Origin of the sequence: Tunturiibacter empetritectus (assembly GCF_013410875.1) — a bacterium.
GTDB classification, from domain to species: domain Bacteria; phylum Acidobacteriota; class Terriglobia; order Terriglobales; family Acidobacteriaceae; genus Edaphobacter; species Edaphobacter empetritectus.
Genome location: NZ_JACCCU010000001.1, coordinates 115343 through 173013, shown reverse-complemented (window position 1 = coordinate 173013; position 57671 = coordinate 115343). Strand labels below are relative to the sequence as shown.

At 55.7% G+C, this 57671-nt stretch carries 43 protein-coding genes (2 of these 43 running past the window's edge); 20 read left to right on the top strand and 23 right to left on the bottom strand.

Features of this window, described 5'->3' with window-relative positions; genetic code table 11:
- The 6 genes from pgl to HDF08_RS00610 form a co-directional block, all read right to left on the bottom strand.
- Positions 1-518 carry the 5' portion of a 6-phosphogluconolactonase gene (gene pgl / locus HDF08_RS00635; protein ID WP_179636527.1) on the bottom strand. 301 nt of this gene lie to the left of the window's left edge, so the window shows 518 of its 819 coding nt (coding positions 1-518); it begins with the start codon at positions 516-518; its stop codon lies off the left edge, out of view.
- Between the two features lie 163 nt (positions 519-681).
- On the bottom strand, positions 682-2229 hold the full coding sequence (gene zwf, locus HDF08_RS00630) for a glucose-6-phosphate dehydrogenase (RefSeq protein WP_179636526.1): 1548 nt from the start codon (positions 2227-2229) through the stop codon (positions 682-684).
- A 169-nt stretch (positions 2230-2398) separates the two neighbouring features.
- The gene (locus HDF08_RS00625) at positions 2399-3025 is read right to left on the bottom strand and encodes an HAD family hydrolase (protein ID WP_373563095.1); all 627 of its coding nucleotides are present in this window, start codon (positions 3023-3025) and stop codon (positions 2399-2401) included.
- Positions 3022-3873: an oxidoreductase gene (locus tag HDF08_RS00620; RefSeq protein ID WP_179636525.1), complete on the bottom strand. Its 852-nt coding sequence runs from the start codon at positions 3871-3873 to the stop codon at positions 3022-3024. The genes HDF08_RS00625 and HDF08_RS00620 overlap by 4 nt, the downstream gene beginning before the upstream one ends.
- A 300-nt stretch (positions 3874-4173) precedes the next feature.
- Positions 4174-6171 (bottom strand): transketolase, encoded by a 1998-nt coding sequence (tkt, locus tag HDF08_RS00615; protein WP_179636524.1) that lies wholly within the window; start codon positions 6169-6171, stop codon positions 4174-4176.
- A gap of 132 nt (positions 6172-6303) precedes the next feature.
- Positions 6304-8760 carry a glycoside hydrolase family 15 protein gene (locus HDF08_RS00610; RefSeq protein ID WP_179636523.1) on the bottom strand — a complete coding sequence of 819 codons (2457 nt, stop codon included), beginning with the start codon at positions 8758-8760 and terminating at the stop codon, positions 6304-6306.
- 198 nt (positions 8761-8958) lie between these two features.
- Between HDF08_RS00610 and HDF08_RS00605 the strand changes: the two genes are divergently transcribed.
- A complete protein-coding gene (locus HDF08_RS00605) occupies positions 8959-9576 on the top strand; it encodes a superoxide dismutase (RefSeq protein ID WP_179636522.1) in 618 nt (205 codons plus the stop codon).
- A 178-nt stretch (positions 9577-9754) separates the two neighbouring features.
- Here the strand turns inward: HDF08_RS00605 and HDF08_RS00600 are convergent, their stop codons facing one another.
- Together HDF08_RS00600 and HDF08_RS21545 are read right to left on the bottom strand one after the other, a co-directional pair.
- On the bottom strand, positions 9755-10822 hold the full coding sequence (locus HDF08_RS00600; RefSeq protein ID WP_179636521.1) for a hypothetical protein: 1068 nt from the start codon (positions 10820-10822) through the stop codon (positions 9755-9757).
- Between the two features lie 636 nt (positions 10823-11458).
- Positions 11459-11581, bottom strand: coding sequence for a hypothetical protein (locus HDF08_RS21545; RefSeq protein ID WP_257030814.1), 123 nt, complete (start codon positions 11579-11581; stop codon positions 11459-11461).
- Between the two features lie 395 nt (positions 11582-11976).
- Here HDF08_RS21545 and HDF08_RS00590 point away from each other — a divergent pair, with 395 nt between their 5' ends.
- Entirely contained in the window at positions 11977-12393 is a 417-nt protein-coding gene (locus tag HDF08_RS00590; protein ID WP_179636520.1) for a MarR family winged helix-turn-helix transcriptional regulator, read from the top strand.
- 60 nt (positions 12394-12453) lie between these two features.
- Positions 12454-14070 carry a chloride channel protein gene (locus tag HDF08_RS00585; protein WP_179636519.1) on the top strand — a complete coding sequence of 539 codons (1617 nt, stop codon included), beginning with the start codon at positions 12454-12456 and terminating at the stop codon, positions 14068-14070.
- A gap of 529 nt (positions 14071-14599) precedes the next feature.
- On the opposite strand, the gene typA is transcribed toward HDF08_RS00585, so the two are convergent.
- Both typA and HDF08_RS00575 read right to left on the bottom strand, forming a co-directional pair.
- Positions 14600-16432 carry a translational GTPase TypA gene (typA, locus tag HDF08_RS00580; RefSeq protein WP_179636518.1) on the bottom strand — a complete coding sequence of 611 codons (1833 nt, stop codon included), beginning with the start codon at positions 16430-16432 and terminating at the stop codon, positions 14600-14602.
- A 259-nt stretch (positions 16433-16691) separates the two neighbouring features.
- Entirely contained in the window at positions 16692-18833 is a 2142-nt protein-coding gene (locus HDF08_RS00575; protein ID WP_179636517.1) for a winged helix-turn-helix domain-containing protein, read from the bottom strand.
- A gap of 344 nt (positions 18834-19177) precedes the next feature.
- Here HDF08_RS00575 and HDF08_RS00570 point away from each other — a divergent pair, with 344 nt between their 5' ends.
- The gene (locus tag HDF08_RS00570; protein WP_179636516.1) at positions 19178-19732 is read left to right on the top strand and encodes a hypothetical protein; all 555 of its coding nucleotides are present in this window, start codon (positions 19178-19180) and stop codon (positions 19730-19732) included.
- 316 nt (positions 19733-20048) lie between these two features.
- Here HDF08_RS00570 and add read toward each other — a convergent pair whose 3' ends face one another.
- The 4 genes from add to HDF08_RS00550 all read right to left on the bottom strand — a co-directional run bounded on the left by add (position 20049) and on the right by HDF08_RS00550 (position 25865).
- The gene (gene add, locus HDF08_RS00565; protein ID WP_179636515.1) at positions 20049-21089 is read right to left on the bottom strand and encodes an adenosine deaminase; all 1041 of its coding nucleotides are present in this window, start codon (positions 21087-21089) and stop codon (positions 20049-20051) included.
- A 71-nt stretch (positions 21090-21160) separates the two neighbouring features.
- Entirely contained in the window at positions 21161-22717 is a 1557-nt protein-coding gene (locus HDF08_RS00560; RefSeq protein ID WP_373563161.1) for an amino acid permease, read from the bottom strand.
- A gap of 145 nt (positions 22718-22862) precedes the next feature.
- Entirely contained in the window at positions 22863-23018 is a 156-nt protein-coding gene (locus HDF08_RS00555) for a hypothetical protein (protein WP_179636514.1), read from the bottom strand.
- Between the two features lie 42 nt (positions 23019-23060).
- The gene (locus HDF08_RS00550; protein ID WP_257030812.1) at positions 23061-25865 is read right to left on the bottom strand and encodes an ATP-dependent helicase; all 2805 of its coding nucleotides are present in this window, start codon (positions 25863-25865) and stop codon (positions 23061-23063) included.
- 273 nt (positions 25866-26138) lie between these two features.
- On the opposite strand from HDF08_RS00550, the gene HDF08_RS00545 reads away from it, so the two are divergent.
- Positions 26139-26483: a hypothetical protein gene (locus HDF08_RS00545; protein ID WP_179636513.1), complete on the top strand. Its 345-nt coding sequence runs from the start codon at positions 26139-26141 to the stop codon at positions 26481-26483.
- A gap of 138 nt (positions 26484-26621) precedes the next feature.
- Positions 26622-27194 (top strand): LOG family protein, encoded by a 573-nt coding sequence (locus HDF08_RS00540; RefSeq protein ID WP_179636512.1) that lies wholly within the window; start codon positions 26622-26624, stop codon positions 27192-27194.
- A gap of 10 nt (positions 27195-27204) precedes the next feature.
- Here HDF08_RS00540 and HDF08_RS00535 read toward each other — a convergent pair whose 3' ends face one another.
- The 8 genes from HDF08_RS00535 to cysD all read right to left on the bottom strand — a co-directional run bounded on the left by HDF08_RS00535 (position 27205) and on the right by cysD (position 34329).
- Positions 27205-28008, bottom strand: coding sequence for a DUF3050 domain-containing protein (locus HDF08_RS00535; protein ID WP_179636511.1), 804 nt, complete (start codon positions 28006-28008; stop codon positions 27205-27207).
- A 6-nt stretch (positions 28009-28014) separates the two neighbouring features.
- Positions 28015-28452, bottom strand: coding sequence for a gamma-butyrobetaine hydroxylase family protein (locus HDF08_RS00530; RefSeq protein ID WP_179636510.1), 438 nt, complete (start codon positions 28450-28452; stop codon positions 28015-28017).
- A 66-nt stretch (positions 28453-28518) separates the two neighbouring features.
- On the bottom strand, positions 28519-29298 hold the full coding sequence (locus tag HDF08_RS00525; RefSeq protein WP_179636509.1) for a sulfite exporter TauE/SafE family protein: 780 nt from the start codon (positions 29296-29298) through the stop codon (positions 28519-28521).
- Positions 29299-29372: 74 nt separating this feature from the next.
- Positions 29373-30134 (bottom strand): ATP-binding cassette domain-containing protein, encoded by a 762-nt coding sequence (locus HDF08_RS00520; protein WP_179636508.1) that lies wholly within the window; start codon positions 30132-30134, stop codon positions 29373-29375.
- Positions 30135-30239: 105 nt separating this feature from the next.
- The gene (locus HDF08_RS00515) at positions 30240-31004 is read right to left on the bottom strand and encodes a sulfite exporter TauE/SafE family protein (RefSeq protein ID WP_179636507.1); all 765 of its coding nucleotides are present in this window, start codon (positions 31002-31004) and stop codon (positions 30240-30242) included.
- A 33-nt stretch (positions 31005-31037) separates the two neighbouring features.
- Positions 31038-31742: a phosphoadenylyl-sulfate reductase gene (locus tag HDF08_RS00510; RefSeq protein WP_218884464.1), complete on the bottom strand. Its 705-nt coding sequence runs from the start codon at positions 31740-31742 to the stop codon at positions 31038-31040.
- On the bottom strand, positions 31742-33418 hold the full coding sequence (gene cysN / locus HDF08_RS00505) for a sulfate adenylyltransferase subunit CysN (RefSeq protein ID WP_179636506.1): 1677 nt from the start codon (positions 33416-33418) through the stop codon (positions 31742-31744). The genes HDF08_RS00510 and cysN overlap by 1 nt, the downstream gene beginning before the upstream one ends.
- Entirely contained in the window at positions 33418-34329 is a 912-nt protein-coding gene (gene cysD / locus HDF08_RS00500; RefSeq protein WP_179636505.1) for a sulfate adenylyltransferase subunit CysD, read from the bottom strand. Before cysD ends, cysN begins: the two co-directional genes overlap by 1 nt.
- A 680-nt stretch (positions 34330-35009) precedes the next feature.
- Between cysD and HDF08_RS00495 the strand changes: the two genes are divergently transcribed.
- The 9 genes from HDF08_RS00495 (at position 35010) to HDF08_RS00455 (ending at position 51905) form a co-directional block, all read left to right on the top strand.
- On the top strand, positions 35010-38261 hold the full coding sequence (locus tag HDF08_RS00495) for a TonB-dependent receptor (RefSeq protein WP_179636504.1): 3252 nt from the start codon (positions 35010-35012) through the stop codon (positions 38259-38261).
- Between the two features lie 212 nt (positions 38262-38473).
- On the top strand, positions 38474-41053 hold the full coding sequence (locus HDF08_RS00490; protein WP_179636503.1) for a glycoside hydrolase family 3 C-terminal domain-containing protein: 2580 nt from the start codon (positions 38474-38476) through the stop codon (positions 41051-41053).
- A 1062-nt stretch (positions 41054-42115) separates the two neighbouring features.
- The gene (locus tag HDF08_RS00485; RefSeq protein ID WP_373563094.1) at positions 42116-44617 is read left to right on the top strand and encodes a hypothetical protein; all 2502 of its coding nucleotides are present in this window, start codon (positions 42116-42118) and stop codon (positions 44615-44617) included.
- The gene (locus HDF08_RS00480) at positions 44598-45704 is read left to right on the top strand and encodes a VWA domain-containing protein (protein ID WP_306459653.1); all 1107 of its coding nucleotides are present in this window, start codon (positions 44598-44600) and stop codon (positions 45702-45704) included. Before HDF08_RS00485 ends, HDF08_RS00480 begins: the two co-directional genes overlap by 20 nt.
- Positions 45705-45885: 181 nt before the next feature.
- Positions 45886-48123: an alpha/beta hydrolase gene (locus tag HDF08_RS00475; RefSeq protein WP_179636500.1), complete on the top strand. Its 2238-nt coding sequence runs from the start codon at positions 45886-45888 to the stop codon at positions 48121-48123.
- A gap of 32 nt (positions 48124-48155) precedes the next feature.
- Complete coding sequence (locus tag HDF08_RS00470) at positions 48156-49022, top strand: tryptophan 2,3-dioxygenase (protein ID WP_257030811.1); 867 nt, start codon at positions 48156-48158, stop codon at positions 49020-49022.
- Complete coding sequence (locus HDF08_RS00465; protein ID WP_179636499.1) at positions 49019-50221, top strand: aminotransferase class V-fold PLP-dependent enzyme; 1203 nt, start codon at positions 49019-49021, stop codon at positions 50219-50221. Before HDF08_RS00470 ends, HDF08_RS00465 begins: the two co-directional genes overlap by 4 nt.
- Positions 50222-50252: 31 nt before the next feature.
- On the top strand, positions 50253-50435 hold the full coding sequence (locus HDF08_RS21390; RefSeq protein WP_218884463.1) for a HupE/UreJ family protein: 183 nt from the start codon (positions 50253-50255) through the stop codon (positions 50433-50435).
- A gap of 291 nt (positions 50436-50726) precedes the next feature.
- Entirely contained in the window at positions 50727-51905 is a 1179-nt protein-coding gene (locus HDF08_RS00455; protein WP_179636497.1) for an OpgC family protein, read from the top strand.
- Positions 51906-52122: 217 nt separating this feature from the next.
- Here HDF08_RS00455 and gyrB read toward each other — a convergent pair whose 3' ends face one another.
- Entirely contained in the window at positions 52123-54717 is a 2595-nt protein-coding gene (gene gyrB / locus HDF08_RS00450) for a DNA topoisomerase (ATP-hydrolyzing) subunit B (protein WP_257031003.1), read from the bottom strand.
- 347 nt (positions 54718-55064) lie between these two features.
- Here gyrB and HDF08_RS00445 point away from each other — a divergent pair, with 347 nt between their 5' ends.
- The 5 genes from HDF08_RS00445 to HDF08_RS00425 all read left to right on the top strand — a co-directional run.
- Entirely contained in the window at positions 55065-55340 is a 276-nt protein-coding gene (locus tag HDF08_RS00445; protein WP_179636495.1) for a hypothetical protein, read from the top strand.
- A 146-nt stretch (positions 55341-55486) separates the two neighbouring features.
- Positions 55487-56014 carry a GNAT family N-acetyltransferase gene (locus tag HDF08_RS00440; RefSeq protein ID WP_257031002.1) on the top strand — a complete coding sequence of 176 codons (528 nt, stop codon included), beginning with the start codon at positions 55487-55489 and terminating at the stop codon, positions 56012-56014.
- 151 nt (positions 56015-56165) lie between these two features.
- Positions 56166-56363 (top strand): 50S ribosomal protein L35, encoded by a 198-nt coding sequence (gene rpmI / locus HDF08_RS00435; protein ID WP_179636493.1) that lies wholly within the window; start codon positions 56166-56168, stop codon positions 56361-56363.
- A gap of 271 nt (positions 56364-56634) precedes the next feature.
- Complete coding sequence (rplT, locus tag HDF08_RS00430) at positions 56635-57036, top strand: 50S ribosomal protein L20 (protein ID WP_179636492.1); 402 nt, start codon at positions 56635-56637, stop codon at positions 57034-57036.
- A gap of 127 nt (positions 57037-57163) precedes the next feature.
- Positions 57164-57671, top strand: the beginning of a protein-coding gene (locus HDF08_RS00425; RefSeq protein WP_257030810.1) for an FAD-binding oxidoreductase. Its footprint extends 806 nt past the window's final position; only the first 508 of its 1314 coding nucleotides appear in the window; its start codon is at positions 57164-57166; its stop codon lies beyond the right edge, outside the window.

Below are 57671 nucleotides of genomic sequence, written 5' to 3'. Positions count from 1 at the left end.
ATGTGGCTCATCTCGTTCAGCGCCTCAGTATGCGGAAACAGCGAGGCCGTATGCCCGTCATCGCCCATCCCCAGCAGCACCAGGTCGAACGTAGGAGTCTCCGCACCCTCCAGCTTGAACGTATTACGAATCGTCGACTCGTACCGCGCCGCTGCAACGTCAGGGGGAAGCTCCCCCTCCATCCGGTGCACCCGCTCCGCAGGCAGCGGAACCTTCGAGAGCAGCGCCTCCTTGGTCATGCGGTAGTTCGACTCCGCATTGTCAGGCGGCACGCAGCGCTCATCGACCCAGTACAGCTCGAGCTTGTCCCACGGAACCTGCTTGAGAAATGGTTCCGCCGGGTCCGCCAGCAGGCCAAACATCGTCTTAGGCGTTGTACCGCCTGAGATGGCGATCCGAGCCAGCCCGCGCGACTGAGCGGCCTTCCCTGCCGCCTCGGTAAAGAGCTGCGCACCGGCCCGAGCCGTGGCCGCTGGTGTTGGCGATACGCGATAAGTAACCGAAACGGGACGGGGCATAAGATCTCACTGTGAAGAATTTGTACGACCAACAATCCGAAAACGGACGAACTCCGGAACAAGTTTCAAAAATGTCCCGGAGTCCAGCCCAACATACGATGCATCACCAGTCGAATCAAACACGCCGGAAAAACCTTCTCTTCAGCATGCCGTAACACTACTCCTACAGCTCCACCCACTTTCGGCCGTCCTTCGCCAGAAGCTCATCCGCGCACTCCGGGCCCTCAGAGCCCGCCGCATAGTTGGGGAAGTGCTTGGCTTCCACCTTGGCCCACGCCTCGAGGATCGGCGTAAACAGCGCCCAGGTCGCCTCCACGCCGTCGCGGTGCGCAAACAACGTCGCATCGCCCAGCATCGCATCCAGCAACAGCCGCTCGTACCCGTTCGCCGACGACTTGCCGAACGCATCCGCATAGCTGAACGCCATGTTCACCTGTGCCAGATTCGTCGTCGGCCCCGGAACCTTAGCGCCAAACTGCAGCGAGATCCCCTCATCCGGCTGAATCCGCATCTTGATAATGTTCGGAGCAATATTGTCTTCGCTGCTGTTGGACTTGAACAGGTGCAACGGCGGCTGCTTGAACACAATCGTCACCTCCGTCACGCGCTTGGCCAGCCGCTTCCCTGCACGCAGGTAAAACGGAACCCCGGCCCATCGCCAGTTCTCAATCTCCAGCCGGATCGCAGCAAAGGTCTCCGTGCTCGAGGTCGGCGAGACGCGATCCTCCTGCCGATACCCAACGACCTCCTTGCCATCCACCTTGCCCGGACCATACTGTCCACGCACCGTGTTGTTGACGGGAATTCCCTCAATCGCACGCCACACCTTCAACTTCTCGGTACGCACCGCCTCAGCCTCAAACGAGTCCGGTGGTTCCATCGCCACAAACGAGAGAACCTCCATCACATGGTTCTGCAGCACATCGCGAACCGCACCGGCCTTCTCATAGAACGGCCCACGCCCCTCAATCCCAATCGACTCAGCAGCCGTAATCTCAACATGGTCGATAAAGTTACGATTCCACACCGGCTCAAAGATCCCATTGCCAAAGCGGAAGACGAGAATATTCTGAACCGTCTCCTTACCCAGGTAGTGATCGATGCGGAAGATCTGATCTTCAGCCAGCACATCGTTGATCTCATCGTTCAGCTTGCGGGCCGACTCCAGATCCGTGCCAAACGGCTTTTCGATGATCACACGCACCCAGTGCTTATCTCCAGCCTCAGGCTTCGCCATGCCGTGCTTGCCCAGCCGCCTCGTAATGTCGGCAAAGAACTCTGGCGCCACCGCAAGGTAGAACAGCCGATTGCCCTGTGTGTTGAACTTGCTATCCAGCTCCGCCAGGTGCGCCTTCAACTTATCGAAGCCCGCGTCGTCATCGAACTCAGTCGCAAAGTAAGAGATGCGATCCATAAACGGCTTCAGCTTCGGATCGTTCTCCTCCACCCCGCCGCCCTTCATAATTCCATCCTTCATGTCAGGGCCAAACGTTGCGCTCAGGTCGCGACGCGCCACGCCGACCACCGCGAAGTCCTTCGGCAGCAGTCCCGACTGGTCCAGGTGATAAAGCGCCGGCAGAAGCTTCCGTTTGGTGAGATCGCCCGAAGCTCCAAAGATAACCACGATGCAGGGCTCCGGGATGCGCTCCCCCTTCTTGGCCACATCCGCCGCTGCTGCCGATACGCCGACTGGTACTGTGCTTGCGCTCATAATCCGCTCCTTACAATCCTTCCGTGCTGTGCCGACCGATAAAAATCCGCCAGGCAGATGAAATTCAAGGTCCATGTGACGCAAACATCTCGCCTCGCACGTCCAGCAAAACTACGTCTTCTTCACCTCGCGACCACCAGGGGATCCCAGTTTCATCTCTCTTCCTTCCCTATGCGGCCCGCAGGCCAAGTTGTGCAAGCTCATCTCGCAGCTGACCCGGTGACTCAAAACAAATCGTCTGCATCCCCAGCGCTGCCGCCGCGTCACAGTTCTCAGCCTTGTCATCGATAAACAGCGCACTCTCCGGCAGATGGCCCGAGATCTCAATCGCCGCGCGATAGATGCCGGGATGCGGCTTCATCTCATGCACATATCCCGAGCAGATAAAGTAGTCAAAAAAAGGTCGCAGCCGAAACGCATTCAGCCGATGCTCGTTCAACTCACGGCTCTCATTATTGAGCGTGGCCAGCATATATCGTCCAGAGGTAGCAAGCATTCCAAGAATATTCACGCACTCCGGATAAAGAATCCTGCTCTCCGCACAAACCTGCGGCCAAAGCTCCTCAAAGGTCAGATTTAGATTCTGATTCAACACCGTAACTTGGAAGAACTGCTCCGCCGTCGAGAGCCCCCGCTCCCACAGATAGTTCGCCTCCTCATGACGCGACTCGTAATCTGCCAGATCCACACCTAACCGCGTCAGCACCTCCGCACGCTCGTTTCTATCCCACCCATTCGTGAGCAGAACTCCGCCGATATCCCAAAAGATCGTCTTGATGTACGAGGAAGAACTCACTTACCCTCCGGAAAATCTGCTCCAACCGTCAACGGCTCCCACGCTGCAATCTCCTTCTGCCAGCTCTCCAGCTTGCCGCGAAACCGCTGGAGCGCGCTCACCCCCAGCAAAAGATGCAAAGGTGGATTCGGTGACTCGACAACCTCGATCATCGCCCGGACCGCACGCAACGGATCGCCCTTCTGCTTCCCATCATTCTCGGCAAAGTACTTCCGCATATTTCCAGCCGTGTTGTCGTAGTCCGAAATCTTAGTCTTAGCCACCACACCCGAGCGCCCCAGAAAATCAGTGCGAAACGGGCCCGGCTCAATCACCGTAACGCGAATGCCCAGCGGCGCAAGCTCCGCAGCCAGAGCCTCCGACAGCCCCTCCACCGCGAACTTGCTCGCGTTATACATCCCGATGCCCTGTCCGCCAATCAAACCGCCGATCGAAGACAGGTTCAGAATATGTCCGCTGCGCTGCTTCCGCAGATGAGGAAGAAACGCCCGCGTCACCCTCAACAAACCGAAGACATTGGTCTCGAACATCGGCATAAACTCCGCCTCCGAGACCTCTTCAATCGCGCCGGCAACCCCATAGCCCGCATTGTTGACCAGAACATCTACCTGCCCGAACTGCGCAAAGGCCTGCGTCACGGCCGAATCCACCTGGCCGGCATCTGTCACATCAAGCGTCAAAGCCTTCGCACTCTGCGGATACTCTCTTTCAAGATCCGCAATCTTCTCCAGCCTCCTGGCTGTCGCCACCACCTTGCCGCCAGACTTCAGAACCTCTTCGGCAAGCAGACGGCCAAAGCCGGTCGATGCTCCCGTAATAAACCACACACGTTGAATCGATTGAGTCATCTTCTCCAGTACTCCAAAGGGCTGCGCCTCCTGGCCCGAATCAATGAGAGCCCATACGCCGCCGAAGGAAAAGCGGCAACACCGTCTCTCTCCGCGCCGGCTCCGTCAAAGCGATACAGGATGCATGATCCGTCCGCGATCCTCTCCGCCTCAAACATCGTCCTGAAAGCACCGCATAGCGTTCAGAATAAGATGCGCGTGCGGTGCCACAAGGCGCAAAGGAGTCGCAGTCAGGCTTGAGTAGACACGGAGTTTGTTGCCAGACGGTGAAAAGGCGGGGCCATCAGCCCCGCCCCTCCCTTAATTCTTTACCAGCTTCTTTGCATGATCAATCACATTCGCAACGGTGAAGCCAAGCTTCTCCATAGCAATGGGCCCCGGGGCCGACGCGCCGAACCGATCCAGTCCAATCACGCCGCCATTGTGGCCGACATACTTGTACCAGCCCAGCGTCGCACCCGCCTCCACCGCCAGCTTCGGTGTACCTTCGGGCATCAGCTTCGCCTTGTATTCGTCACTCTGCTCGTCATATACGTGGAAGCTCGGCATCGAAACCACCGTCGCATTGATCCCGATCCCCTTCATCTCTTCCGCGGCCTTGGTAATCAGTCCAACCTCGGAGCCAGTCGCGATCAGAATCAGATCTCTGCCATGCGACACCACCTCATACGCGCCAAATCGCGCCCCGGCCTGAGCGATCGCCGCATCAATCGTCGGCAGATCCTGGCGCGACAGAGCCATAAAGCTCGCACTCTTTCGCTCCAGCGCCAGCCGCCAGCACGCCGCCGTCTCATTGGCATCCGCAGGACGGAAGTCCGTAAGCTGAGGAACAGCCCGTAAGCTCATCAACTGCTCCACCGGTTGGTGGGTCGGTCCATCCTCGCCCAGTCCAATCGAGTCATGCGTGAAGATGAACAACGAGTGCACGCTCATCAACGCCGCCATGCGCAGCGCATTGCGGCAGTAGTCCGAGAACGTAAAGAACGTGGACCCAAACGGAATCAATCCGCCGTGCGCCGCCATGCCGTTCACCATCGCGCACATGCCAAACTCACGCACGCCAAAGAACACATTCCGGCCCGCGGGGTCCACATGAAAACTCGGGGAATCCTTGAAGATCGTCTTGGTCGAAGATGTCAGGTCCGCCGCGCCGCCAAACAACTCCGGCACTACGTTCTCAATCGCTTGCATCACGGCCTGCCCGGCATTGCGAGTCGCCATCGGCTTTTCGGTCGGGAAGGTTGGAATCTTCTTCTCCCAGCCATCAGCCAGCTTCGCCTTGATCGTCCGGTCGAACTGCGCCGCCGGCTCCGGATACGCCTTCGCATACTCCTCGAACTCAGCCGTCCACGAAGCATGCAGATCTTTCCCGCGAAGCTTGATCGTGTCCCAGTTCTTGCGAGCCTCCTCGGGAACATAGAAGCTCTTATCCTCAGGCCAGCCCAGATTCTTCTTCGTCTCCTTGGTCGCCTCCGGTCCCAGCGCCTCACCGTGCACCTTGTTCGTGCCGGCCTTCGGACTGCCATAGCCAATCACGGTGCGAACGCGAATCAGTGAAGGCTTCGTCGTCTCTGCCTTCGCGGCAAGAATCGCCGCCTCAATCGCCACCAGATCGTTGCCATCGGCGACATGCTGCACATGCCAGTGATACGCCTCAAACCGCTTGGTCACATCTTCCGTAAACGAGAGCTCCGTCGGTCCATCCAGCGAGATCAGGTTGTCGTCATACAGCACAATCAGCTTGCCCAGAGCCAGCGTTCCCGCCAGCGAGCACGCCTCATGCGAGATGCCCTCCATCAAATCACCATCGCCGCATAGGGCATACGTATGGTGGTCGACGATGTTGTACGTATCGCGGTTGTAGACCGCAGCCATATGCCTCTCCGCCGTCGCCATGCCCACCGCCATCGCGAGACCCTGTCCCAGAGGTCCGGTCGTCACCTCCACACCCGGCGCCTCACCGTACTCCGGATGGCCCGGCGTATGCGAACCCCACTGCCGAAACTGCTCCAGCTGCGACATCGGCAGGTCGTATCCGGAGAGATGCAGCGCGCCATACAGCAGCGCCGAAGCATGCCCGTTCGAAAGTACAAAACGATCCCGGTCGATCCACTTCGGATCGGAAGGATCATGCTTCATCAGCTTGTGATAGAGCAGATAAGCGATCGGAGCACAGCCAAGCGGGGCTCCGGGGTGGCCCGACTTCGCCTTCTCCACCTGATCGACAGCGAGAAAGCGGAGGGCGTTGATCGAGATCTGGTCAATTTCGTGCTGCTTCGAATCCTGCTGGTCGCTCATTCTGTTCCTTTGCTCGTTTTGAGGAGATTCGTGCGCCGTTGCCGAGCGCAATCTGGAAGATTTGGTCAAACTCTATCAGTGTACAAGCGGGACCCGACTCGCTGCATCCTTACACCTAGCTCGCTGGCATCCTTACACCTTGGTAGATGCCGGAACCGGATCGACGGAGACATCAATATTTCGCCCCAGCCAGCGATCCGGCTGTCCCTCCACCGGCCACGCCATCGTGAAGGTAATCTTGCCGACCTGATCCGCGCCCGTCGGAATATCCACAAACGACGTCGAATACAGCACCGATCGCGAATCAAGCGTAAGCGTCGTAGCCCAGTTGTCATAAGTGTAGACAACGCGAAAATGCTCCGGGTCGACAATACGAAGCGTATACCCCGACCATAGCGAGGAGATCGGACGCCCTAGTTCAAATATTTCAATACGGTTACTAAACTTTCGCTTCTCCTTCGGCACAGCATAACGATCTTCCACCGCCTGAATCCGGTCAAACACCCGTCCATCCGCCGCCGAACGCAGCAGCTTCAAATACTCCGCATGGGCCCACACCAGCGGCTGCGCCGACCCCGCCGACCGTCCCCGATACATCCCCCGCAAAGGAATATCGTCGTGATCCCAGACCTGCTCCGGCAGCATCCCGCCCACCGAACTAAACTGCTCAATCGCCTTGATGTACTTACTAAAATCGCTCCCTGCACAAAGCTCGTAGTGGCCCCTCTCACCGGTCAAAATCGGCCACGCCCGTCCCTGCCCGGAGCCGTCATACGGGCCGCCATCTTTCTTCTGCCCATACCCATCATGGTTGTATCGCCGCCACGAAACCCCAAACGGCGTCTCGATCTTCAGGCAATGATCCACAACCTTCAGCGAATCGACGATCAACGGATCATCCGCGCGCCGAATCCCATACCGCACCAGCTCCAGAAACCCGCCATCAATCACCTCACGAGCCTCGAACACATTCCTCTCCCCCGGCTCGCGATTATTAATTCGAATCATTCCCTCTGGCACACTGTCGTCATGAAACGGCTCGCCCTTGGCCGGCGGACGAATCCTCATGTAGTGATACTTAACATCTGGGTGCAGAATCCCTTCCGTCGTCGTCGTCCACTCATCCAGATGCGATTCAATCCAGTCCGCATAGGCCTCCAGGTAATCCGCCAGCTCCAGAGACTTGCGGTCGCGAGCAATATCAGCGGCACAGATCAGCCCCGCGATCACTGCCGCCAGCGTAGACGGCGAGTACCCCGCAGCCTCCTCCCACCGCTCCTGCTGCGTCACCGGAGCGTACCGCATCAGGAAAGCCGCCGCCCGCGCCACAAACGGAAACACATCAAAGTTTCCCAGCCCGTCCTGCTTCCACAACCGCCACGCCAGAATGATCGGAAACGCCACCTCATCCAGCTGAATCCCCGTCCAGTACGGCGTCCCGTCGATCCAGAAGTTTTGCGCAAAACTCCCGTCCGGCCTCTGCGTACAAGCCAGATAAACCAGCGCCCGCAGCGCCGTGTCCGTCCTCCCACAAGCCAGCAACGCACTCGCTGTCTGCACCATATCCCGTGTCCACACCAGGTGATATCCACCCAGGTCCGAATCCCCCTTCGACGCCCCCCACGGTACCGAAGCCGAAGCAATGAACGCCCCCGAATATGTCTTATCCTCATGCGTCAGCAGCACATTCTGGCTGATCCGCATCAATCTCCCGCCATCCGCCGACACCGCCGCCAAACCAGCCGGCGGGTTCACCCTCTGCCACTGATCTATAAACCGCTTCTGATGATCTTCATAGGAAGTTGCCAGCGTCTGCATCATGTGCGCAATCGCCGCATGATGGCCGTCCCCAAATGAGATCGCCACCGTAAACTCGCGATTCCGCGCAATATCGATCTCCCCCATCAACGCGATATTCCCATCCAGAGCCTGTCCAAACTGCCAGCTCATCCGCATATCCTGCAACAGATTTTGATACCCATCGCTGGTCCCCACATACCCGCATGACGTCCGCACAAACCCGCAGTCCGCCCCGAACGCCAGCGAAGTGTCCCCCTTCCAAGCCAGCAGGCATCGCTGTCCCGCCACATCAATCGACCGCGCCGAGTTTTCCGCCCCGCCCCCATTCAAGTGCGGCGCCAGCAGCGCATAGCACTTCAGCCGCGACAGAATCTCCTCATCCCCGGTTATCTTCACATTCATCAGCACCACCGGATGATGTGGATCGCTGATGAACTCCTTGGTCACCGTATACCGGCCATCCAGGTCGCTCGCCACCACCCGAACCGCAGGAGCCGCCGCATCAATGTAGTGAAAGTCATACTCAAAGTTGCGCTTCTCTTCATGGAAGAACGTCTCGCCATCGCTGAACAGCAGCTCCATATCGCGGGTCTGCGGACGGTCGATCGTCGGGTAATAAATCTCGTTCAACGTCCCATGCGATACCGTAAACCAAACCCGGCTCGAGGCAGCATACGCCGTCGACACAGCGTCTTTTTCGCTCGAAGTCCAGCGCGGTTCCATCCCGGGAGCGCCAAAGGCAGCTCCATCATCGTCAAGCCAGCGGTAAGAAGCAGTCAGGTCGTTCATTGGTACCTATTAGAGCGCAAAACTCGAAAGTCGGCGTCATCCATCCGTCAACGAGCAATGAATCCATAGGTAAGCTATGATTCTGAGGGTTGTACCGACCCGCCCAGGTGCATCGCGCACCCCCCGGACAGCATCGAACTCTCTCAGGCAGTCGGGATCCTCCTGACTGACAAAACGAACGACGACAGGAGAACTACTGTGGCCTACGAACTACCCCCCTTGCCCTACGATTACGCGGCGCTTGAGCCCTCCATCGACGAAGCGACGATGAAGCTCCACCACGACAAGCACCACCAGACCTACGTCACCAATCTCAACGGCGCGGTCGAGAAGCACCCCGAGATCGGCAAGAAGTCTCCCGAAGATCTCCTCAAGGACCTCGCCAGCATCCCCGAAGACGTTCGCAAGGTCGTCCAGAACAACGGCGGCGGCCACGTCAACCACACCATGTTCTGGCAGATCATGAAGCCCAAGGGCGGCGGCGAACCCTCCGGCGAGATCGCCGCACAGATCAAAGCCGACTTCGGCTCCTTCGAAGACTTCAAGAAGCTGTTCAACGAGACTACCGCCAAGCAGTTCGGCTCAGGCTGGGGCTGGCTCACCTTCGAAGGCGGCAAGCTGAAGATCTCCACCACCGCCAACCAGGACAACCCCATCTCACAGGGCCACTACCCCATCCTCGGCAACGACGTCTGGGAGCACGCCTACTACCTCAAGTACCAGAACAAGCGCCCCGACTACCTCGCTGCCTGGTGGAACACCGTCAACTGGGACGAGATCAACAAGCGCTTCGCCACCGCAAAAAGTTACAAATAATCGCCAGCCATCGCCTCCTCCGACCGACGGGAGGGCCACCCGCAGGGGTATACGAGTCACGAAGTGACCGCCCTCTGCGCAGGAGGCCCGTCCGGCAGGACATCCCTCCAACCCAAAACAAAACCGGTGCAACGAATCTCAACGTTGCACCGGCCTACCTAACATCAGCGATGGAACTTCATCCCTTAGGCCCAGGACCAGAAGTGCCGACAGCCGTGGGAGTAACCGTATCCGTACCACTCCAAGAGCCCGTCGAGTTCGACCCCCCACCACCTCTCGCGCCCCCGATCACAAACTGCTTCCAGCGTTGATCCCTGTTATTGACGCCCTCAGGAGCGCCGGCGTGATCCCCGTTGCTCTGGCCGCAAGCCGTCTGGTGCCCAGCCTTCACCCCCAGCAGGTTCGGGTCCGTCGCAATACTCGTATAAACGGCAGCTCCCCACTTCCAGTCGATCGACATCCCCGGCGCCCCCGTCGTGTCGAACACTCCGCTCCAGGTCACGTTGATCCCTCCCAGCACCCCGCCCGCCGGAACAGGTATCGCCACACCACTCAGGAAGATCTCGTCGTCTCCCTTTATGGGCACCGTAGTGATCCAAGTATTGGTCATCGTACTGAAGGTCGTAGAACTACAGGTCGCCGTCGGCGAAAACGTGATCTGAGCATTCGGCGCCGAGCTGGTAAACAGCGAGCCATTCTCTACATCCAGAATCTTCGAGCTTCTGAAGGTAAGCACACCCCCGGTCTTTGGAATATTCTTCACACTGAAGTTGCCGTTGAACCACACGTAGTCCCCCGACACCAGCGGAGTTCCGTTAAAACTTGCAGTGTCGATTCCCTTGCCCGAGTTGGGCGGCGGCGGAGGCTGGCCGCACGACAGGCTCGTCGGCGAAAACGCGATCGGCACCGTATTATGCCCCACCAGGCTGGCCGTACCGTTGAAGTTATAAGTCCCAATCAGAGCCGGAAAAGAACCCCAGATCGTAGCCTCGAAGGTCGTCGTGGAGCTCGCAGTGAACGGAATAACCCCGGTAATGGCCGGCCCGGCATACGGCGAAGTCTCAATCGTATAACTGATCTCATACTTCGTCCCCGGGGACAGCGCCGACGCGTCTACCGAAAGGCTGAACGCGTTGCAGGTCACCGTAACGTTGGCAGTGTCCACATGGTTAGCAAAAGCTGGAGTCGCACTCAAAATAGCGAAACCCAGAATCGTGCAGTAGGTCCTGCGAAGTCCGTCAAGCATGATTCACGCCCTCTCTCTCTGGCTGGCTTCCTGTACTCACTTCAGGCACGCTGGAGTCGCCATCCTTCAAGCATTCCTGCGAACCCACTCCACTATGCAGTTACCCACTAGTAACTGCACTACAACTTTGTAGTGATTGCGAAACCATCGAAGCCCTTCTTCTAAGGCCCCTCAGACGCGCCCTTTCGGTAGCCGGGTGCCCCATCCTTTCGCAGTCTCATCGCGATAGGGTGGTGTATTCGCGCCGGCAGGCGCGAACCGCCTCCGCTAAACTAACCCCATGTCCCTGGGCCTGAACCGATACCATCAAACTGGCCACCTCCACTTCATCACCTTCAGCTGCTTCCGCAAACGAAACATCCTCGGCACCCCGAAGCCCGCGACCGCTTCGTAGAAATCTTCGAACAAGCCCGCCAAGAATATCTCTTCCACATCAACGGCTATGTCGTCGTGCCCAACCACGTCCACATCCTCGTCTCAGAGCCCGAGTGAGAGCCACACTATCCCCCGTCATTCAGATCCTCAAGCAACGCCGGGAGCCCCATTCATCGCAGTCTCATCGCGTTGAGTGGGAGGTAAGGACCTTCAGTCAGGCTCACATTTGCACTTGATTCTTGAACCAACCAAGCCAACCCCCTATCGCAACCCGGAGTGGCGTGGATGACCGCGAACCCACCTGTCCCGCGCCAGAACCACCACGGCGACGATCATCCCGGCAAACGGCAGCAGAAAAAACAGATACACGTAAATGTTCATCATCTAACACCTCTCCAGACATCTCTTGCACAAACCGCCAATCAGGAAGGCAGAACACACACTGTTGCCGCTGCCATTGCTATTGCCGTTGCCGTCATCCTGAACGGAGTGAAGGATCCCGACACATTCCACTCGCCTATACCGTTCGTACCTTCCAACCCAAACACTCCAACCTCTCCGCTCTTCCCCTCACAAAAATCGTCCTCTCGACCGAAGTCGCGCAGCCGTATCGGCGACGCAGAGGGTTGCGGCCACATCTCTCAGTTGCAGCAGGCCGATGCATTCTGCGGTATCCGTCAAGACCCCTGTATTTCGCCTTTATCTTCACAACTAGCTAATCACAAATAATATCGTGTTACGATATTTATAGAGTGAAAGATACTCCTCGAGTGAAGCCAGTGTCCAGAAAAACCGATCGCAACGAAATCCAGCTGCTGGCAAAATTCCGATCTGAGATTCGGCGCTTCCTGCAGTTCAGCGAGCAGGCCGCCACCGCAGCAGGCCTGCAGCCGCAACAGCACCAGCTTATGTTGCAGATCGCCGGCGCCCCGGACCGCACCCTGGTCACCATCTCCCACATCGCCGAGGTGATGGGCCTGCGACACCACACCGCCGTCGAGCTCAGCAAACGCTGCGAGCAGGCAGGTTTGGTGAGAAGAACCCACGACCAGAACGATCGTAGGCGCGTCGTGCTCGAACTCACCCCGCAGGGCCTGGAGGCGCTTCGTCAGCTCTCCCAAGCCCACGCGCAACAGCTTCGCGAACTGGCCCCCAGCCTCATTCAGGCCCTCACCCGCATACGTAACTCAAAGTGACCGGAACACCATGCGCCGCAACACTACATCGAAACACCACTCAGATAAGGAAACTCAAACTTGAAGTCAGAACCATCCATTCTCAGAGATTTCACAGTTGATCAACGGGTCTGGCTGCTCTCCGGCGTCTCCATCGGCATCGGAGGTTGCGCCACCCTCCTCGCAGTCGTCCTCCTGCGCGCTATCGCATTTTCAACCAACATCTTCTACTACCACCGCTTCAGCCTCGCCCCGGTCTCTCCCGCCGGTAGTCCCCTGGGACATTGGATGGTTGTGGTGCCAATCCTTGGTGGCCTGCTCGTCGGCGTGATGGCGCGCTTCGGTTCGGACAAGATTCGCGGCCACGGCATCCCGGAAGCCATCGACGCGATCCTCCTTCATCGCGCTAAAGTTGCTCCGAAGATCGCCCTCCTGAAACCCCTCTCCGCAGCCATCGCGATCGGATCGGGTGGTCCGTTCGGAGCCGAAGGCCCCATCATCATGACCGGCGGTGCCGTGGGATCGCTCATCGGCCAATGGATGCACGTCACCGATGCAGAGAGAACCACACTCCTCGTCGCCGGTGCGGCAGCGGGCATGTCGGCAACCTTTGCCACGCCCGTGGCAGCCATTCTGCTCGCCGTCGAACTTCTCCTCTTCGAATGGCGTCCGCGAAGCCTCGTTCCCGTAGCCATCGCCAGTGTCACAGCGGCGCTCCTCCGAGTCTATTGGCTCGGCGCAGGACCCATCTTTCCCATGCCGGCCATCACCGGAGCTCATGGCGTCTCCTTCGTCATCGGCGCTCTCCTCCTCGGTGCTCTCCTCGGTCTCGTTGCGGCAGGCATGAGCCGCATGATGTATGCCTTCGAGGATCTGTTCGAGCACCTGCATCTCCACTGGATGTGGTGGCCGGCGATCGGCGGCATCGGGATCGGAGTCGGTGGCCTATTCTTCCCCCGCGGCCTTGGCGTCGGCTACGACAACATAGCCGAGCTGCTTCACGGAACTCCCACGATCGGCCTCATCGTAGGAATTCTGCTCGCAAAGTCGCTCATGTGGGCCTTCTCCCTCGGCTCAGGAACCTCCGGCGGCGTGCTCGCTCCCCTCCTCATGATCGGAGGAGCGGTCGGCGCGCTGGCCGGTCACCTGACTCATGCCCCCGCCGAAACTCAGGCGCTCTGGGCCCTGATCGGCATGGGAGCGATGCTCGCAGGATCACTTGGCGTTCCCCTCACCGCCATCCTGTTCAGCCTCGAGGTCACCCACTGTCTCCCTGCCCTGCTCCCTCTCGCCACGGCCTGCATCGCCTCCTACCTCATCACCGCTCTCATCATGCCTCGGTCGATTCTCACCGAAAAGCTCGCCCGGCGAGGCTACCATCTGACCCGCGAGTACGGTGTCGATCCGCTTGAGCTCGTCCTCGTCCGCGAGGTCATGTCGCCCGTCGTCGCAGGAGCCACAACCACCCGGCTCCCAGTCTCTTACTCCTACGCCGACGCAACCACCCGCGGAGCCGCAGAGCTGATGGCGACCGAAGGTCTGGAGACATTGCCGGTCGTGGATCGAACCAGCGGGCAGATCTGCGGCGAGATCTCGCTCAAAGATCTCCTGCGCGGCAGAGAACGCTCACTCGAACGCGAAAGCGAGCGCCTGCGCCTCTTCGACTACGTCCCGCCCGAACAAGGCGGTCACAACTAACCGTTGATTCCCAGGCATCCCGTTGGCGAAGCCCGTATGACCCCTTTGCTGTCATCCTGAGCATTGGGCCTTTGCTGTCATCCTGAGCATTGGGCCTTTGCTGTCATCCTGAGCCTTGGGCCTTTGCTGTCATCCTGAGCCTTAGGCCTTTGCTGTCATCCTGAGCGCAGCGAAGGATCCCGACGAACTCCGCCCCGCCCAAACCGCTCGTACCTTTCCACCCACCTACTTCACGCAGTTGCCTGTTCTTTCTCACCCTGGGAAGATGCGACTGCCTCGCTTCAAGCCAAAATAAACTTCAAAACCGTGTCACTTTTTCAGAAGCCAGAAAAGTGGATGTTTAAACTCCACATCCACCACGCAAAACACCTTGTCCTCACCACCAAAAAACCACATCAAAACACCCGTTTTTCGCAAAAACCCCTGCAAAAACCACCCTCTAACCACGAATAACTTTTCTTCAGTCCACAAAAAACTACGGCCGAACCTCGAAGGGTCCGGCCGTCAAAAAACCATCTGCTGTCGGTCGTTATTCGCTGCCGCCCTTGCGAGGACGACGGTTAGCCTGAAGCACCTTCTTCCGCATCCGCAACGACTTAGGCGTAACCTCCACCAGCTCATCATCCGCGATGAACTCGATGCACTGCTCCAGCGTCAGCTGCTTGTAGGGAACCAGCCGCACCGCATCATCCGAACCCGAAGCACGCATATTCGAAAGCTTCTTCTCGCGAACACAGTTGACGTCCAGATCGTTATCTCGCGAGTGCTCGCCAACTACCATGCCTTCATACACTTCCACGCCATCCGAAACAAACAGAACGCCGCGGTCCTGCAGACCCTCAAGCGCATAAGCAGTCGTAGTCCCCTGCCGATCCGATATCAAAGCACCCGACTGACGCTGCGGAATCTCCCCCTGATAAGCGACATACCCATCAAGAATCGAGTTCATGATGATCGTTCCACGCGTCTCGGTAAGCATCTCAGAACGCAAGCCAATCAACCCGCGCGAGGGGATGCGGAACTCCATACGGACACGGCCTGAACCGTGATTGATCATCTTCACCATCTCGCCTTTTCTCGGCCCAAGGCGCTCAATCACCGTACCGACAAAGTTCTCCGGAACGTCGATCGAGAGATGCTCAACCGGCTCCATCAACTGATCGTCGATGCGTTTGGTCACGATCTCCGGACGGCTGGCCATCAGCTCGAAGCCCTCGCGACGCATCATCTCAATGAGAATGCCAAGCTGAAGTTCACCACGGCCCAGCACCTTGAAGGAGTCCGGCGAACCGGTGTCCTGCATCTTGAGAGACACGTTGGTAAGCAGCTCTTTGTCCAGCCGATCGCGAAGATTTCGCGAGGTGACAAACTTGCCTTCGCGTCCGGCAAACGGGGAGTTATTCACGTTGAACTGAATAGCAATCGTCGGCTCATCAATCGTTATCTGCGGAAGCGGCTGCGGATTCTCGAGGTCGCAGAAGCTCTCGCCGATAAAGATGCCGGGAATACCGGCGATCGCCACGATGTCGCCTACCTGCGTCTCATCAATGTCGGTGCGCTTCAGTCCAGAGAAGCTGAAGAGCTTGGTGATCTTGTGCTTTGTAAAGCTGCCGTCGATCTTGGCAACGTTGTACTCCTGGCCAGTGCGCATGGTGCCGTTGAAGACGCGACCGATGGCTAGACGACCAAGGTAGTCGGAGTAGTCGAGGTTGGTGACCAGGATCTGGAGGGTGCCTTCAGGGTCGCCCTTGGACACGGGAATGGTCTGGACGATCTGCTCGAAGAGAGGCTGAAGGTCCGTGCCGGGGGTCGCGAGATCGTTCGTCGCGGTCCCGAGCTTTCCGTTGGTGTAGAGCACCGGAAAGTCGAGGACAGACTCGTCTGCATCCAGGTCGATGAAGAGGTCATATACTTCGTTCAGAACCTCCTGGGGGCGCGCGTCAGGGCGGTCAATCTTATTGATGACAACCATCGGCGTGAGGCCAGCTTCGAGCGCCTTCGAAAGCACGTACCGCGTCTGGGGCAGAGGCCCTTCCGAGGCATCGACCAGCAGAACAACGCCATCGACCATCTTCAAGGCGCGCTCTACTTCCCCACCGAAGTCGGCGTGGCCCGGAGTGTCGACGATGTTGATCTTGTTGTCGTGATAGTAGAGGGCCGTGTTCTTCGCAAGAATCGTGATGCCGCGCTCTTTTTCAAGATCGTTGGAGTCCATAACGCGGTCGGTAACGGCCTCGTTGGAGCGAAAGGTCCCGGACTGCCGAAGCATGGCGTCGACGAGAGTGGTCTTGCCATGATCGACGTGGGCGATGATGGCGATATTGAAGATAGGCTTAACGGCTACTGCGGTTGAGTTGCTCACTGCGTGTGTGTCCTGTCTGTGCGCTTAGGAGTGATGTTTTGGGGAAAGTGCGCGTCTTTACTAGTTTAGCCTAGTTCGGCACGCGTTGGCCTTCAAAATCTGCGGAACCGCAAGAAGATACGGTAAATGGCAGAGCGTAAGATATTGATTCGACGTCTCTGGAGCAAGAGTAAGCATGGCGCCATTCCCTGAACATGCGGAAGAACGTGCCCCCTCCATCTATCTGATCGGACAGTATTCTTTCGTTTGCACAGGTGTTCTACTGCATGTTTTCAATCATCATCAGATTGCTGGAATGCCCATCGACTTGTGGGAACAGCATCCACTTACCATCCGGAGAGACCGGCATTGCGCCGATCCAATAGGGTGAAGCGTTTTCGAGCGAGAAGACAGGGCGAACCTTTTGGGTTCCAGTGTCGAACAGCTCGATGGTTGTCTTCCCGTTCTCATGGGTCATGAAGTAGATTCCTGCTTTGGAGGGAAACCATTCGGCTCCCTGGAAGCTTAGCTCCGGCATACCTTTTAGCTCTTCGGGCGAAGAGCCATCCGGCAACATGCGCCAAAGCCTCTTTTTTCGGAAGAAGTAAACATACTGACCGTCAGGTGAGGCCAGAGGCGTGGCTGCTGGGACACTCGCAAGCTGTACAGCGTGGCCACCCTGCGACGGCGCCTTCCAGATGGAGGGCTCGCCGGTGTCATCACCCTGTGTGAAGTAGATCCACTTACCGTCTGGCGACCAGCCTGGCTGTGATTTGTCGGGTATGTCGATATTGAGCTTGGCTGGAACGCCTCCCTCCGGATCGACCGTGTAGAGATTGGATTCGCCGCCGAATCGTGAGTCAAAAGCGATTAGACCTCCGTCGGGAGACCAGCGCGGTGTGCCACTCATAACACCGAAGGAGGTCAGTTGGAGGACGTTGGATCCGTCGACGTCGCAGACCCAAATTTCAATGGCTCCGCTGCGGTCGGACTCGAACGCTATTCTTCTACCATCTGGCGAGATGCTGGCTGATTCCTGTTCTGCGGAGGAGACGATTAGCTTGTGCGCTTGCGCTGGAGATGCTTCGAGATCAAGCCGCCAGATGTTGGTGTTAGTGGAGCTTTGCAGATAGACAAGGCGACGGCCGGACGAACTCACGGTTAGATCCGAAACGTCATGTCCAATCGGTAGTCTTTGCGCGCGCTCCGGGTGAGTGAGAACGACTTCCCAAAGACCACCTCCAATCAAGGGGGAGCTGTAAAGGATGCTGTCGCCATCTCTTGACCAGGCGACGCCGCCGATCATCTCATGCACCTTCAGTAGCTCTGTGGTGCTTCCATCGCCCACATTCAGGAGACGTAACGACTCGCTTCCCCACTTATCCGCACAAACCCATGCCATAAGTTCGCCTTTTGGGGAAAAGGAAGGCAAGACGGCTTCCTTACAGTCCTTTGTCACTGGCGTTGCCTTCAATGTGCTCATCGAAAGCAAATAGAGCATGATCGACTGGTAGGAGGTTTCCGGGTGATCCGTGAAAGCAAGATACTTGCCGTCGGGAGACCAGCTGAGTTCATTCCCATACCAGTACGTGGAGCTTCGAGAAGAGATCTTCCGTTCCGGGCCACCGGTCGGCGGAACCAGAAAGATACCGGAAGCCCCCTCTTTTGAAACGCGGCTGATTGCGATGGCGCGCCCATCCGGCGACCAGGCTATCGAAAGTTTCTCGGACGGGTGGTGAGTAATGCGCAAAGGGTTCTCGGAACCGATCGCCTTCACATAGAGATCGTATCCTGCGCCGTTGGTCTCCCCATCCCACCCGAATGCGACCTCGCTTCCATCCGGGGAAAAGGCAGGCGAGGTGACATTGCCAGGCAGTGACGTAAATGGAACAACCGTGAGACGCTGAATCCTTAGCAGTCGCGACGCTTCTTCAAGCCTGGCTTTAAGTCGAATGCATGCCAGGCTGATGAGGATGCATGCAGCGACGGCCAGTACAATCCACCACCTTCGGGAAGGTAGCTTTGCAGGTGGTCTCGGAGGTTCCGTCGAAGCAATAGGCGGCAATGGCGGAACCTGCTCGTCTTCGACCTTGTTCGCAGCGATAAACCGATAACCCTGCCGCGGGATGGTCTCGATGTATTTAGGATTTATGGCGGAGTCGCCGAGAATCTCTCGAAGTCGATTTACAGCGGCGTTCAGCCCGTGTTCGAAGTCTCCAAATGACGTTGCCGGCCAGAGCACCTTATGAAGATGTTCGCGAGTGACGAGCCGTCCACGTTCCGAGGCCAGAACGATAAGGACCTGAAGTGCCTGCCCAGACACCTTGACCCGTATTCCATTCCTGCGCAGCTCTTCAGGTTCGAGCACCAGCTCAAACGGAGCGAATCGTATTGAGCCGGGACCCTCTGCTCGGTCGGCCATCGCTCACCTGTGGCACGGAGTTTATCATTTCGGCCCTCTTTCTGAGGACGCAGCAGCGCCTCGCGAGAGTCGATATATCGCTGATCCTGCTCCACTAAATCGATGATGTAGAACTATTTATATTTGAGGTCGCGCGAATCAGGGTAGTGGCTGGAACGGGCTCGCTCAAGACCGGAAAGTTCTATTCCCAGATCGGCATCGGCTCGGACATCACAGTCACTGCTATCTCGATAAGAACGCAGAAGTTTAGCAGTGATCTGTTTGAGACACCATTTCGACCTGCCTCGCATTGAGGTAGCAGGTCGAAGGGAGCAACGTAGGCGGGAACCAATGAGGTGCCTGCCATGAAAATCTTCACCGCTGTCATCTTTCTATGGGTGTCCTCCATCAGTGCGCAAACGACCTCAATTAGAATCCAGCCGGTAGACCTTCCAAAACGTCCTGCCTCTCTCTCGCGCGCTATCTCGTTCTCCTGCACACTTGATTACGACCCATCTCAATGTCTTACGAGCGCCTCGCTGCTGGCAAAGGTTCTCGAAAGATATCCAACTGAAAAAATGGGTCAGTGGACTTTCGTGCTTGCAGGTTCAGCACACTGGAGAAAGACGATAAAGCAGTTGGGCGGGGACCCGGAATCGCCCGCGTTCAGCGAGCTCAGCGCTCGCGTCACCGTGTTGGAAGAAGAACTCTTTGAAACCGTGGGCTCTCGTCAGTCAATGGTCGCTCGCAGATTTGGTCTGCCACCAGGAAGTATTCTCGATTATGCGGTCACCCATGAGATGGGCCACGCAATATGCGGGGAACTCCAGGAAAAACTCGCAGAGAAGTATGGATCGGATCTACGGCGAGGAACTGCTCCGATCTGCGCAATTTATGGAAAGCGTATTAACACTCCGTAGACACTAGGCTTCGGTCGCGGCAAAACCTTGTCAAGCCCCCGAACGGCGAAAACCCGCGCCAATCCAGCACATTCGCGTGGCGTATTAGTTATGGTCAAACCGCTATACTGGATACAGATCGCAATATAGCCCCGGCCAACTCTGGGGCTACATTGCTTTAAAGGGTAGAACTGACTCGTAACCCCTTTGCTTGGAGGAATCTGCAAGCAACCCGTTTAGAATGAATATTTTGCAGAGGGTATCAAGCTGTAACTCATTAAAAATAAAGGAGTTACACGCGGGTAATGGGGGGGGGGGGAGGGGGCACCTCATAGAATCAATACCCGTACTGCTCCACCCGCCGCAGCAGCCCGAGCTTCCGCTCCGGAGGCAGAAAGCTGGCCTCCACCGCATTTGCCGCCAGCTCCCGCATCTGCTCGAGCGAAAACTCGAACCGGCTCTGCACCAGCACGTACTCTTCCAGCAGATTGCTCCCGAACATTGGAGGATCATCGGAGTTGATCGTCACCATCAGCCCCGAGTCAAAGTAATGCTTCACCGGATGCTCGTCGAAGCTCTTGCAACAGCCCGTCCGGATGTTGCTGGTCACATTCAGCTCCAGCGGAATCTGTCGCTCCGCCAGCACCTCCAGCAGCTCCGCATCATGCTGGGCGGACAAGGCATGGCCCACCCGCTCCGCTCCGATGTTGATCGCCGCCCAGATGCTCTCCGGCCCGATCGTCTCGCCCGCGTGAGCCGTCAGCCGCAGCCCCGCAGCCTTCGCCTCCGCATATGATTCCTTGAACAGATCCGCACTCCCCCGCGCCTCATCCCCGCCGATCCCGATCCCAACGATGCTCGGATACAGCCTCCGCAACTCAGCGGCCTTCCGAAACACCTTCACCGCCTCCTCCGCCCCGAAGTGCCGCACCGCATCGATCAGCCAGTAGACAGTAGTCCCAAAGTCCTTCTCAGCCCGAACCCGGCCCCGCTCGATCGCCTCGACGTAAGGCTCCACCTGCTGGTTCTTCCAGTAATAGATAATCCCGAACGAGATATACACCTCGGCATGCACCACACCCTGTGCCGCCAGATCCCGAACCATGTTGTAAGCAATCAACTCATAGTCGTCCGGCCCCACCAGACGGGCCGAAACCGCCTTGAACGAGTCCATGAATCCAAGAAAATTCTCATAGACATAGAGCTTCTTCGCCGCCTCACTCGTCAGCGGCTCCGCATCATGCCGCTTGCTCAACTCCAGCAAAGTATCCAGCTGAATCGTTCCCTCGAGATGCAGATGCAGCTCAACCTTCGGCAGCTTTCTCAGCCAGTCAACTACATCGATCTCAGCGTCTTGTTTCGTCTGTCTTCGCGCCATCTGTCTATCTTAGACTTCCTGGACCGACTTCTTGGCCCATCTCGTCAGCTCCAGCTTGTTGGCCAAGCTGCCTAAACCTTCGGCGTGTAGAACTCACTCCGCTTGCGACTGTAGAAGAAGTAAACCACCAACCCGATGATCAGCCACACAAAGAACCTCACCCACGTGATCGCCGGCAGTCCAGCCATCAACAGGATGCAGAACAGCACCGACAGAATAGGAATCACCGGCCCAAACGGGACGCGGAACCCGCGATGACGTTTCGGCTCTCTGTGCCTAAGCACGATGACCCCGATCGAAACCAGCACGAACGCGAACAACGTGCCAATGTTCGACATCTCCGCGAACGTACCTACGTCAAAGAGCCCCGCAGGAATCGCCACAAGCACACCTGCGACCCAGGTCGCGAACGCCGGCGTCCGGAACTTCGGATGCACCCTGCTGAAGACATCCGGCAGCAAACGGTCCCGCGACATGGCAAACCATACTCGCGCCTGACCCAGCTGAAACACCAGGATCGACGAGATCATGCCCACCAGAGCACCGATCAGCACCGCTAGCTGCACCCAATGCAGCTTGTGCCCCCCTGGCGTCAGAGCCACCCGCTTCAGGGCATTCACCACCGGCGCAGCGTCTCCCGCCACCGACAGCCACGGCACCATGCCCGTCAGCACCACAGCAACACCAATGTAGAGAACCGTGCAGACCAACAGCGTTGCCAGGATTCCAATCGGCACATCGCGCCGGGGCTGCCTGCACTCCTCGCTGGCCGTCGAGACCGAATCAAACCCGATATACGTAAAGAAGATGATCGACCCGCCCGCCAGGACACCCGACCACCCATTGGGCGAGAAGGGCGTGTAGTTCGCCGGGTGAATAAAACTCAAACCGAAGAAGACGAACAGCAGGATCGCCGCGATCTTGACCAGCACCATAATGTTGTTGGTTCGCGCCGACTCCCGAATGCCGCGCACCAGCACAACCGTCAGGAGCAACACGATCAGAAACGCCGGAATGTTGAAACCAGCGTGCCATCCGCTGGCGTAGATGTCCTTACCCTGCAGGTCCTGCAGGCCAAGCGGCAGGTAAGCCGGCGACAACCACATGGGAGACAGCGGAATTCCGATCCAATCCAGCAGAGCCACCAGATGGGCCGCAAAGCCCACGCTCACGCTCATGTTGCTGAAGGCGTACTCGAGGATCAGGTCCCACCCAATCACCCAGGCGATCAACTCGCCCAACGTCGCATACGTATACGTGTACGCCGATCCCGCAATCGGAATCATCGACGCCAACTCTGCGTAGCAGAGCCCGGTTAACGCGCAGACGATAGCTACCAGCACCAGCGACAAAGCCAACGCTGGCCCGGCGCCGGGACGTCCCGCCACTGCGCCGCTTGTGTGGTGCAGCCACCCGACAATCAGGTCAACAATCGGCGAGCCCTTCCAGTCCGCAATCTTCGCAGGATTGCCACCAATCGCCGTGCCGATCACCGTAAAGATGCCTGAACCGATCACAGCGCCAATACCCAGCGCAGTTAGTGAAACGGGGCCCAGCGTCTTCTTCAACGCGTGCTCCGGCCTCTCCGATTCTGAGATCAGCTTGTCTATCGACTTAGTTGCAAAGATTTGCCTGGCCAGCGCGCTCGCTCCTGCTTACAGATGAATTGGTGCGGGGCGTTTCCGACTACACAATGCGATTTCAGAAGACTTCTACTTCAATGGAGGCCGGGATCACGCGGCTCAACACTTTAGCGAGCGACCCCGGCAGGGGCTACCGCTTGCTTTGGCCGCGGGCTGCCTTCTTAACCTTTTGCTTGTTCTCGCCGCGGGCACCGGTGCGCGGACCCTTTGCTGGTGCGGCTTTGCGTGCTGCGCGCTTTACCTTCTTGCGCTCCTGTGTGTCGGTGATGCTCTTGGTGTTTGCCATGTATCTTTGCCAATCTTTCTTCTAGACGCGATTTTTCGAAACTTAGAGGCGCTCCAGCTGGGCAAACTTCTCAACCAACTTCTTTACGCCGTGCTGTTGGAATTGTACTGTAATCTTCGCGTCATCCCCATCGCCTTCGCGACGAAACACGGTGCCTTCCCCATACTTGGGATGCCTGACCCGCGAACCCTGCTTCAACCCGGTCTTCCCAGTCTGCTCCTGAACTTCAAGTTTCGGACGCGAAATCTTCTGTCCCCGTGCGGCGAAGAAGCTGGCAATGTTATCCATCGATTGCCCCGGCGGCGCGGTTTTGGCGGGGTATCCGGCGCGACGGTTCACACTGGGAAGCCCAGAAGGCCTTGCCGGAGCTCGCTCTCCGCTTTGATCTTCGTCTTCATAGCTGTAGTGTCGATCGCTCTGCTCGGTACTCGGACGGCCGAACCTGTTTGCCTCGGGATAGGGCGTCGCATACGTCCCACCATATCCCGAACCGTAATCTGATCCAGAGAACTGCGGTCGCGCCGGCGGACTTCCCAGATCTTCCACAAGTCGGCTGGGGACCTCTTCCAAAAATCGCGAAGCGATGCTCGATTCAGGCATGTCGTTTCCGTACCGCCGCCGATATCTGGCGCGAGTCATGATCAGCGTATCCATCGCCCTCGTCATGCCGACGTAGCAAAGGCGGCGCTCTTCTTCCAGCCCAGGTGGATCGGTCAACGTTCGAGAGTTAGGGAACAGACCCTCTTCCATCCCACTCAAGAACACCAGCGGAAACTCCAAACCTTTGGCAGCATGCAACGTCATCAACGTCACTCTCGCCTCTTCGCTGTAACTATCTGCATCGCTGACCAGCGCGGCGTGATCCAGAAACTCATGCAGTGTTTCCCCACGCTCCTGTGCATCCTGGGCTGCGTTGGCAAGCTCCTTCAGGTTTTCGATCCGCGAGAAAGACTCCGGAGTAGCCTCTTCTTCCAGCGCTCGAATGTATCCACTCCGGTCGTTCAGAAACTTAATCAACTCCGGCAGCGTGGCAGCATCACCAGGTTTGCGGAACGCTGGCTTTTCGTCTGCCATCTTGATTTCAGCAGTTTTATCCACTGTTGTCTCTGCGGACTTCTTGAGTATCACCGGTGCAAATGGATTGAAACTCACTGAGTCGATTCCGTGTGCCGCATCCGAGTCTGAAGAGTTCTCCGCTGCGAGGGTGGAGATCTCTTCGCTCGGACCAAAGTCGAAGCCGAAGTTAAAACTTGTGTCGAACGAAGTATTCGCGCCCGTGTCCTCAGGTTCTGGATCACCAAACCCGAACGAAACATCCGCTTCAATGTCTTCAACGGTCTCGGAGCGCAGGAAAGTGTCATCGTCCTGTGCGACGTCCTCAGCTAGCTTCTCTGCAAAACCAGGGCCCAGCATTGCCCGCGCGTCTTCAATCAGCCGTCGGAAGCTACTCAGAGCCTGCAATGCTCGCGCAGGTAGCAGCTTATCATCAATCGCGCGTCCGATCGCGTCCCACGTGCTCATGCCGCTTGACAGAGCCATACGCTCCAAGGTCTCCATTGTGGTCTTGCCAATTCCACGAGGAGGCGAATTCACCACTCTTCCCAGCGCGATCGAGTCATGCACATTCTGCACCAGCTTCAGGTAGCTCAGAATATCTTTCACCTCGGCGCGGTCATAAAAGCTGAATCCACCCACCATGTGGTACTGAATCTGGTATCGGCGCAGAGCCTCTTCGACGAGCCGCGACTGAGAGTTCGTTCGGTAGAGTACAGCGCATCTCGGTAGATCTACCTGCCCCCCTGCCTCACGCAGATACCGCTGAATGCGATCGGCAATAAACAGCGCTTCGTTCTCACCATCGGGGGCTTCGTAGTAGCCGATCAAGCTTCCACCCTCTCGCGTGGTGAACAGATTCTTGCCCTTCCGCTGTGTATTCTGTGCAACAACCGCTCCCGCGCCTTCCAGGATGACCTGCGTTGAACGGTAGTTCTGCTCAAGCCGGATCGTCTTGGTTGCAGGAAAGTCCTTCTCAAACTCCAATATGTTTTTGATGTCTGCGCCACGCCAGCTGTAGATCGACTGATCTTCGTCGCCAACCACGCAGACGTTGGAATCAGGTCCGGCCAGCAGTTTCATCAACTCATATTGAGGTCGGTTAGTGTCCTGGTACTCATCGATGAGAAGATATTTGTAGCGTCGGTTGTATCTTTCTCTAGTTTCCTCAGACGACTTCAGCAGACGGACAGTCTCGAGGAGTAGATCATCGAAGTCCAGAGCGTTCGCTTTAAATAACTCCTTCTTATAAATCTCAAAGAGGTGAGCAATCTTCTCCTCCATCGGGTTCGTGCTCGCAAGAAAATATTCCTGCGGGTCAATCATGTGGTTCTTCGCCCATGAGATTCGCCCAAGAGCAACACGTGGCTTCAAAGACTTGTCGTTAATTGCAAGCCGCTTCAGCGCCTGCTTCACTACCGCCTGCTGATCGGTCTCATCGTAGATTGCGAAGGTCTTGGTCAATCCAACGCCTCCTACGCGGAGCGCTTCAATATCTCGCCGCAGCACGCGGACACAAAAACTATGAAACGTGGCCAGCATTGGTTTAGCCAGACTGCTATGCCCCAGAATCTTATCGACCCGCTCGGCCATCTCTTTGGCGGCCTTATTCGTAAAGGTCACAGCGAGAATCGCGTCGGCCGGTACACCCCGTTCCTGAATTAAATAAGCAATGCGATGGGTAATGACGCGCGTCTTGCCAGATCCTGCTCCTGCCAGCAGCAGCACCGGCCCATCCACTGAGCGGATGCCTTCCTGTTGTTGCGGATTCATATTCTCTAAAAGTCGGCTCAACAGCACACACTCCAATACCTATTTTAAGCTCTCGGCTCTAACTCATTTTGCAACCCGCCAGAAAGCTGTCGATGTTCAGTCCGTTGTTCATTAGCGAACAGCTTGTCCACTGATGGACATTGGGGAATCAAATTAAGACTGGATGGTTAATTCGAAAACGAAATTGATTTTTTAGGGAACTGGCATCGTCTAACTTGCGTAACTCAATTCACGACGAGCTCCCTGATCCATGGCAGAGAACTTCAGTCGAAATCTTGAAGTATGGAGCGTAGTATGAAACGTCACAATCTCTTGACCGTCGCAGTCGTCGCTACCTCTCTTGTCGCAGTTCCGGCCATATATGCGGCTCCCACAAGCATCTCATCTCCCGTTCATGCCATGTTCGGCAAAACAAAGACCAGTGCGGTTAAACTGAATCTTCGCAATGATACCGGCACTTCTCTGCAGGTCCTGGTAGGGGATAAACCGATGACGCTCGAGCCCGGCAAATTGATTAACCTCGAGGTTCCAGTGGGAACACGTATCGTCGCCAATAGCGCCACACCAAACCACGCTGTAGGATCGCTCATCGAAGAGGTTATTAAAGATCATAACGGTGCCACGATCGCAATTCGTTAGAACGGGGGACGATATCAACTGAATGTCTCCAAGGCCGACCGCTACTATCAAATTCGGTCGGCCTGCAGTTTTCTACCCCTTCACTTGATTGATCAACATTCGGACCATCGACGTGAAGCGCTTGATATCCTCAGCAGTATGATTCGCAACGTCGCTGTCTTCTGTGCTTCCGCCAATGGCTTCCATTCTGCATACCGAGCAGCGGCCGAGGACCTCGGGCGTGCGCTTGCTGCCCGCAATATTGGCGTAATCTATGGAGGTGCAAACGTCGGCTTGATGGAAGCCGTTGCTGGGGCTGCCCTATCCGCCGAAGGCAAAGTCATAGGTGTTATTCCAGAGGTGCTCGTCGATCTCGAAGTAGCCCACCGCGGTATCACTGAACTTCACATCACAAGCACCATGCACACCCGTAAGGCGCTGATTGGAGAAAAAGCCGACGCGTTCATCGCGCTACCAGGAGGTTTTGGTACCTTTGAGGAACTCTTCGAAGTCCTCGCCTGGCACACCCTCAAGCTCCATGCAAAACCTATTCTCTTGCTCAATACGCACGGCTTCTACGACAGACTCCTCACCTTTCTTGATCACTGCGTAACCGAGGGGATGCTCAAGCCGAAGAACCGCCAACTCCTTCTCGTCGCGCAGACAGTTGAAGAGGCGCTTACCATGCTGCAGTTAGACGACCAAAGAGCGTCTGCAGATAAATTCGGCTGAGTCTCGACAGCTACGGAATCAACGACATCGTTCGCACAGTCTTCAATCTTTCCTCAATTCCATCCCATAAGGCGAGCCTTGCTCGGAGGGCGATCTCTGCGGCTTCTCCGGCCTCACCCCACTTCACGTTGTCATTCCCGCAGAGTTCAGCAATCATTCGCAGCGCCATCGGCCCATGTTCTTCGCCATCCACCTCGATATGCCGCTCCATATACCAGCGCATCAGTTCAAGCTTTCCACGTAGCTGTCCATTCTGGTCGCGAATGAAACCGCGAAACATATCAGGGATCAGGTCTTCACGGCCGAACGTAAACGCCGCCGCTATGGCATGCAGCTTGCCATCGTCAATGATCAAAAAGGTGTTTCGCACAAACCGTTGCGCGGCTTCGGGAGCGCCGCTCAACGCCAGTGCCGGTTTCCAGGGGGAGCCATCGTGCAAGCTGGCTATTAGCGCTTCAATTGCTGCTGTCGATGCCCCACACTCCCTCATCGCCCGCAAATATAGTTCGAAGTGACTCACGGTCTCCGTCCCGTACACGTCGCTTTCTTCGCCAAGCACGATCTCGTTTATCAGTCGGCGGCTCGCGGCATATTTGCTCGGAACCCACGGAACCTCTACGCAGGTAAGTCCACGTTGTAGAGTCTTCAGCAGCGACATGAAGTCCCAAACAGCAAAGACGTGCAGCTCCATAAAGACATGAAGGTCTTCTATGGTCTCGAACGATGTATACAACCTGTGGCTCGTCAAACGGTAATACAAGGGTCTTAACCGCTCAGTTAGTATCTGTAACTGCTCTGTCTGTTTCAAAATCATTGGCCCCTATAGTCCTCGCTTTGCCAAACAGCTTTCACAATGGCACACCCGTCGCAGATATTCCCAGGAGTAGATTCCACTTTCGTGTCCGTCATTCCACTTGAACTTCAGCGCATATTTGCCAACCGGTGTCACCTCCAGCGGTTTCACTGGAGCCTCATACATCTTCAGCAAAGTCTGACCTTTGGCTTTCGCTTCCCCCGGTAACCTGCCTGTCGTCTCCCGGTCTTCATGGCAAGTGGCGCACGGACACGCATTCCGCAACCACGCAAAGCTCCACACGCTTCGGTGCCCATCCTGCCACTCGATCTCAACGCCAGTTCCCTCGGTCTTCTTCACTCGCACCTTTACCGGAGTCACCGAACTCGCGGGCATCTGCTCGTGCTCCGTATCTTCCCGGCGCGCCTGCTCTGCATTAACAATACGAATTCCTTCATGACTCATCGCCCGTTCTCCTCATGCCGCTGTCACCGAATGACATCTTCAAGATCACTCACTCCGATACCGTGGTTAGCCATTTCTCCAGAAAAAATAAGCCGCCATCACGCATCCTGTAATCACAACGATCGTTCGCAGCACAATTGCATTCATTCGCCGAGCATACTGTGCTCCAACATATCCACCAACGCCGGCAAATATCATTGAGATCAGGCAGTAACGCCAGATGACTGCGCCACTCACTACAAACGTAACCACAGCGCAGAAGTTGGACAAACACGCCGCAAGCACCTTCAGTGAATTCAGCGCATTCATCTCTTCGACACCAAATAAAGCCAGCGCGCTCATAATCAAGAAGCCGGCGCCGGCGCCAAAGTACCCAATGTAAAAACATACCGGCAGCAACACAAAAAACAGCGGCTTCACCGCTGGGGATCTCTTGATATGAGGATCAGACGACCGCTTCCGCAGCCGCTGCGATACCGGACCACTGATTCCAAACAGCAGGGAAGCAACCAGCAGCAGCCAGGGCACCATATGCAGAAACGTGACCTGCCGGGTATTCAGCAATACAACAGCCCCGCTTACTCCGCCAAAAACTGAAGCCGCACAGACAACCGGCAAGAGTTCCCGTGTTAGGTCTCCACGTAACGCGGCAACTGATGTCAGTTGTCCCGGCCATAGCGCGACGGTGTTTGTCGCATTTGCCTGGATGGGAGCCACCCCAATGGATAGCATAGCCGGAAAGGATACGAACGACCCTCCACCAGCCATCGCATTCATAACGCCAGCGACAAGAGATGCTGTGACCAGCCAAACGTAATGCCAATGCGAACTGAAATTCGAGATCATCCATCTTCCATTGTATCGAGTCGCAGCTGGCCTGCTAATTCTGAGCCTCGACCCTCTTGCAGTTCACACGCTGCTCACATCTCCGGAGTCGCCGCAATCAAGCGGCGCGTATATTCTTCTCGTGGCGCATCACAAACCTGTTCGCACTCCCCTAACTCGACCAACCGCCCGCTTTGCATCACCGCCACTCTGTCGCACAAGTACCGCACCAGCGGAATAGAATGCGAGATAAATAGATACGTTAGGCCAAATTCTTTCTGTAGCTTCTGAAGCAAATTCACAACCTGCGCGCCCACGCTCACATCGAGCGCGCTCACTGGCTCATCCAACACCACAAACTCGGGCCTAAGTGCCAACGCGCGAGCAATATTAATTCTCTGTCGTTGCCCACCGCTGAACTCATGAGGAAACCGCTCCAGCGCCGACTCATCCAAGCCAACCGTCCGCAACATCTCGCTCAGCCGCGAGGCCAGCCCCGCAGGTGGTTTCTCACGGTTAATTTCAAATGGCTCGGTCAGAATCTGCTTCACTCGCATCCGCGGATTCAACGCCGCGTAGGGGTCTTGAAATACGATCTGCATCTGTCGTCGTATGCCTCGCATCTCCTGGGAAGTCATGGATAGGAGGTCCAGCTCTTTGTATCTAACTTGGCCAAGAGAAGGTTCTTCCAATCTCAGCAAAAGGCGTGCAACAGTGCTTTTTCCTGATCCGGATTCGCCGACCAATCCTAACGTCTCTCCCGTCCGAATGGAGAACGAAACGTCGTCCACCACTCGGCGTCCTTTTACGAACTCCTTTGTCAGCCCTCGAGCCTGCACCAACACCGTCTCATCCATAGGCATAGCCGGATGGTAGCATCCGGTATGCCAGCGAACTGGCATCTACAAATCGCATTGCGCGGACCGAGACTAAACCAATCAAAAATGCGGCCAGTGCGAGCTTTAGTGATGCGATGCGGCGAAAGCGTTAGTGTAGACGAACTGTGACCCGATGATCAGAAGCCAGACCCAAAGAGCGAATCGTAGAGGTCTCTTGGGTATCCAGCGCACGGTAGCTGTTCCTAGAGCAACGCCCGCAAGTCCTCCGAGGATCAAGTGCCGAAGAAGACTTGAGTCGGTCCCATGAAAGAAGCCATGGGCTCCACTACCGATCAGCGAGAGAAGAAAGCCAAAGACAATATCGGTTCCAACTACCTGCGCCGGTGCGAGAGAGGTCAAGCTGAGCAGCGCCGCAGTACCCAACGCTCCAGCTCCGGCAGAAGAGAATCCCACCTCAACCCCGAGGGGCAGCATTAGAAAAGGGAGCAGACGACTACGATCCTTCGGTAGTACTTCGGTTCGCGCTGGACGAAAGGAGAAAAAAATCTGCCAGAGTGCCGTTAGAACCAATATGCCGCCCAGAAGGCCGTTAAGCAGAAGTTGCGGGCCGTGGACGTCAAGATGACGTAGCGCGAGAGAGCCAATGAGCACCCCAGGCAACCCGCCGACGAGCATAAGACCGAGGACACGCCATGAAATCTGCCTGCGAGCGATCTGCGATGGCACCAGAACAAGTTTGACAACGGCGGAGAACATGAGTCCGGTGGCCACAGCCATTGGCGCAGGAACTCCAAGAAACAAGATGAGCAGCGGTGTTGTGATCGTGCCGGCGCCGACGCCGGTTAGAGCGATGAACACGGCGATAGTAAACCCGATAGCGTATTCCATGAGTCTTCCTTTCGGCGATCGTATTGACGCCGATCACCGGTTTGGAGCGGCCTGAATGTGAATGCCGCACTCGACCTTGCGGCCAGCCCACCGACCAGAGCGTGGGTCATTGGGATCTGTAGGAATTGAGGTGCAAGGCTTACAGCCGATGCTGGTATAGCCGACATCGTAGAGGGGCAGGAGCGGAATATCGTAGGAAACACATGCCTGCCAGATGTCCCGCGCCGTCCAGTCGGCGAAGGGGCTGAGCTTGCGAACAATGATGCCGCTCGGCAGTGTGAAGTCCGCAATCTCTTCAAGTGAAGTGCGGCTACGTGCCTGTTCCCGACGGAGACCGGTAAGCCAGATTCTGTAGCTGCCGACCGCAGAGAAAAGCGGCTCGACTTTGCGTAAGGCACAACAGCGGTCTGGTGCGGTCTGGTGGAGCAGTCCATGCTCAAGCTCCTGTTCCGTCACTGTTCGGGCTGGAAGAAGATTCGTAAGGTTCAGTTTCCAGTCGGCTGCAATCCGGTCGCGGTAGGCGTATGTCTCCGGAAAGTGATAGCCCGTGTCCAGAAAGAGAACTGGTATAGCCGACCACAGTTCTCGAGCGAGATAGAGGAGGAGAACATCCTCGGCTTGGAAGCTGCAGGTGAGGCAGGCATCACCTTCAATAGGTGTTTCTGGCAACTCTCGAACGAGAAGTTCGCGAACGTGCGCGAGTTTCGCATCAAGCATGGGCGACTGGAGCGTAGTCATTATCGGTTTCCTCCAGTAATGATGGCTTGAGCCTTGAGGAAACGAAGGAGATCATCAACGCCGGACAGAGCGGTCTGCCTTGCACCAAAACGAACTGCCGTTTCCTCAGACGTATCGTGAGTCAAGACGAGGGCTCCTGCAGTGGTAAGCGCGGCGATGGATTCCTCAGAGGGAAACTCGGGGCGAACGATGAACGCACCCCGAAGAAAGAGGACCCTTTCCGCCGTGTCGGCGAAGTCAGCTGGACCGAAGAGATGAATGTGCGCTCCAGAATGGCCCCAACGCTCGCGTCGGTCAGCCTCTGTCACTACGTTTGTCTTTTTGGTGATCGTTTCAGCGCCGACAAAACGGATCATCCCTGCAGCGACAGTCAAATTAGTTAGAGGATCAATTAAAACGAAGCTTCCTGTAGTGCGGTTGGTGGAGTAGTTGTCAACAAAGAGCGGCAGAACAGATTCAATCTCTACCAGGCCGATATCGTTGAATCTCAGCGTTTCGGCGGCGTTCCGTCCCAGGGTCTCTACGTCAAGGCGGTGTCGAATATCCGCGATCTGAACCTGAACGATCCTGCTGGTGTGCTTCAGTAAGTAGCGCCGTGCGAGGTCAAGAGGCTTCTCGTCCATCCAGACAAGGGAAGCTGTGAAGTTCTGTGTCGTAACCGCCGGAGATTCAGGAGCGACGATCAAGTCTCCTCTACTAATGTCCAGTTCGTCAGTAAGAGTAAGAGTTATAGATTGAGGAGTTTGTGCCTGTTCAAGATCGCCGTCGAAAGTAACGATGCTGCGCACGCAGGTGATTCGGCGGGAGGGCAGCACCATGACGGTGTCCCCAGGGCTGATTGTGCCTGCCGCAATCTGTCCGGAAAATCCACGAAAGTCCTGGTGAGGGCGAAGGACACGCTGGACCACGAAACGAAAAGGATGCGAAACTCCCGCCTCTACTGCTGGGACTGATTCAAGCAGTTTGAACAGCGAAGGTCCTTCGTACCAAGGCATGGCGACGGTTGGGCGAACGACATTATCGCCGGTCAGCGCGCTGACTGGAACAAAGTAGAGGTGCGGCGGACGGATATCGCCAAGTTCGTCAAAAAAAACAGTGAAGTCCGCGCGAATTGCGTCGAACACTTGCCTCTCGTAGCTCACAAGATCCATCTTGTTGACTGCCACGACGATGTGCCGAACACCCAGAAGCGCGGCGATGTAGGCGTGACGTCGAGACTGAATGAGCACACTCTTTCGCGCATCGACAAGAACGATGGCAAGCGAAGCAGTTGAAGCGCCGGTGGCCATATTGCGCGTGTACTGCTCGTGACCTGGTGTGTCAGCGATGATGAATTTGCGGTTGGCAGTGGAAAAATAACGATAGGCGACATCGATGGTTATCCCCTGCTCGCGCTCGGCACGGAGCCCGTCTGTTAGAAGAGCAAGATCGACACCATCCGCGCCCGTAGTGCCCTTGCCTGCAATCGAACGGACCTGATCTTCGTAGACACTTTGCGTGTCATAGAGTAATCGACCGATAAGTGTCGACTTCCCATCATCGACCGAACCGGCTGTGGCAAAGCGAAGCAGATCGCGGGCATGCTCATTCGCAAGAAAATTGGAGAGAGAAAACGTTGAGTCTTCTTCAAACTGTGCCTCCACATCAAACTTCAGAATGGATTCGCTGATAGGCATTAGAAATAACCCTCGCGCTTCTTAAGTTCCATTGACCCTTCCTGATCGTGGTCGATAACACGATGCGCGCGCTCCGACGAGCGGAAAGAAAGTAGCTCTTCGATAATCTTGGGCAGCGTGTCGGCGTCCGAGCGGATTGCTCCGGTGCACGGACTGCACCCAAGGGAACGTAGCCTGGAGAGCACCATCTGCGGTTGTTCCCCACGCCGCGCAACAAAGCTCTGTTCAATCGGAAGAAGCACATCTCCGCGAACATACATCGGCCGCTCTCTGGCGAAGTAAAGATCCACGATGGGAATGTCTTCCTGCAGGATGTACTGCCAGACGTCCATCTCAGTCCAGTTCGAGAGCGGAAAGACACGGATGGACTCCCCCGGGTGAATCCGCGAGTTATAGAGATTCCAGAGCTCAGGACGCTGAGCCTTCGGGTCCCATTGGCCAGCTTTATCGCGAAAAGAATAAATCCGTTCCTTGGCGCGAGACTTCTCTTCATCGCGACGGGCACCACCAAACGCGGCATCGAAGCCATAATGATTCAGGCCGTCGAGCAACGCCTGTGTTTTGAGAAGGCCACAGCACCGCTTGGTGTCGAGCGCGATCGGATTCGTGCCCGAAGCAATGGCAGTCTCGTTACGCCAGACAAGAAGTTCAGCTCCAACTTCAGCTGCCATGCGATCACGAAACTCGATCATCTCGCGGAATTTAAACCCCGTATCGATATGAAGAAGCGGGAACGGAATTGGAGCGGGAAAGAAGGCTTTTTGTGCAAGCCGCAACATCACAGACGAGTCTTTCCCGATGGAGTAGAGCATGACGGGGCGTTCAAACTCGGACGCGACCTCGCGAAGGATATGAATGCTCTCGGCTTCGAGAAGCTGTAGATGCGTAAGTGCCGGTGCGGCCAATACCATGACGGACTCCAGAGGGAGTTTCGAATGCAACTTGCCCAAGCGCAAGCTCGGAGAAAGAATCTGAGAAACAGTTTTTCGAGTGGGAAGACTAGCGCGTGAGTTGACATGCCTGCTCGACGTTGAAAGGACAACAACAACGGAGCTGGCATGAGATGCGCATTTCTCTTTTCAGAGTAGCAAAGCGCAGAGGCTGAGGCAAATCTTGATCAGTCGGTTCGGGTCATCCAATAAAGACCGCGGCCCTAAGTTGATAAACAAAGGTGCTTTCCGGCTACCTGACTTAAGGCGGAAGACCGTAAGAGTCTTGCTCACTCAAAGCGAGACTGCGATCCGGTTGAATAAAAAACTCTGTGCTACTATTCGGTTTATGGCTCTGACCTTCCACTATGCCGTTACTGGCTGTCGTTGTTGTGAAGCAGGTCTGCGCCTCTCGCCGTCGCGAAACTAGTCTCCTCTAAAGCAGAACTCACGTCGACCAGTATCAGAGCGGGTCATCGTTCATTCAGGGATTCAATGTACTCAAGAATTTCAAGGCAGTTCCGGCAGACCAGCATCATAGTTTCCTCTCTGGAAACGATGCCAACCTGTTGTTGACGCTAGCCTTTCCGTCTCTCGAAACTTTATAAAGCCATCCCCCACCTACATACGTGTCCCGTTGAAGGCACTTGGAGATATCTTCGATGTTCCGTCGATCAATTTTTCTCATAGCCCCATTTCTACTTGCAACCGTTTCCAGTGCCCAGATCGTAGGTGGGACGATCAGCGGTATTGTCACCGATCCCGCCGGAGCAGTCGTTCCCGGTGCCCAGGTCACAATTCGCAATCAAGAGACAGGCGGGGAGCGCCACCTCATCTCCGATGCAGCCGGAGCATACGCGGCACCCTCGATTCCGGTTGGTGTTTACTCGATTTCGGTCGTGCGCGAGGGCTTCGCTCCGCAGACACGCGCTGGGATCTCTCTCACTGTAGGTCAAGCCACGCGCATCGATCTCACGCTGCATCCGGGTAATATCACAGAAGAGATCACCGTTACGGATGTGCCATCGTCTGTCAATCTTTCCACCCAGCAGATCTCTGGCCTCGTCAACGAGCGTCAAGTCAAAGACCTCCCGCTCAATGGCCGCTCTTACGATCAACTCATCACGCTGAATCCCGCGGCAGTGAACTACACAGCGCAGCGCAGCGGATCGGTTGGAACCTCCAACTCCTCCGTGGGCAGTATGTTTGCGATCTCTGGTCGACGCCCGCAGGACAATCTCTACCTGCTCAATGGCATCGAATACACCGGCGCATCGCTGATCAATGTCACCCCAGGCGGCACCAGCGGTCAGCTCCTCGGGGTCGATGCGGTACGCGAGTTCAATGTCGTCAGTGACACGTACTCGGCAAGTTATGGAAAACGTCAGGGAGCCCAGATCTCCATCGTCACGGCCTCGGGTACTAATAACGTCCACGGCTCGGCGTACGAGTTTCTTCGTAACTCTTTCTTCGATGCACGCAATTACTTCGACCAGGCCCATATCCCGAACTTTCAGCGCAATAACTATGGTGCCTCTCTCGGCGGCCCAATTCGCACCAATCGACTCTTTCTCTTTGGCAACTACGAAGGCTATCGACAGAACCTCGGAATCACTGATGTTACGCTCGTCCCTGACAGTCAAGCTCGACAAGGTCTGCTTCCCGATCCGGCTAATCCTGGCGGACCTCGCAAAAACTACGGCGTCGCGAACGGAGTTAGACCTTTACTTGACCTCTGGCCGGCACAAAACGGCCCAGAGCTCCTCGACGCCAAAGGCAACCCGACCGGAATTGGTGAAGCCTTCTCCAGTCCCACCCAACACATCCGCGAGGACTTCGGCACCGCGCGTTTTGACGCCAATCTCACCTCGCGCGACCTCCTCTTTGCCGTCTACACTGGGGATGATTCCGCGGCCAACACGCCCACGCAAAACCCCTTCTCGCTCATCAACGAGTCGCTTCGCGAACAAGTCGTCAGCATCCAGGAGCAACACGTCTTCTCCGTTCACCTGTTAAACACGGCCCGCGTTGGTTACTCCCGCGCCAGTTTTTTCTTCCTCGGCAATATTCCCTCTTCAATCCAGGCTGAAACTCCCGGCTTCCTCGCGGGCAAACCGACTGGCGCTATCGTGATCGCGGGTTCTACAGCCTCAAATGGCTCGTCGCAGATCACTGGCGCCGGCGCCAACGTTGGATCGAATAATGCCACAACGCGCAACCTCTACACCTTCGACGACCACGTCTTCTATTCCCGCTCGCACCACCAGATTGAAGCCGGTGTGTGGCTTCAGTCGCTTCAGTCGAACGATAATCTCGCCCAGAACCAGTACGGCCAAGCCTCCTTCGCTTCGCTCACTACCTTTCTGCAAGGAACTGTCAAGACCTTCACCGTCGTGCCAAACCCCACGCCGCTCAATTGGCGGAGCTTTATGAGTGCCGCTTACCTTGAAGATACCTGGCAACTTACGCCAACGTTCGAGATTCGCGGCGGGATTCGCTTCGAATCCACCAATGGCTGGAATGAAGCCCACGGTCGTGCCTCGCGATATGGCTTCACGAACGGCATCATTAATACCACTCCAACGACAGGAACCTCCGCCCTGTCGAATAACCGCGCGAAGATTCTCCCCGAACCACGCGTCGGCGTCGCATGGAACGTCTTCGGCAATGGCAAAACCTCGCTTCGCTCCAGCGTTGGCCTTCATCACTCTCTTCTCGACAATCTCGACTATCGCCTCGACCAGGCCGCGCCGTACAACACAACGCTCTCCTACTCCAACGTGCCTATTGCAAGCCCGATCGGCGGGCCAGCAGGGCTCATCTCTCCCTCAAACGTCCAACCCGATATCTCGACTCCGAGCGTTGTCTCTTATGCACTCAGCATCGAACAGCAGCTCGATCAAACGACCTCAATCACTGTTGGCTATGTAGGCTCTCACGGCTATCACCAGATCCTCTCGGAGGATCAAAACGAACCTGGATCTATCATCTGCTCTCCGAGCTCAAGCTGCCCCGTAGGCACTTCGACCGGAACGATCTACTACCCTACGACCGTCAAAGCGAACCCTCTGGTAGCCAACACTACATCATGGACCTCCGGCGGCTCCAGCAACTACAACGCCCTTGAGGTTGATCTTCGCCGCAACCTGACACACGGTTTACAACTTCGAGCCAACTACACCTTCGCCAAGAATCTCGACGACGGTTCTGCCTGGAATACAAGCGTCTCGGCCAACACTCCCGCGTTTGTCTCCTATCCAGCAAATCCTTCGTTGGACTACGGCCCCGCAGCAACCGATATTCGCCATCTCGCTGCTTTCAACGCCACATACGAGCTACCCGTTGGTCGTGGTCACTCTCTCTTATCCAGCGTGTCGCCGTTGATCAACCACGCGGTATCTGGCTGGAGTTTCAGCACCATCGCAACACTCCAGACCGGATTTCCCTTTAGCCCCCAACTCGGCTATAACCCTACCGGCTCAGGTGACACCCGAAACCCCGTCCGACCCAATATAAATCCCGACTTCCATGGGAGGCTTTACGCTAGCGGCAGCACCTCTGCTCGCGTTGCGCAATTCTTCTCTCCTGCCGCTTTCACCGCGCCAGCATACGGCACCATCGGGAACCTTGGCCGCGATACTCTTACCGGCCCAGGTTATGCAGACTGGGATCTCTCACTCCTTAAGTCTACTGTGCTGACTGAGGGGACCAGACTCCAGTTTCGCGCCGAGTTCTTCAACGTTCTCAACCATACCAACCTGCAAACGCCCAATGAAGTCGTTTACACAAGCGGACCCACTCAGGGCACACCCGCTAATCAGACCACAGCCGCTGTTCAAAGCCCCACCGCTGGTGTCGTCACCGCAGCTTCTACCAGCCGTCAGATCCAACTCGCGCTCAAGCTCGTCTTCTAGCGAGAACTTAGATTTTCGGAGACTCCACAGAGGCATCGATGGGTCAAGGTGCAACGCGAAAACTGTTGATGCGTGATAGGTGGCAGTGGAACACTTAGCGAAGGATCTATAGATATACTTCTCCGGGGAAATAAATCAGTCATTTCCTTCCTGTGAAATAGAAAAGCTTTACGGGAATCCCATTCATTCAGGCTGGAGCCTTCGAAATGTTTATGCGCTACCGTTCCCTCTTCACCTCCAGCGTCATCGGAGTTGGCGCTCTCTTTTTGACGAGTCTTTTCAGTTCCGCACAGTTCGTTGGTAACAACCCGCAAGCTGTCGACAAGCGTGTCGATGATCTCCTCGGCAAGATGACGCTCGAGGAAAAAATTGATCTCATCGGTGGAGACACGCCGTTTCGGACCCATTCCATTTCGCGACTGAATATCCCCTACTTCCAAATGGCGGACGGCCCTGTGGGCGCACACATCCCTGCACCGACTATTGCATATGCAGCAGGCATTGGTCTCGCGGCTTCGTGGGACAGAGCGCTCGCTCTTAGCATTGGCCAGCAACTGGGCCGCGATTCACGCTCTCGCGGCGCGGCTTTTATCCTCGGCCCAGGCGTCAACATCTATCGTGCGCCCATGAATGGTCGTAACTTCGAATACTTCGGGGAGGATCCTTTTCTGGCAAGCGCGATCGCTGTCGGTTACATACGAGGCGTCCAGCAGGAAGGAGTTTCGGCGACGGTCAAGCACTACCTGGGTAACAACTCCGAGTATCTTCGTCACGATTCAGACTCGATCATCGATGAACGAACGCTTCGTGAGATCTATATGCCCGTCTTTGAAGCTGCCGTGAAGACTGCCAAGGTAGGCGCGATCATGGACTCCTACAACATTACCAACGGCGAGCACATGACGCAGAATGGGCGTCTAAACATCACCGTCGCAAAAGATCAGTGGCATTTTCCAGGGATCATTATGTCGGATTGGGTTTCAACCTACGACACCGCAGCAACCGTCAAAGGCGGCCTTGATCTCGAAATGCCCTTTGGCGTCTACTTCTCCAAAGAAAAAATACTCCCCCTACTGAAAGATGGCACCATTACTCAGGCCGAGATCGATGAGAAGGTGCGCCGAATCCTCCGCGTAGCAGTCGACTTCGGTTGGCTCGACCGACCACAGATGGACACCAGTATCCCGCGCTATAACCTCGACGGGCGCACGGCGTCTTTGCAGGCAGCGCTCGAAGGGGCAGTCCTGCTCAAGAATGACAACAACGCACTTCCTCTTAACAAAACTGCACTTAAGACGATCGCGGTCATCGGACCGACGGCAACCCAGACTGTCACTACCGGCGGCGGCAGCGGCGAAGTAGTCAGCTTCGCCAATACGAATCTCCTTGTGGGCATCAGCAACTTCGCCGGCCCGCAGACAAAAGTTCTCTACGCTCGCGGTCTGCGTAGCGTCAATCAGATGTCACGTTTGACTCACTTCACAACCGATCCGCAAGGCACAGCACCAGGAGTCACTCACACAACCTTCGCGAAGGCAAACCTAGAAGGAGATCTCACAGGCACAGTCACCGAGACAGCCATGCTGACCGCTGGCTCCACTCGCCGCGAACCAGAAGAACAAGAACTCAATGCGCTTACCTCCCATAGGAGCGCATCTCCCTACGTCCGCACCACCACCAGCAGCCGCTGGACGGGTTATTACACCCCCACCGAAGCCGGCAAGTTCGCAATCTTTGTCCAGACCGATGGGAAATATCGGCTTCTAGTGGACGACGCGATTGTCTTTGACAGTTCCATAGTTCCCAAATACATCCTCAATCAAACAACTTTGGACCTCACCCAGGCTCCGCACAAGGTGGTTTTAGAGCAACTCTCCCAGCAACTCGGTTCCGTCTCCGGCATGCGAGTCGGCATTGCTCCTCTCAAAACCATCGTCGAGAACGATGCTCTTGAGATGGCTTCGCACGCCGACACGGTCATCCTTGCGGTAGGATTCAACGCATCCTCCGAGTCAGAAGGCGGCGACCGCACCTTCGAGCTTCCCGTCGGCCAGGAGCAGCTGATCCAGCAAATCACCGCCCTCGGCAAAAAGACAATCGTCTTCATCACCTCTGGCGGCAGCGTCGATATTTCAAACTGGAAAGATAAGGTTCAGGGAATCTTTGAGACCTGGTATGCAGGGGAGGAGGGTGGCACCGCAGCGGCTCGCCTCCTTTTCGGCGAAGATAATCCTTCGGGTCATTTGCCCATCAGTTGGGAAAAGAAGATCACGGATAATCCCAGCTACCGCAACTATTATCCGGATGCCGGCACCAACAAAATCGTCTATCGAGAGGGTATCTTTGTAGGTTATCGCGGCTATGAGCATAATCATGTAGAGCCGCAGTATCCGTTTGGATTTGGGCTCTCCTACACGACATTTTCTTTCAGTAAGCTAAAAAGCACTCCTTCGGTCGATGGTCACCTCACAGTAACGTGCGATGTCACAAATACCGGAAATCGTACAGGCGCAACTGTAGCCCAGCTTTATGTCGGTCAGGCTTCAGCCACGATAGAGCGCCCGTCAAAAGAATTGAAGGGGTTTGAACGAGTCGTTCTGCAACCCGGCGAGACAGGACACGTCTCGTTTACCCTCGACCCTCGCAGCTTCAGTTACTTTGACGTCAAGTCTTCAAGCTGGAGGGCAGATGCAGGAGCATACGATCTGACGTTGGGCGACTCCTCACAAGACACTCAGCAGAAGATTACGGTCAAACTTGAAAAGCCGTTGACAACATCCATAAGCGACTAGCCGACTGATCGAGGTCGGCTAGGGGTAATACCGCATCAATGATGCGCCATGAGAGCCGCCAGAAGAACACAATGACGAAGGCGTGAGAGAGATTCCGCGTAGCTGAATCCCTTCCAAAGGCCAAAATTGTAAAATTTATGTCTCCACTCTGGTAAATTGCGGTTCAGAGGTAGTACAGTACCCTCCAAACACTGCACGAGCCGTCAATCTTTTTGATTAAAGTATTGATGCATAAATGGATAGGCAAACCTGCCTACCCGCAGATTTGCGAATAGACACGATTTAGTGGTAAGTTCCCCGTTCTTAGTCTTACATTCACGTCAATATCGCTCTTTGATTGGGTTTACGTTCGTTGTCATCGGCACCACAAGTCTTCCGCTTCTTAGAAGGTGTCCAGCGATGAAATCTCCGTTTCACCTATCGCCCATTTCCCTGGCAGGATGGCTATGTCTTTGCATCTATAGCCTGATCCACCCCTGCAGCACGATCTGGGCAGTTTCTTCATCGGCTCCGGCTGACACCCAGGCGCTCGCTATAAAGACGCCAACTATTCAAAGAGACACGGTCATCATCCCCGGCCCTCTTCGATCTTTTCTCCGCATGGCTGGTATTAGTCAGAAGGCCTCCAAAGACGATGTGCTGGCTCTGCTAGCCCGAAATGTCTATCTTCGTGGCTATCAACAGAGCAGTCCGACCGAATTCCTTATCTTGATCGATCGTTATGTGAATCAGGCGAGAGAACTTCAAATTCTGGCAGGAGCGAGCAGCACGATCCGTGTCACCGGCTGTGACGACGCCGGTACCCTCGTTCATATCCTCGGTTATCGTCTTCGGGAAGGGTGCGGTCAGAAAAACTTCACGTTGGAGACGGCAAACCCGGAGAGAGCTTTTCTTACGATCGATTCGGGCTTTCCTCTCGTCGAGCTGGAAGAAGCTCTCCAGAAAGGCGCTCCTTTCACGTATCCATATCCAGTGTCTCGAGTTCCAGCCCTATTCCACGAAAGCGATTGGATGGGTCTAAGCCAAAATCCGAAGGCAAGCTCGGGGAGTCTGTTAGACGCGGTGCTCGGCGACCCTTCCGTAGCCCGTTTGTATTGGGCACTGGCCAAAACAGACGACGAGACCAGTCTCGCTTTGCGGAACTCCCCGGGCCTTAGAAAACTGCTCCCGCTTGGAAGCATCCTGGATTTTTATGGGAGCCAGATATGCATCCGCTCAGGACGCGTAGCCGTCCCAGGAGGAGAGAGTGTAGAAGCGGATTGGAAGGAACTGGTCGGCACAAGTCCAGAGAAGTCGGGGGAGTTCGTCACCAATCTGCTGGCAAAGGATAACGGCTGGCTTGCTGCCTACTTCGATGCTTTGTCCCGTGTCAGCCGGACGCAGCAGGTACACCTCACAGAAACTCCGCGGCTAAAGCAACTCTACGACGTCTTTCGGAAGGGTGCTGCTGGCACCAATGCGGTGAGGGGAGTATTCCCAAAAGCTCCCGATCTGTTAGTGCTGTTTACGCGCATTCAATGGGAGTCTAACGGCGATCCACACGTGCCGGGAAATCTTGAGGTTTGGAAGGAGATTCTTCTCCAAAAGTCAGAATCTAAGACTGTTCGTAGCTGGGTTAAGCGAGCTCGGAGTTGGGATCGTCCGGAGCAGTTGCTCGAAACGATGACGGCACTTTCCTCAATAGACAGTGATAACGGGCCGCTCCAGATCTATCTCACTTTGAGTGAATTAAATCGTGGACGGCAACCGGGTAACCGCCTATCCGCCGAGACAGTACATCAAATGGCCGATCGGTTTTCAGAACTGAACAACTGGTACCTCGTGTTCGCTGAGTTTCCGGATCTGAACGACGCCGGCATCTCCAGCTTCATGAAATCGACGGAGGCGATCGACAGAATTTCAAATCCTACACTGCGTGGGAATGCCCTGGGAGCATTTCAGGCGACCGTCGGACTCTGGCAAATTCTTGCCCGCCAAGGCCAAATTCCAGAGCCCGAGCTGAACACATCTTGGCAAAAAGTGATCGAACCATTCACCGCGATCTCTTCCTCAACTCAACTCTTCGACAGCACTCAAAAATCCCTGCAGGAACTTCTGCTTGCGGCAGGCATGAAGGCGGACTCCTCTCAAGGAGAACTCGTCGAATTGCTTGCAGGCCCGCGTCAAGCAACCCCGGACGGACTACGCGAGCACACCGCATTAGGCGCGAGGATCAATTCGGTCTTGGATGACCAGCGGCTGGTCTCTCTTGATACATTATTCGCCCTTAGCGAAGGCCTGAAAGAGATGGCACAGGGCAAAGGCAAAAGCGATGCCCTTCTTCCACTTGCAGCAGAGCTCCGGGAATTTGACCTGCCACGCCCGATCTTCACCAACAGCGAAAAAATCAGTTGGGCGCCTCCAAACTACACCGCCCATCACGCAGAGCTGCAAGTCCGCACGGATTTGACGAAGGTCATTAAAGAGCCAGGTTCGCACGCGCAGCTCGAAACTGCTCGTGGCCAGCTCATGCCTTTTTTGAGGGATACTCTGGTCGGTTTGAACTACGCGTACTATGAACCCCCCGGAGCTCAAATGCTTCACCATAATCCGCTCTTCGTCCGCTCCCACGACTTTCTGGGGGTTTCGATACAGAGCCCCGATCGACTCTGGAGTGCTCCCATATTGTTAGGTGCTGGATCGCCTGCCGGCGGCGGAGCGTATCTCGTCGGATCTCTAGTCGACCTGTCGTATGCCTTGGCAACGACGGAGCAGGACTTTCTCTCTCCAGAAAATGTACAAGCACTCATTTGGAAAGATCTAGTACCGGAACTTTTAGTCGGCGCAACACTTCCGCGTTGGTGGAGCGTGACCCCAGTCGAACTTCATGCTGCCACTCTTTACCAAAAGGCTGGAGAAGAGTTGTTGACGGCCTCTGCAGGCAACGCCCAAATCAGGGAGAAAGTTATCGCCATCCTCTCTGATCGTTTGACATCGCAACGACTAGAACGAGTTCAACAGTCACTGTTCCGTGCGGAAGATGTAGCTGTAATGCTTCCGCGAATGACGCCAGCCGAGACCGCCTACATTGCTGCCGAGTACCATAGCAGGTTTCCCGAAGAAAATAGCTCCTGGGGACCGGCAGGTCAACAACTTCAGGAGCTGCAACGGCGATATCCAGCCGAGGTAAGCTGGGAGCACCTCTCGAGAGATTTCGGTGTGCCCCATCCGACGATGGCCCGAACCAACGCTTGCCAGTTGCTGAATGTAAAACCCTTTCCGTTCTTTGGCTCTTATTCCAGCCGCCTGTTTGGAGAATCATGGGAGTCCAGCAACTTATATTGGGCTCGCCTCGCAGACGAGATGGGTTACTCCCCTGTGGCGCTAAACAGCCTTGTTCCAGAGCTGAGTCGGCGTGCGATCACCAAAATCTTTGCGACGGAGCCTGACGATTGGCCCGCAATCCTTCGTGCTATTCAAGAAACAGGAGATGAGTTTCGACAGAGCAAAACTGCCGGGGTCTCAGGGGTTAACACTACTGCTACTGCATCGGAGAAGATGAGAAATGATGCCAATACATATTAGGAAGCTTATGGTGAAGCGACATCTTCTACTTCTCTGGTTGCTATTATTTCCTCTCTATGGCGACGGCTCCGGTGCTGCCCAGAATGATACGTCGCGCATTCGAGTAAGCGTCGTCCTTGTACAGTTGAACGTCGCCGTAACTGACGGAAAGGGAAATTATGTCAGCGGTCTCAGCCCAGAAGACTTCTCTATAACCGAGGATAAAATCTCAGAAAAAACTGCGACCTTCGAGGAAGGAAACGAACCACCTCGCAGACTGATTGACGCTTCTCCGTCGGGCAATCACCCTTCACAGGACACTGGAAAAGGTGCGATAACCATAGTACAGAAATCCTCTGCCGGGGATCAGGGGAAGACTCCAGACCTATGGTCGGCGGGTGCTAACGTTTTTATTCTCTTTGACACGAGCAATTACATGTACCGGGGATTCGTATTCGCCCAAGACTCCATCGCAGATTTCATCCGGTCTCTCGAGGGCGTGAGCAAGGTAGCTCTCTACTCCTATAGCCGGGATCTTTCTCGCGTATCTGGGCTTACGTCCGATCGATCACAAGCCTTGCGTGGCGTGCGCAGTACGGTTGCGGGGGATGACGCTGCACTCTACAACTCCCTGTTGCTCACAGTAAAGGATGCCGCTCGTTTGACCGGGAAAAAAGCCATCGTTGTCTTTTCTAATGGCCCCGACAATGCAAGTTTGGTGCCCCCGGAGGACGTAGCAGAGCTGGCTCAATCCACTGGCACAATCATCTACATGATCAGCACTCAGCAAGCCGAAGATGAACCAATCTCTACCGCCGTCTTTGAGCGAATGAGCAAGGTCACAGGCGGCAAAGCCTATTTCTCGAAGAGTTGGAGAGACGAGAAGCAGGCGTTTGCCTCCATCAGGGATGACCTGGCTCATCTCTACACTCTCAGCTACTATCCGCAACCCAATCCAAACCGGGGATGGCGCACGATAACGGTAAAGCTCGTTGGCAAAAACCTGCAAAAGTATCACCTCCGAACTCGGGATGGGTATCGCTTCCTTCAGCAGACGGCGTCTACAGACAATTTACCGTTGCCGGGACCGGATCCTGTCTCGCAGTGATCCAGTTCAAGAAACACGATCGTCCTGCACGCGGTGACACTTCAGTTCGCCGTCCCATGTCATATGCGGGAGTTCGGCTAACTTTCTACTAAATTCAGGCACTGCGTACATCTGGCTTTTCCAGGGCGTCGTAATCCGTTTGTAGGATCGAACCACACAGCGCGAAGGGTAGCTTGACCTGATGAGTGATCGAGTAATTCGCGTAGCGCTGCTGACCGTAATGATAGCCATCCTTCCGGCTTGGGGTAGTAGCCAAGTAGGAGTAGTACCGGAGGCGGCAGCGGCGAAACGGCCGATGAAATTTGAGGATTTGGCGCGGATGAAGCAGGTGAGCGATCCGCAGATCTCTTCATCAGGCAAGTGGGTGGTGTTCTCAGCACCAGAGATAGATCTTAATAGAAATGTGGTCATAAACCATCTCTGGGCGGTACCGCTTGAAGACAAAGCCGGCACCATCGCGTCTGAACCGCATGAACGGCAGATTACGTTTACTAATGATGGAGAGTTCGGAGGTAGATTATCGCCGGATGGCAAGATGCTGCTGTTTGTCGCGAACGACGAGCAGACGGCGCGTTTGCAGATCTTCGTTGCACCCTGGGACGAGAAGGCAGGCAAGCCCGGTGCTCCGAAGCGCCTGACAAATGTGATCACAGGCGCAGATAGGGCTGTATGGTCGCCGGACTCGCAGCGGATACTGTTTACTTCGCAGGTCTATCCTGAGTGCAGTGATGAAGCGGCGTGGGCAGCCGAAGACGCATGCGATAAAGCCAAAGATGACGTTGCTGATGTAATCCCAGCGAACGCGCAGTCTTTGGACCATCTACAGTATCTGCGCCCAGATCACGATACCGGACCGAAGCGCAGCCACATGCTTGTGGTGTTTGCCGCGAATGGCGACGCGATACGCGACCTGACGCCGCGCCAAAGCATTGGAGATGCGGACGTTCCTGCAACTTCGTCAGACGACCGAATCGGATATGCGTGGGCTCCGGATTCGAAGGAAGTTGCTTTTATCACCAGCCCCAACAGGGCTTCTGCAGCAACTACAAACAACGGAATTTTTACACTGAGTCTGAATAACGCCGCAGCGCGGCCGGAGCAGGTTGCGAAGTCGGCAGAAAATGACGAAGCGCCAGCCTACTCGCCAGATGGTAAATGGCTGGCATTTCGTTCGCAGGCGCGAGCGCAGTACAGCAGGGCCCAATCTCGTCTGGTGCTCTTAAACCGCCAGACGGGCACGGCTACTCCCCTCCTGCCGAAGTTCGAACGCTCAATCAAGGAATTTACCTGGGCAGCCGATTCGGCCTCGATCTTTTTTTCAACCGATGATCGCGAAGAAGATCAAATCTATTCCGTCGCGGTGGCAGACGAAGATACGATCCACTACGTCGCCGTGCCGACCGGCCATTTAACCCTGCTGGTGCCGGAGACTAAATCCAACTTCAGTGAACTTCAGATCTCAAGCGACGGAACATGGCTGGTTTCAAGCGCAGGCAATCTAGAGCGGCCATCGGAGATATTTCGTATCAGCCTCAGAATCTTCACCGACGAGGATCCTGAGATAAAAAAGAAGATGATAGGTCTAAAGCTGGCGATAGCAGCGGATAAAACGGCCCCGCGAATCGATAGCGCTGTCCCTGTCGTGCCCGAAGCCTTGACTCAATTGAACAATAAAATGCTGAACAGAGTGGTGTCGAAATCTGTGAAGCCTCAGCCAAAGACCTCCGTATCAGTCGAGTCGGCAGAACTGCATATTCAACTGCCGCCTGTGCCCATGCCATCTGCGCCAACGTGGAAAACAATCACACCTCAGAGTTTGAGGTCGAACTCGCACGTGGTATCGCCCCCCATCGCTGCCGCAGCTACTCCGAATGCGGTTGCGACACTAAAAACGCAACCTGAACTCCAGGTAGCAAGTCCGGTCATTCCGAAGGCCGTGCAACCAACAGAGCCCCAAAAGCCAGAGGCGGTGCCAGCTTCGATTCCCTCTGCGGCTCACAACATCTCACAGGGATCATTCGCGGTCACGATCAATGCTCCCACTGGCGGGCTTAGGGTTGGAGAGGACGCACGCGTGTTCATTACGTTGACGAATATCTCAGATCATCCAATCCTGTTCTCTCATAGACCGGGAACCGACAATCCAGAGTTCTCGTTTATCTTACTGGTGAGAAATTCGACAGGCCGCTTGATGGGTGAAAATATCGCTGGAAGCCTACAACCGTCAGACCTTCAAAAGATAGATCAAATTCCTTCAGGCGGATCAGTCACGCAGACCGCTCATCTGTCGAAGTTGGTAAACTTGAGCCTGCCAGGACACTACACCGTGCGGGTGTATCGCCGGGACGCCGACACCAATCAGGTGGTGCAGTCGAATGAGGTCGCGTTGACAATCACTACGTCAGTGCGTGCTCGATGAGCAAACTTATCTTGGGAGAAAGTTAGTTTCGAATGCAGGTGAAGATGACAAATACCAATCAACGACCCGTCGAGCCAAATATTGTAAGCGACTTCTCTGACAGGCTAAGCTACTCAGGCTACCTCTCCCTTGACGGCCTGCTTGCGCAACAGCGACCTCTATCCCAACCGCCGCATCATGACGAGATGTTGTTTATCGTTCAACACCAGGTTTCGGAGCTATGGATTAAGCTGGTCATTCACGAGCTTACGGCTGCGATCGATCACATACGCCAGGACAGACTTCCACCCACCCTCAAAACTCTGTCACGCGTAAAGCTCATTCAGATGCAGCTCTTCGAACAGTGGTCCGTGCTCGAAACTCTCACACCGTCGGAGTATATGGAATTTCGATCCGTCCTTGGAAGTGCATCAGGATTTCAATCCTTTCAATATCGCAAACTCGAATTTTTACTGGGCAATAAGAACGCAGACAATATCAAAGTCTTCGCGCACGATAAGACGATCCATGACGACCTCAAGCGCACTCTTGAATCTCCCAGCTTATATGACGAATTCTTGCTATACCTTTCTCGGCATGGCTATAGCATTCCCGACGAGTGCCGCGACCGGGATTGGTCTAAGCCCCACACCAGGAATGAGGCGCTCGTAGAAGCCTTTCGACAGATATACCGCAACCCAAAACAGCATTGGGAGGCTTACGAAATGTGCGAAAAACTGGTAGACGTTGAAGAATACTTTCAGCTCTGGCGCTTCCGTCACATGAAAACTGTCGAACGCATTATCGGTTTTCGGCAAGGCACTGGCGGCTCCTCTGGAGTAGGCTTCTTACGTCAGGCGCTGGAGCTAACGTTCTTCCCTGAACTCCTGGCTTCGCGAACCGAGGCCCCACAGGAATGAGTCTTGTAGATGCTCTCGCCACCATAGGCTCAGGTGCGCTTACTGAAGATCTTCTGCGCCTGCATGTCTTCCCGCTCTTCTCCAACACGCTCGCGGCACCCGGTATCTATCTGGCGAATCACTCGCTCGGTCGCCCACTCAATCAAACGGAAGAGGATCTTCGTAAAGGCTTTCAACTCTGGCAAACTAAGCTTGGGGATGCATGGGACCCCTGGCTCGAAGAAGAGCATGCACATCGCACACGGCTGGCTCAGCTTATAGGGGCTACCAGGCCCGACTGTATTGTCCCAAAGGCTTCAGCAGGACAAGGGCTGCGAACAGTTCTCAACGCCCTTCCAGGCACTCCCCGTGTCGTCTCCACAACTGGAGAGTTCGACTCAATTGACGTAATCCTGAAGCAGTATGCAGCCGTAGGAAGAATCAACCTTCAGCTCGTCTCCTGTGAAGCACCAGATGGCGCCATCGATCTTTCGCAACTAATCCAGAAAGTCCACGACGGCGCGGATCTCGTCGTCATCTCCCAGGTAATGTTTATGACGGGGCGGGTCGTGCCGAATCTCGATCTTCTCGCCGATCAATGCCATGCGGCAGGCGCACGTCTCCTTGTGGATGCTTACCATGCCGTCGGCGTATTCCCAGTGTCCGTCACCGACATGAAGGCTGACTTTATGATCGGTGGCAGTTACAAATATCTGCGCGGAGGTCCTGGAGCGGCGTTTCTCTATCTCTCTCCGGACGCTCTCTCCAGCGGTCTAAGACCAGTTGACATTGGCTGGTTCGCCAAAGACAAACCTTTTCTCTACGATCGACCCGATCCGCCACGCTTCGCATACGGTGGAGATGCGTTTCTCGAATCAACCCCATCAATTCTGACCTACTATCAAGCCCGAGCTGGTCAGCAGTTAGTTCTTCAGATGGGAGTGGCCCGAATCCGCACCTATTGCCTCGACCGTCTCAGCAAACTCAAACGATATCTCGCCGATGCCGGGATTGCAGCAGAGGGCGCGGACGACCAGCACGGTGGATTTCTCACAATAGAAAACCCTGCGGCCGTGGCGCTGGCAGAAGCTCTGAAACGCACCGGCATTACGACAGATGCACGCGGAAATCGGCTTAGACTCTCACCCGACTACCTCACACCAGATAACGCCTTACGCAAAGTGGCGGCCACCCTGGCATCTATCGGCGCAGCAGTCTAGACAAACAACTTCAGCGCTCGAGCTTGGTCTAATGCGATACCCTTCATTCCGGTTAGGAGCCCGGCATATCTCCGAGGGCACAGATCACCTGCTGTTTGTGCTCACGCTGTTGCTGCCAGCTCCGCTGATTGTGCGGAGTGGACAATGGAAAGAGCATGCCTCGCTCCGCCGAAGCGTCGACCCTCATGCGATGCAAGCCGAAGCCATAATCTAAGTAAATAGTTGATTTAATTGAGTAATACGCGATTCCAAGTCTTCCAGGAGCCTTTGGTAACTCTGTATTACCCTCTTCGTACTCCTCCAGAGCATAAAAAACAGCGCTCGACCACAACTCACCACAATTCAAGATTGGTGCATTAGCTACCGGATGCTATTCACCACAGTACCTCTTGCTGAGAAACTCCTGCATTGTGGCTCTTCCGTGTCATAGTCTGAAGCAGTATCCCGCTGAAACAATGCATTGATTGGGCTGATTCGATTGTTTACCGGCCTAGGGAAAGAGTGTGTGCAGACATTGATCCGCCAAAATCGTGATCTTCGCGTCGACTTTTTCCGTGGCTTTGCCCTCTGGTGCATGCTCATTGATCACTTTATTAATGGCTGGCTGCGAGCGATTACGCTAAAAGAGTATGGATTCTGCGACGCTGCCGAGTTGTTCGTTCTGCTGTCTGGCATCTCGGCCGGCATTGTCTATCACCGGACGGTGGTGCGCGATGGTCTACGACCGGCGTGGCTCAAAATCGCGCGCCGCATAGTCGCCATCTATCGGACGCATCTGATCATGTTCATGTTGTTTGCCGCCGAAGTCAGCATCCTGGTCGCCTGGCTAAATCCACCTTCCTTCTTGGAGTTTCTCGCGCTGGATGGCTTCAGAGCCCACCCCTTTCGCAGCATCATGAACGTCGCCCTGTTGGGTACCGAGCCGAAATTTTTCGATATTCTTCCGCTCTACATCGTTTTGCTGGTAATACTCGCGCTAACGCTTCCGTTGATCCGTTGGCCACGTTCGTTATTGGTTGGTTCGATCTTGTTGTACGTGGCGGCCCGTGTGTTCCACCTGAATTTAGGCTCATGGACAGAAAACTGGTTTTTCAATCCGTTAGCCTGGCAGGTCATATTCATGCTCGGAGTGACCTCGCCGTACATTCTGAAAGCCAAAAATTATTGGCGCGGCTGGGATTGGCTGGCGGCCTTGTTTTCACTTTTCAGCTTGTTTGAGTCGCATACGCGGCACCTTGATAACCACCTCCCGGCGGCCCTGCTGATTCACTTCGACGTGGATAAGCCGACGGTGCATCCGTTCAGGCTGCTGGCTATTGTTTCGCTCGGATGGCTAGCGTGGCGCTACATCCCCGCAGCAGCCGATTGGCTTCGATCCCGTTGGGCAGAGCCATTTGTTCTTCTCGGCCAGCACTCGCTTGGAGTGTTCTCCTCGAGCGTCCTATTTGCAGTTTTGGGCGAAGCGATACTGTTTACGCATCCAGGATGGATCTCACAAATCTTGGTTCAGGGTCTGGGTACCCTGGCGTTGGTTGCGGTGGCTGCACTGTCTGCCTGGAACAGCAACAAGAGCCGCATTGACGGCCGCGCCACGAACATCTCAATAAACTCAAACGATCTCTCGCCGATGCAGGGATCACAGCGGAGGGCGCGGATGGCCTACACGGTGGATTCCTTACAATAAGAGACCCTTCAGCGGTGTTGCTGGCAGAAACACTGGAACGCACCGGCATTACGGCAGATGCACGCGGTGATCGGCTTAGGCTCTCACCCGACTACCTCGCACGAGATAGCGCACTACGCGAAGTAGCAACCACCTGGCATCTATCAGCTCAGCAGTCTAGGCAAACAATTTCAGAGCTCGAGCTTAGTCTGATTCGACGCTCTTCTCTCTCCAAAAACTAAATATCCAGGTTCTTCACGTCCAGGGCATTTTCTTCGATGAACTTCCGTCGGCTCTCTACATCCTCTCCCATCAGAGTCGTAAAGATTTCTTCACAGGCCGCGATGTCTTCAAGCTTCACCTGCAACAGCGTGCGACGCTCTGGATCCATCGTCGTCTCCCACAGTTGCGGCGCAGTCATCTCACCCAGTCCCTTGTACCGCTGAACCTGATACTCCTTCTTGCCTTGTTCGATGACATACTCGAAGACATCGCGTGCAGTCTTCTTCTCCACCGGATCTTGAGACGCCTTGCTCGCTCTCTTGCTCGGCTTTATCTCTGCCACCGTTCCTGGAGCAGAGGCGGTCTCCGCGACGCCTTCTTCAGAAGCAATCTCCTCAGCTTCTTCTGCGGCCGCCTCAGCCTTGGTCTTCGCGGCATACTCGATAAAAAACGGCGCAACCAGTTGCTCTTTAATCTGTGCATGTTTCGCCAGCATCTGCCGGCTCTCCGGAGCTGAAGCCAGTGCCCAGTCAATCGTTCTTACTGCACCTTGCGCATCGGTATAGCTTACCGAGTAGCTTCTATGCTCCTCGTCCATCACGACATCGCCAACATTCTTGAACTGATAGGTCTTCTGCATCCCTGTCAGCCGCTCGCGCATGGCCTCTACCTTGGCGGGTGTTTCGAAGTCCACGCGTCGCACAGAATCTTTGCCCTCATGAGCAAACAACTCGGCGAACGCCTGCGTCACATCGTCATTCCTCAACCGCTTCTGCACCTTATCGAAGAAGCTGAGGTAGTCGTTCAACTGTCCCATGTACTTGGTTAGCGCAGCGCCTTCAAGCTTGCCGCCGTCCTTACCGTAGCGAATGACCATGCCATCGGAGGCGCGCTTCACCATAACGCTCACATACTCGCGATCGTCTTTGATGTACTGTTCGAACTTGCCCTTCTTGATGCGGTACAACGGCGGCTGAGCAATATAAACATGTCCACGCTTGATCAGCTCCGTCATATGGCGAAAGAAGAACGTCAACAACAGCGTGCGGATGTGCGATCCGTCGACGTCGGCATCGGTCATCAAAATCAACTTGCCATATCGCAGCTTGCTTGCGTCGAAGTCGTCTTTGCCAATGCCGCAACCTAGCGCCGTAATCATGGCGCGAATCTCTTCGTGACCCAGCATCTTGTCATATCGGGCCTTCTCGACGTTGAGAATCTTACCCTTCAACGGCAAGATCGCCTGGAACTTCCGGTCACGACCCTGCTTGGCCGTTCCACCGGCGCTCTCTCCTTCGACGAGATAAAGCTCACACCGATCCGGTTGACGCTCCGAGCAGTCTGCCAGCTTGCCTGGCAGCCCACCGCCATCAAGCGCACCCTTGCGTCGTGTCAGGTCGCGAGCTTTACGAGCAGCCTCACGCGCCCGTGCCGCATCAATCGCCTTGTTGATGATCTTCTTCGCAACCTGCGGGTTTTGCTCCAGAAACGCACCCAGCCGTTCATTCACAAACGCCTGCACCGTCCCGGCGATATCCGAGTTCAGCTTGCCTTTGGTCTGCCCTTCAAACTGCGGCTGCGACAGCTTCACGCTGATCACAACCACCAGGCCCTCGCGCACATCATCGCCGCTCAGGTTCTCCTTCACGTCCTTGAACAGGCCCAGCGACTGCCCCGCCGCGTTGATCGTCCGAGTCAACGCAGTCTTGAATCCCGAAAGATGCGTGCCACCGTCCACCGTGTTGATGTTATTGGCGAAGGTAAACACGGTCTCGGAGTAAGCGTCGTTATACTGCAGCGCAATCTCCATGGCCACGTTATCACGTTCGGCCTCCATGTAGATCGGCTTGTCATGCAGCACCGCCTTGCCCTTGTTCAGGTGTTTGATGAACTCGGCAATCCCGCCAATGTACTTGAACTCCTGGTGTTTGTACTCCCCGGTCTTCGAGTCCGTCGTGCGCTGATCCGTCAGGTGGATCTCCAGCCCCTTATTCAAAAAGGCGAGCTCCCGCAAACGTTGCGCCAGCGTGTCATAGTTGAACTCCGTCACCGTAAAGATCGACTTGTCCGGCAGAAAATGGACCTTCGTGCCCTTGCGCGTCGAAGCCCCCATCTTGCGCAGCTTACTGATCGGCGCGCCCTTGGAGTAGTCCTGCTCCCATGCGTGATTATCACGCCAGATCTCGACATCGAACTCCTCGCTCAGCGCATTCACGCAGCTCACGCCGACACCGTGCAGACCACCCGAGACTTTATAGTTCGACGCATCGAACTTGCCACCCGCGTGCAGCATAGTGAGAACAACCTGCACCGCCGGCATCTTCTCTCCATTGATGACCTTGTCATCAACCGGAATCCCGCGCCCGTCGTCGACCACCGTAATCGAATTATCGACATGGATCGTCACATCGATTTTCGTCGCATGGCCACCCAGCGCCTCGTCGACCGAATTATCGACCACCTCATACACCAGATGATGCAGCCCCTGCTCACCGGTCGAGCCAATATACATCGCCGGCCTTAGCCGGACCGCAGCCAGCCCTTCCAAAACGGTGATGTTTTCAGCCGAATAGCCGCCACCCTCTTTTCCTTTTGCGGGAGCGTCCTTCATTTTGCCAGCTTCAAGCTCTAAAAGAGCACCTTCGGTGGGGATTGCAGTCGATGCCATGTATCTCCGTTCAGCGGTTGCTGAAGTTGCAGGATTTTCAGCCCGTTCCGTGTCCGCGCAATCCGCGAAAACCCGCGCCGTTACAGCGCTTTACACACGTTCTAGCCTGACTCTCAGTGTCTTAAGTATAGCACGCGGAAGGGGTCTTGCAGGCCTCGCGCACCTCGGCTGAGCCCTCCCGCATAGCAATCCCTGGCCCATTGGTAACCGCCTCTCCTGCGCCCAAAGTTGTACTCCCCTAACCCACATGGCTTGTTATGCTTCGGCTCGTAACTCCCCGAGGTGAACCAATGAAATTGAACCGTTTGATCGTAGTATCGATCGTTGGACTCTCACTGCTTACAACCTCCAGCTCAGCCTTCGCCTGTGACCACGATCACGATAGCGGCAGCTCGTGGTCCTGGTTCGGCTGGTGCCATCATGATCATGACCACGACGGCGGCAGTAAAGGCGGCAACGGCGGTAACTGCCCCGGCCACGGTGGTAGCAGCTCTGGCGGTGGTGGCAGCAGCACCGGCGGCGGCTCCAGCTCTGGTGGTGGCTCCTCTGTTGGTCCAAAGGGATAACGGAACACGTAATCCCTACCACCTGACAAACGCTCGCAAGAGCCCAAAAATGACCCTCTTCGGAGGGTCATTTTTATTGTTCAGGAGACCAGCTTCAACCAAAGCCTTCTTTCCAGTCAAAAATGAAGAAGGCATAATGATTGAAGATGATCTTTGTTCCTGCTACTTATGCTGACATCGACGAGCTAGTCACCTTTGTTAACAACGCCTATAGAGGCAAAAGCGCTGAAGCTGGATGGGCAAGCGAAGCTAAGTTAATAGGCGGCCAAAGAATCGATTCGACTATCCTCGCCGAGACAGTCGCAAACGGTAAAGCCACGGTTCTATTGATGCGCGATGACCACAAGGCCCCTCTCGCGGGGTGTGTCTCACTTGAGACCACTGACGAACCGGCCGTATGGTATCTCTCGATGCTCGCGATCGACCCTCAACGCCAGGCCGATGGACTGGGCCGAACGCTCTTGTCTTATGCCGAGGATTATGTAAAAGCCCGTAGAGCGCAAAAAGTCAGAATTACAGTGATCTGGCTTCGCCACAGTCTCAGCGAGTGGTATGAGCGTCGCGGATATCGCCGCACCGGCAAAACGGAACCATTCCCGTATGACGATCAACGGTTTGGTGTGCCAGCGCGGAACGACCTTTATTTTGAAGTATTTGAGAAGGTCCTCGACTAGATCTTCCGTTCACTCAAATCTCTTATTCTCTCGGTTTGCGCATTGGTCCCCAACTCTCTTCATAAAAGGCCTGCAAAGAGTTGAGCCCGCAATCGCAACCCTCGTATATACTTAGTAAGTTGTCCAGAACACAGTTTTCGTCAGGAACACCATGCCAAAGTTGAAGACACACAGCGGCGCAGCCAAGCGCTTTCATAAGACCGGCACCGGCAAGTTCAAGCGTGGCCAGTCCAAGATGCGCCACATTCTCACATCGAAGGCCACCAAGACCAAGCGCAAGCTAGGCGGGTCAGTGCTTATCTCCGATGCGGATCATCACAAGGTTGCCCGGATGCTTCCTTACGCCTGATAGAAAGACCAAGCAGGTCTTTCCTCCTCAGGAATAAGGGAAGTATAAGTTTTTCAAGTCGAGCCGCTCAAAAAGCAAAGGGCCAGCAAAGCGTTCCGGCCCCTGGAACCGCGTTAGCGATTCCACGAGACTTGAAGTTGCATAGCGAGTGAAGAGGCCACCATCGTCGTTCTCACGAAGCTCGATCAGAACACCCACCAGTTCTGATTGAGATAAGAATGCGACCCTTACCTCCAGCCGCTTAAACGAAGTACGCAAAAGGAGAAGCAAGATGCCCCGTGTAAAACGGAGTACAAAACGCAACGATCGCCGCAAAAAGATCCTCAAGCGCGCGAGTGGTTACTTCCTCACCAAGTCCAAGCTCTACCAGGCCGCTCAGGAAGCCGTCGAGCGCGGACTCAAGTTCGCCTACACCGGACGTAAACAGAAGAAGCGCCAGTTCCGCGCTCTCTGGATCGTCCGTATCAATGCTGCCTGCCGCATCAACGGCATGAGCTACTCGACCTTCATCAACGGCCTCAAGCTCGCCGGCAATCAGCTCGACCGCAAGGTTCTCGCTGACATCGCCGCCAACGACGCAGCTGGTTTTGCCGCTCTTACCCAGCAGGCAAAGTCAGCCCTGAAGATTGCAGCAGATAAGCACGCCGCAAATCGCACCTCTGCTGCCGCCTAACAGCGCAGTAGTTTCAGAAGAGGCACGGCACACGCTGTGCCTCTTCCTTTTTAATCACGCCATCGCTATGAACCAGTATCCTGTCCTTATGCCAGATTCAACCGCAACAGAGGAAGCGACCTCCCCAATGCAATCTCCCTTCGAATCCTGGGGCCGCTACCCTACCTACGGCGCAAAACTTCTTCCGCTCCACTGGCAGAGCGACTTTCCCGCACTCACTGCCAACCTCCACAACGGCGCACTCCCCGTCGGCATGGGCCGCAGCTACGGCGACGTCTGCCTCCTCAAGGACGGCAACCTCCTCGTCACCACCGCAATGAATCGCCTCATCGACTTCAACCCCGAGACTGGCCTCCTCACCGCCGAAGCCGGCGTCTCCCTCGCGCAGATCCTCGACTTCGCCGTTCCCCGAGGCTTCTTTCTTCCCGTTTCCCCTGGCACAAAATATGTAACTCTCGGTGGAGCAATCGCCAATGACATCCACGGCAAAAATCACCACAGCGCCGGGACCTTCGGCCGCCACATTACCCAGTTCGAACTCGTCCGCTCCGACGGCTCCCACATGCTCTGCTCGCCCACTGAGAATCCCGACTTCTACGCCGCAACCATCGGCGGCCTCGGCCTCACAGGCGTAA

Bases quoted from the DNA above. Each gene is read 5' to 3' on its own strand.
- zwf (WP_179636526.1), bottom strand. From the start codon at position 2,229: ATGAGCGCAAGCACAGTACCAGTCGGCGTATCGGCAGCAGCGGCGGAT.
- HDF08_RS00620 (WP_179636525.1), bottom strand. From the start codon at position 3,873: ATGACTCAATCGATTCAACGTGTGTGGTTTATTACGGGAGCATCGACC.
- tkt (WP_179636524.1), bottom strand. From the start codon at position 6,171: ATGAGCGACCAGCAGGATTCGAAGCAGCACGAAATTGACCAGATCTCG.
- HDF08_RS00610 (WP_179636523.1), bottom strand. From the start codon at position 8,760: ATGAACGACCTGACTGCTTCTTACCGCTGGCTTGACGATGATGGAGCT.
- HDF08_RS00600 (WP_179636521.1), bottom strand. From the start codon at position 10,822: ATGCTTGACGGACTTCGCAGGACCTACTGCACGATTCTGGGTTTCGCT.
- HDF08_RS21545 (WP_257030814.1), bottom strand. From the start codon at position 11,581: ATGATGAACATTTACGTGTATCTGTTTTTTCTGCTGCCGTTTGCCGGG.
- HDF08_RS00575 (WP_179636517.1), bottom strand. From the start codon at position 18,833: ATGGCCGACCGAGCAGAGGGTCCCGGCTCAATACGATTCGCTCCGTTT.
- HDF08_RS00570 (WP_179636516.1), top strand. From the start codon at position 19,178: ATGAAAATCTTCACCGCTGTCATCTTTCTATGGGTGTCCTCCATCAGT.
- add (WP_179636515.1), bottom strand. From the start codon at position 21,089: ATGGCGCGAAGACAGACGAAACAAGACGCTGAGATCGATGTAGTTGAC.
- HDF08_RS00555 (WP_179636514.1), bottom strand. From the start codon at position 23,018: ATGGCAAACACCAAGAGCATCACCGACACACAGGAGCGCAAGAAGGTA.
- HDF08_RS00545 (WP_179636513.1), top strand. From the start codon at position 26,139: ATGAAACGTCACAATCTCTTGACCGTCGCAGTCGTCGCTACCTCTCTT.
- HDF08_RS00540 (WP_179636512.1), top strand. From the start codon at position 26,622: ATGATTCGCAACGTCGCTGTCTTCTGTGCTTCCGCCAATGGCTTCCAT.
- HDF08_RS00535 (WP_179636511.1), bottom strand. From the start codon at position 28,008: ATGATTTTGAAACAGACAGAGCAGTTACAGATACTAACTGAGCGGTTA.
- HDF08_RS00530 (WP_179636510.1), bottom strand. From the start codon at position 28,452: ATGAGTCATGAAGGAATTCGTATTGTTAATGCAGAGCAGGCGCGCCGG.
- HDF08_RS00525 (WP_179636509.1), bottom strand. From the start codon at position 29,298: ATGATCTCGAATTTCAGTTCGCATTGGCATTACGTTTGGCTGGTCACA.
- HDF08_RS00520 (WP_179636508.1), bottom strand. From the start codon at position 30,134: ATGGATGAGACGGTGTTGGTGCAGGCTCGAGGGCTGACAAAGGAGTTC.
- HDF08_RS00515 (WP_179636507.1), bottom strand. From the start codon at position 31,004: ATGGAATACGCTATCGGGTTTACTATCGCCGTGTTCATCGCTCTAACC.
- HDF08_RS00510 (WP_218884464.1), bottom strand. From the start codon at position 31,742: ATGACTACGCTCCAGTCGCCCATGCTTGATGCGAAACTCGCGCACGTT.
- cysN (WP_179636506.1), bottom strand. From the start codon at position 33,418: ATGCCTATCAGCGAATCCATTCTGAAGTTTGATGTGGAGGCACAGTTT.
- cysD (WP_179636505.1), bottom strand. From the start codon at position 34,329: ATGGTATTGGCCGCACCGGCACTTACGCATCTACAGCTTCTCGAAGCC.
- HDF08_RS00495 (WP_179636504.1), top strand. From the start codon at position 35,010: ATGTTCCGTCGATCAATTTTTCTCATAGCCCCATTTCTACTTGCAACC.
- HDF08_RS00490 (WP_179636503.1), top strand. From the start codon at position 38,474: ATGCGCTACCGTTCCCTCTTCACCTCCAGCGTCATCGGAGTTGGCGCT.
- HDF08_RS00480 (WP_306459653.1), top strand. From the start codon at position 44,598: ATGATGCCAATACATATTAGGAAGCTTATGGTGAAGCGACATCTTCTA.
- HDF08_RS00475 (WP_179636500.1), top strand. From the start codon at position 45,886: ATGAGTGATCGAGTAATTCGCGTAGCGCTGCTGACCGTAATGATAGCC.
- HDF08_RS00470 (WP_257030811.1), top strand. From the start codon at position 48,156: ATGCAGGTGAAGATGACAAATACCAATCAACGACCCGTCGAGCCAAAT.
- HDF08_RS00465 (WP_179636499.1), top strand. From the start codon at position 49,019: ATGAGTCTTGTAGATGCTCTCGCCACCATAGGCTCAGGTGCGCTTACT.
- HDF08_RS21390 (WP_218884463.1), top strand. From the start codon at position 50,253: ATGCGATACCCTTCATTCCGGTTAGGAGCCCGGCATATCTCCGAGGGC.
- gyrB (WP_257031003.1), bottom strand. From the start codon at position 54,717: ATGAAGGACGCTCCCGCAAAAGGAAAAGAGGGTGGCGGCTATTCGGCT.
- HDF08_RS00445 (WP_179636495.1), top strand. From the start codon at position 55,065: ATGAAATTGAACCGTTTGATCGTAGTATCGATCGTTGGACTCTCACTG.
- HDF08_RS00440 (WP_257031002.1), top strand. From the start codon at position 55,487: ATGATCTTTGTTCCTGCTACTTATGCTGACATCGACGAGCTAGTCACC.
- rpmI (WP_179636493.1), top strand. From the start codon at position 56,166: ATGCCAAAGTTGAAGACACACAGCGGCGCAGCCAAGCGCTTTCATAAG.
- rplT (WP_179636492.1), top strand. From the start codon at position 56,635: ATGCCCCGTGTAAAACGGAGTACAAAACGCAACGATCGCCGCAAAAAG.